The sequence below is a fragment of the Paenibacillus sp. JT31N17 genome, from assembly GCF_056269255.1.
The window spans coordinates 1,787,815-1,835,993 of sequence record NZ_JBWDNP010000001.1 but is presented as its reverse complement, the minus strand read 5'-3'; the positions used below and the strand labels follow the sequence as shown (position 1 = coordinate 1,835,993).

34 protein-coding genes and 3 pseudogenes (1 of these 37 running past the window's edge) are annotated in these 48,179 nt (G+C 48.0%); 29 read left to right on the top strand and 8 right to left on the bottom strand.

The window, feature by feature from the left end; translation table 11 throughout:
* Nucleotides 1-330 precede the first annotated feature (330 nt).
* Nucleotides 331-1,236, top strand: coding sequence for a GNAT family N-acetyltransferase (locus tag AC0YOB_RS07680; RefSeq protein ID WP_475792266.1), 906 nt, complete (start codon nucleotides 331-333; stop codon nucleotides 1,234-1,236).
* Nucleotides 1,237-1,458: 222 nt separating this feature from the next.
* Here AC0YOB_RS07680 and AC0YOB_RS07675 read toward each other — a convergent pair.
* A pseudogene (locus AC0YOB_RS07675) lies at nucleotides 1,459-1,770 on the bottom strand (transposase); the annotation flags it as partial.
* Between the two features lie 416 nt (nucleotides 1,771-2,186).
* Nucleotides 2,187-2,564 carry a hypothetical protein gene (locus AC0YOB_RS07670; protein ID WP_475792265.1) on the bottom strand — a complete coding sequence of 126 codons (378 nt, stop codon included), beginning with the start codon at nucleotides 2,562-2,564 and terminating at the stop codon, nucleotides 2,187-2,189.
* A gap of 166 nt (nucleotides 2,565-2,730) precedes the next feature.
* Between AC0YOB_RS07670 and AC0YOB_RS07665 the strand changes: the two are divergent.
* From AC0YOB_RS07665 to AC0YOB_RS07620, 10 genes and pseudogenes are all read left to right on the top strand, one after another.
* Nucleotides 2,731-3,456: pseudogene (locus AC0YOB_RS07665) on the top strand (histidine kinase); the annotation flags it as partial.
* A 231-nt stretch (nucleotides 3,457-3,687) separates the two neighbouring features.
* A pseudogene (locus AC0YOB_RS07660) lies at nucleotides 3,688-3,882 on the top strand (response regulator transcription factor); the annotation flags it as partial.
* 286 nt (nucleotides 3,883-4,168) lie between these two features.
* Nucleotides 4,169-5,752 carry a response regulator transcription factor gene (locus tag AC0YOB_RS07655; protein WP_475792264.1) on the top strand — a complete coding sequence of 528 codons (1,584 nt, stop codon included), beginning with the start codon at nucleotides 4,169-4,171 and terminating at the stop codon, nucleotides 5,750-5,752.
* A gap of 14 nt (nucleotides 5,753-5,766) precedes the next feature.
* On the top strand, nucleotides 5,767-7,542 hold the full coding sequence (locus AC0YOB_RS07650; protein WP_475792263.1) for a sensor histidine kinase: 1,776 nt from the start codon (nucleotides 5,767-5,769) through the stop codon (nucleotides 7,540-7,542).
* 277 nt (nucleotides 7,543-7,819) lie between these two features.
* Nucleotides 7,820-9,241 (top strand): ABC transporter substrate-binding protein, encoded by a 1,422-nt coding sequence (locus AC0YOB_RS07645; RefSeq protein WP_475792262.1) that lies wholly within the window; start codon nucleotides 7,820-7,822, stop codon nucleotides 9,239-9,241.
* A gap of 111 nt (nucleotides 9,242-9,352) precedes the next feature.
* Nucleotides 9,353-10,267 carry a carbohydrate ABC transporter permease gene (locus AC0YOB_RS07640; RefSeq protein WP_475792343.1) on the top strand — a complete coding sequence of 305 codons (915 nt, stop codon included), beginning with the start codon at nucleotides 9,353-9,355 and terminating at the stop codon, nucleotides 10,265-10,267.
* Entirely contained in the window at nucleotides 10,264-11,097 is an 834-nt protein-coding gene (locus AC0YOB_RS07635; protein ID WP_475792261.1) for a carbohydrate ABC transporter permease, read from the top strand. The genes AC0YOB_RS07640 and AC0YOB_RS07635 overlap by 4 nt, the downstream gene beginning before the upstream one ends.
* A gap of 21 nt (nucleotides 11,098-11,118) precedes the next feature.
* Nucleotides 11,119-12,279 carry a glycoside hydrolase family 172 protein gene (locus AC0YOB_RS07630; RefSeq protein WP_475792260.1) on the top strand — a complete coding sequence of 387 codons (1,161 nt, stop codon included), beginning with the start codon at nucleotides 11,119-11,121 and terminating at the stop codon, nucleotides 12,277-12,279.
* A gap of 21 nt (nucleotides 12,280-12,300) precedes the next feature.
* Nucleotides 12,301-13,695 carry a glycoside hydrolase family 32 protein gene (locus AC0YOB_RS07625; RefSeq protein WP_475792259.1) on the top strand — a complete coding sequence of 465 codons (1,395 nt, stop codon included), beginning with the start codon at nucleotides 12,301-12,303 and terminating at the stop codon, nucleotides 13,693-13,695.
* 660 nt (nucleotides 13,696-14,355) lie between these two features.
* Nucleotides 14,356-14,796 (top strand): hypothetical protein, encoded by a 441-nt coding sequence (locus AC0YOB_RS07620; protein WP_475772657.1) that lies wholly within the window; start codon nucleotides 14,356-14,358, stop codon nucleotides 14,794-14,796.
* Between the two features lie 452 nt (nucleotides 14,797-15,248).
* Here the strand turns inward: AC0YOB_RS07620 and AC0YOB_RS07615 are convergent, their stop codons facing one another.
* Nucleotides 15,249-15,524, bottom strand: coding sequence for a transposase (locus AC0YOB_RS07615; protein WP_475792258.1), 276 nt, complete (start codon nucleotides 15,522-15,524; stop codon nucleotides 15,249-15,251).
* Nucleotides 15,525-15,736: 212 nt separating this feature from the next.
* Between AC0YOB_RS07615 and AC0YOB_RS07610 the strand changes: the two genes are divergently transcribed.
* Complete coding sequence (locus AC0YOB_RS07610) at nucleotides 15,737-16,156, top strand: hypothetical protein (protein WP_475792257.1); 420 nt, start codon at nucleotides 15,737-15,739, stop codon at nucleotides 16,154-16,156.
* A 1,091-nt stretch (nucleotides 16,157-17,247) separates the two neighbouring features.
* Here the strand turns inward: AC0YOB_RS07610 and AC0YOB_RS07605 are convergent.
* On the bottom strand, nucleotides 17,248-18,126 hold the full coding sequence (locus AC0YOB_RS07605; protein ID WP_475792256.1) for a carbohydrate ABC transporter permease: 879 nt from the start codon (nucleotides 18,124-18,126) through the stop codon (nucleotides 17,248-17,250).
* A gap of 23 nt (nucleotides 18,127-18,149) precedes the next feature.
* A complete protein-coding gene (locus AC0YOB_RS07600) occupies nucleotides 18,150-19,013 on the bottom strand; it encodes an ABC transporter permease (RefSeq protein ID WP_475792342.1) in 864 nt (287 codons plus the stop codon).
* Nucleotides 19,014-19,334: 321 nt separating this feature from the next.
* On the opposite strand from AC0YOB_RS07600, the gene AC0YOB_RS07595 reads away from it, so the two are divergent.
* The 5 genes from AC0YOB_RS07595 to AC0YOB_RS07575 all read left to right on the top strand — a co-directional run bounded on the left by AC0YOB_RS07595 (nucleotide 19,335) and on the right by AC0YOB_RS07575 (nucleotide 27,935).
* The gene (locus AC0YOB_RS07595) at nucleotides 19,335-21,020 is read left to right on the top strand and encodes a sensor histidine kinase (protein WP_475792255.1); all 1,686 of its coding nucleotides are present in this window, start codon (nucleotides 19,335-19,337) and stop codon (nucleotides 21,018-21,020) included.
* Nucleotides 20,992-22,617: a response regulator transcription factor gene (locus AC0YOB_RS07590; RefSeq protein ID WP_475792254.1), complete on the top strand. Its 1,626-nt coding sequence runs from the start codon at nucleotides 20,992-20,994 to the stop codon at nucleotides 22,615-22,617. The genes AC0YOB_RS07595 and AC0YOB_RS07590 overlap by 29 nt, the downstream gene beginning before the upstream one ends.
* A gap of 103 nt (nucleotides 22,618-22,720) precedes the next feature.
* A complete protein-coding gene (locus AC0YOB_RS07585; protein ID WP_475792253.1) occupies nucleotides 22,721-24,403 on the top strand; it encodes an extracellular solute-binding protein in 1,683 nt (560 codons plus the stop codon).
* A gap of 175 nt (nucleotides 24,404-24,578) precedes the next feature.
* Nucleotides 24,579-26,231: an Ig-like domain-containing protein gene (locus tag AC0YOB_RS07580; RefSeq protein ID WP_475792252.1), complete on the top strand. Its 1,653-nt coding sequence runs from the start codon at nucleotides 24,579-24,581 to the stop codon at nucleotides 26,229-26,231.
* A gap of 36 nt (nucleotides 26,232-26,267) precedes the next feature.
* A complete protein-coding gene (locus AC0YOB_RS07575) occupies nucleotides 26,268-27,935 on the top strand; it encodes a glycoside hydrolase 5 family protein (RefSeq protein WP_475792251.1) in 1,668 nt (555 codons plus the stop codon).
* Nucleotides 27,936-28,230: 295 nt separating this feature from the next.
* Here AC0YOB_RS07575 and AC0YOB_RS07570 read toward each other — a convergent pair whose 3' ends face one another.
* The gene (locus AC0YOB_RS07570) at nucleotides 28,231-28,632 is read right to left on the bottom strand and encodes a CHRD domain-containing protein (RefSeq protein WP_475792341.1); all 402 of its coding nucleotides are present in this window, start codon (nucleotides 28,630-28,632) and stop codon (nucleotides 28,231-28,233) included.
* Nucleotides 28,633-29,177: 545 nt separating this feature from the next.
* Here AC0YOB_RS07570 and AC0YOB_RS07565 point away from each other — a divergent pair.
* From AC0YOB_RS07565 to AC0YOB_RS07515, 11 genes are all read left to right on the top strand, one after another.
* Nucleotides 29,178-30,911, top strand: coding sequence for a sensor histidine kinase (locus tag AC0YOB_RS07565; protein ID WP_475792250.1), 1,734 nt, complete (start codon nucleotides 29,178-29,180; stop codon nucleotides 30,909-30,911).
* Nucleotides 30,912-30,929: 18 nt separating this feature from the next.
* The gene (locus AC0YOB_RS07560) at nucleotides 30,930-32,429 is read left to right on the top strand and encodes a response regulator (RefSeq protein WP_475792249.1); all 1,500 of its coding nucleotides are present in this window, start codon (nucleotides 30,930-30,932) and stop codon (nucleotides 32,427-32,429) included.
* Between the two features lie 99 nt (nucleotides 32,430-32,528).
* Nucleotides 32,529-34,466, top strand: coding sequence for an ABC transporter substrate-binding protein (locus tag AC0YOB_RS07555; RefSeq protein WP_475792248.1), 1,938 nt, complete (start codon nucleotides 32,529-32,531; stop codon nucleotides 34,464-34,466).
* A gap of 88 nt (nucleotides 34,467-34,554) precedes the next feature.
* Nucleotides 34,555-35,553, top strand: coding sequence for an ABC transporter permease (locus AC0YOB_RS07550; protein ID WP_475792247.1), 999 nt, complete (start codon nucleotides 34,555-34,557; stop codon nucleotides 35,551-35,553).
* Nucleotides 35,554-35,577: 24 nt separating this feature from the next.
* Nucleotides 35,578-36,402 (top strand): ABC transporter permease, encoded by an 825-nt coding sequence (locus AC0YOB_RS07545; RefSeq protein WP_475792246.1) that lies wholly within the window; start codon nucleotides 35,578-35,580, stop codon nucleotides 36,400-36,402.
* A 1-nt stretch (nucleotide 36,403) separates the two neighbouring features.
* Nucleotides 36,404-37,402 (top strand): ABC transporter ATP-binding protein, encoded by a 999-nt coding sequence (locus AC0YOB_RS07540; protein WP_475785555.1) that lies wholly within the window; start codon nucleotides 36,404-36,406, stop codon nucleotides 37,400-37,402.
* On the top strand, nucleotides 37,392-38,378 hold the full coding sequence (locus tag AC0YOB_RS07535) for an ABC transporter ATP-binding protein (RefSeq protein WP_475792245.1): 987 nt from the start codon (nucleotides 37,392-37,394) through the stop codon (nucleotides 38,376-38,378). Before AC0YOB_RS07540 ends, AC0YOB_RS07535 begins: the two co-directional genes overlap by 11 nt.
* A 15-nt stretch (nucleotides 38,379-38,393) precedes the next feature.
* Nucleotides 38,394-39,500, top strand: coding sequence for a glycoside hydrolase family 172 protein (locus AC0YOB_RS07530; protein WP_475792244.1), 1,107 nt, complete (start codon nucleotides 38,394-38,396; stop codon nucleotides 39,498-39,500).
* 362 nt (nucleotides 39,501-39,862) lie between these two features.
* The gene (locus tag AC0YOB_RS07525; RefSeq protein WP_475792243.1) at nucleotides 39,863-40,591 is read left to right on the top strand and encodes a DUF4386 domain-containing protein; all 729 of its coding nucleotides are present in this window, start codon (nucleotides 39,863-39,865) and stop codon (nucleotides 40,589-40,591) included.
* Nucleotides 40,592-40,959: 368 nt separating this feature from the next.
* Nucleotides 40,960-41,370, top strand: coding sequence for a hypothetical protein (locus AC0YOB_RS07520; protein ID WP_475792242.1), 411 nt, complete (start codon nucleotides 40,960-40,962; stop codon nucleotides 41,368-41,370).
* A 1,024-nt stretch (nucleotides 41,371-42,394) separates the two neighbouring features.
* Complete coding sequence (locus AC0YOB_RS07515; protein ID WP_475792241.1) at nucleotides 42,395-43,162, top strand: collagen-like protein; 768 nt, start codon at nucleotides 42,395-42,397, stop codon at nucleotides 43,160-43,162.
* A 1,153-nt stretch (nucleotides 43,163-44,315) separates the two neighbouring features.
* On the opposite strand, the gene AC0YOB_RS07510 is transcribed toward AC0YOB_RS07515, so the two are convergent.
* Nucleotides 44,316-45,914, bottom strand: coding sequence for a response regulator transcription factor (locus tag AC0YOB_RS07510; RefSeq protein ID WP_475792240.1), 1,599 nt, complete (start codon nucleotides 45,912-45,914; stop codon nucleotides 44,316-44,318).
* Nucleotides 45,895-47,823, bottom strand: coding sequence for a cache domain-containing sensor histidine kinase (locus tag AC0YOB_RS07505; protein WP_475792239.1), 1,929 nt, complete (start codon nucleotides 47,821-47,823; stop codon nucleotides 45,895-45,897). The genes AC0YOB_RS07510 and AC0YOB_RS07505 overlap by 20 nt, the downstream gene beginning before the upstream one ends.
* Before the next feature lie 121 nt (nucleotides 47,824-47,944).
* On the opposite strand from AC0YOB_RS07505, the gene AC0YOB_RS07500 reads away from it, so the two are divergent.
* A protein-coding gene (locus AC0YOB_RS07500) for an extracellular solute-binding protein (protein WP_475792238.1) crosses the window boundary here: on the top strand, nucleotides 47,945-48,179 show its beginning. 1,232 nt of this gene lie beyond the right edge of the window; the window shows 235 of its 1,467 coding nt (coding positions 1-235); the start codon lies at nucleotides 47,945-47,947; the stop codon falls past the right edge of the window.

The window sequence follows — 48,179 nt, the reverse complement described above, 5'->3', positions numbered from 1 at the left end:
AAAAAGCTTCTTGCTCATGTAATCCCTCCATTGCTTACTCCAGTATACAAAAAAGGTACCCACAGCCTGAACGCCTTTTTTCAAAGTGTCCAGTCTATGGGTACCAGTGTATTATGGCCCTTTCTTTTTTCCTATTCCCCCTCGAATCAGCATCACCTAAACTGTCTTAAGCTGAACAAAAAGCCAATATTCGCAGGCCTGAAGAGTATTGTGGAGAGCTAACAGGTCAGGCTAGTTTATTTCATTGAACTAATACCAATAAATAGGAGGGTTTATTTGCTATAATCACCATTAGTATAAGTTATTTCATTTTATTGGGGGCAGGATAAATTGAATTCAAACTATATCTTAGACGACGAGTTCATGTTAATTAAGGCTGATCTTAAGGAATTTGCAATACACTACACAACATATCGAGAAAACATTTTTTTTAGACAAAGCTGGGAAAGACGATTGTCTATTTTTGATGATGACACCTCTAGTTACTGGATTACATATAAGAACAAGCGAATCGGCGGTGTTTGTATTGAACCAAATTCATTATCCTCTTTCTTCACAGAACCACCATTCATTGATACACTTCCATTGCTTGTGAGGTTGAAAAAGCTTCTTCTAGAATGTTCTGATTTAAGCCAACCAATTCACGCATATGGAATATTACCATATCAAATAGAACATTTTTTGCGTTTGGGCTTTATGCCCATTGAATCAAGGCGAATAATGATAAGACCAACCGAATTTTTTGAATCACAAGACTGGGGAGAAGAATTGGAGATTGTGACCCCAACTATAGAATACATCGAGAAGATAGTTGAGTTGTGTTTTAAATCCTATTCAGGCATTGATAGTATTGGATTATCAGCTGATAATACGATAGAGCAGCATAAGCAAAATCTTGAATTTTATTTCTCGAATAACAAAGCAGAAGTCTTAAGAAAGGCATCTTGCATCGTATTTGACAAATCAAACAGCCAAGCGGTAGCAGTCTGTTTAGTATCTTTGTGGGAAGATCTCCCATTAATAGCTGACATCGCTGTGATTCCTCAATATCGTGGAAAACATATCGCAACAAAATTATTAAAGAAAGCATCCACTGTGTTGAACAAAGAGTATGACATTCTTCGTCTCTTTGTAACTGTTGGGAATCCTGCAGAATCACTATACTATAATTTCGGATTTTATCCGGGGTTAGTGCAAACTACATTTCATCTGCCGTACCGACATGTAGAAGATTAAGCTCCCTCGGTACGATTAAGTTTTCTCACGAATGCTCGCTTATTCGCAGGATTTCACCCTTGTTAGACATGTATGAAGGAAGCTCGGGTGACCACTTCATAGACCTGGACAACATGGAGGCGTGAGGAAATAGAGGGGGAGGCTATTCCTCCATGTTCTTCCCAAAACTCGTACAACGAAACGATAGGTATCGATTAAGCTGCTAACTGAAAAGGCAACGTTTTTAGGGGGGGTGTAGGCTTCGCCGCTGCGAGCCATCCCAACAAGTATTCGAGCTAACTTGCCACAACATTTCATAATGGACCTCATTTTCTTCATCTTCTTCACCTGCACATTGTGTGCATGTATCGCTTGGGACTCTGGGTTGTTCATGACCAAACTCATCGTCATCATGAAGATGAAACGTCAGAGGCGGGATCGTCCCCGTTTGCTAATTTTCATCTGTCCCGTCCATTTGCCTGAGCTTGCTTCTGTTAGGGTAAGGCCAGCATGCCGCAGTAGGGCATTACCATGAACAAATCCGCTCAAATCCCCATGCCAACAATGGCCGCCGTTAAAGCATGGGCAGATTGCAGCGACTGGATCCACTGAAAAAGGCTGTGAAAACCTTGCTCATCATTGGAGAAGGATAGAGGATTACCGACCACGATTCCTCAAAAGTTAACCGCACGAGCGACATGTGTTTGCTGTGCGATGTCGATCCCAACGACTAGATGTTGGGCCGAAATTTTTTCAATCCGATGATTTTGTTTGTCCTGCGATTTAAACTTCATAGTAGAGCGTCCTCCTAAGATGATGGGATTTAAAGGGCTATGACCCGTTGCGTACTCCCATCGTACCGAGGCGCTTGTTTTTTTGAAAAGCGGAAATTTAACGCTCTACAGGAATATCGGGGCGAGCAGTAAGACTGCAATAAGCAAATCCAAAACCGCACAAAATTCCGCATACCCTCATCTGACGATCTTCCCTGATCGGTAGTGGGTGATGTCCCATACCGTATGGCCAATATAACCTGCCGCTAGTAGTATCAGTCCTGTTTCTCTGTTGACGTAGACGGATACTAATGAGATGACGCCGAATAAAACTAATGCGATCGCTTGTATCAAGATAATACGAACCCCGTGGAGATGCCCGCGAATTGCACCTGAAATCGGGTAGACAAGCGCTGCGAGAAACAAGATTAACGACATGGGGTCAGTTGAAGCAGGAAGTCCTGAGGCCGCTATGATCAGCGCGACTAAAGAAGGCCATCGTTTCTTAACTAATTCTATACAAAAAAACTTTTTTCTTCCTTTTTCTTTGACATCTTTTTTTCGGGCCCATTCCATGGCACTCACTCCTCGTTTTTTTTCACACACAAAAAATATCACAATGCGATTCGTTTTGCGTCTATCTGGGGTTGATTTTTTTTGAGTGTCTATATCGAACGATTGATGAGGAAGGTGGAATGATCTGTTATGATGAAGTAAACCAACCGATTGAAGGAAAAAAACAATGAATAAAAACGTATTTCGGTGCCTTGACACACATGCCGTGCATATCACCTTTATCGTCGCCTTTTTCGTATTAATCGTGCCAGAGTATCCATTTCTACGTATCCACGTACTTATCGTTTACGCTGTTTTCGCGGTCTGTTACATTTGGATGGCAGCAGCGCCTAAAGGCTGGTGGAACGTTAAGAGGTACGTCATTGCGATTTGCGTTCTTGCTGGCATAACCGTCATCATTCGTACTGGTCATTCCGAATACCCTGATCACCGCATTTTCTGGCCTTTGTTGTATATGCTGGGTGTAGCGGACCAGAGATGGAACCGTTGGAACGTTACGCTCGCTGCCGTTACCGTTTGCATTATTTTTGGCATGATGATGGTCGACGGTTTTTCTTATGGCGCTCTAATCGCGGCTGTACTGATGTATATAGCGGTCAAAAACCAAAACCTGCTTCGTGAAGCGGATCGAACGAACCGAAAACAACTAGAACAATTGAATGCGGCGTATTCCGAATTGCAGCAAACAACCGTCCAGGCTATGGGTTATGCGGCGTTGTCGGAACGTACAAGACTGGCGCGCGACATTCATGACGGGCTCGGTCATCAGATGACCTCGCTTATTGTTCAACTTCAAGCCCTAAAGCTGATGATTCCGAAAGATCCGCATGCGGCGTCAAACAGCGTGGACGAAATTCTGAAAGTTGCTAGGAAAGGGATTGATGAGGTAAGGTTTGCAGTAAAGGAATGGTCTGATGATGAGAAGGGTCTAGGACCGATCGCATTGAAAGGCCTAATCTCCCAAATCGAAGCCAATTCTCTGATGAGAATACAATACAAAGTAATAGGACCTATCGGAGAATGGCCGGTTAAATGTAGCGTAATCCTTTACAGGATTTTGCAAGAAGCGTTAACGAACACACTCAAGCACGCACCTGATTTAACCGGGAAAGAACAGTTCCTTGGCACCTTGACGGAGCGTGAAACGGAAGTTTTACAGCTGCTGGCATACGGTAAGCGAAATCATGAAATATCTGCGATTCTATGTATATCCGAAGGCACCACTAAAACGCATATACACCATATCATTCAAAAACTTGGGGCCCAGGACCGAACTCAGGCAGTGGTCACTGCAATTCGAATGAAGCTTGTGAAATAAAAACAATCAGAAAATTATTAGAATGTATTTATGAAATGAGAAAATTCGAATGAGGAGAAAAAAATGAAAATATTGAATATCTTCAAGAAAAGAAAACAGCTGCCGCTTATAGTATGTTAGACCCGGAAAGTACAGTGGAAAAAATAGATTTTGATCAATAAGAATGACTTCTGAACCTGTGTCAGAAGTCATCCTTTTTTTTTCTTGTTGACCTGAAAACTCGAATTTGAAATAATAGCAAGCATTAATAGAGAATGATAGAGCTGTTTCATTTGGAGGGATAGATATGTACGGCGTACTGGTCGTCGACGATGAGCCGCATCACCGCCGCGGAATTGCGGATATGCTGCGGAGCCTTAGACCGGAATATCGTATTTTTACAGCAAAAGACGGTGAAGAAGCGCTGCGGATTGTACGCGATAATCGGGTCGATATCATCGTTACTGATATCAGGATGCCTAATATAGACGGGCTGCAGTTAATTGAAGCCTTAAGCAAGCAGTCATGCCGCATCAAAATTGTCATCCTCAGTGTATACGGGCAATTTGATTATGCAAGGAAGGCGTTAACGCTTGGAGCCTTTGATTATCTGTTAAAGCCGCTCAAGCAGGAAGAAATGAGTGAAATGCTGGGCAAGCTGGAGGCCTCCCTGGAGGAGGAGAAGCAGCAAATGCTCGAAGAAGAGTCACTGAAGCGGAAGCTTCATTCTACTGTACCCGTATATGAACAGCATCTCTTAAACAGGTGGGCACGTGGGGAGCTCAGTGACGGTGACCGGGAAGAGATTTCCCGTCTCCTTCCGGATATGAAAGCTGCGCTGGTCATAACCTTAAAGTTCAATCAAGTAGAGGAGTTTAAAGAGTCCAAGCTGAGCTTCAAGTCATGGTTTCAGCCGTTATTGGACTTGATTGGTTCTTCGATTTCTTTTTATCTGGACGGTATGGAGCCGCTTCTAGTCTCGATCCTTTCACCGAAGCATCAGGTCGAATGGCTGCTGCAGAGTGATCTGGTTCAACTAGCCGAAGTTATCAGCCGGGTACAGCTTGAGTTCGGGCTGCCTGTTGCCATTGGGGTAGGCGAGATTATGGCCGATCCTTATAGGGATATCCATCTTTCATTCAGGCAGGCGATGGACGCTCTTGATTTTACCTTTTATCAGGGTTACAGCTCTCTTCTTATCTTTTCTGAAATCGCTTACGATCCGAAAAAGCCAGTCCTGCGGCCTTATTCATCTGAATCTAAAATCGGAACTGCCGTTACGCAGCTGGACCGGAAATTGGCGGAAGAGGCATTGGAGGAGTTCATCAGCCAACTGCTGGAGGGCAAGCGTCCGTCACCTGTTCATCTCAAGGAACGAGTAATGTATATGATGGTTACCCAGACGAAAAACAATGAAGCAATGATCGGCAGAGAGGAAGCCGGCAATCTCATTTCGGAAATGGAGTTTGAGCTGCCCGCCTGTCCATCGCTGGGAGAACTAACCTCGAAGGTCTCTTATTATTTGGGGAGAATCATCGATGGAATGGAAAATCGGAAGAAGAACAAGAGTCAGGTCATTATCCAGATGTGTATCGATTACCTGGAGGAGCATTACCTGGAGGAGCTGTCTATGGAGATGATTGCGAGGCGTTATTTTTTCAGTCCAGCGTATTTCAGCAGCCTGTTCAAGGTGCAGACCTCCCTTACCTTTACGGAATATTTGCTCCGGCTGCGTATCGAGAAAGCCAAAGCCTTCCTGGGTGATTCTGACCGGAAGGTGTCCGAGGTTGCGTTCGCCGTCGGTTTCCGGGATGCCGGCTATTTCACACGGATATTCAAACGGGAGACCGGATTGTCTCCGGAAGAATACCGTAAGAACATGGTGTTCTAGGAGGAAGTTATGCTATGCGGCTTAGAAACAAATTGATTATCTCCTACATCGTGTTGATTACGCTGCCGCTTGCCATTCTGGGGACAGGCTTCTATTTCACAAGCCAGCAAACTATCCAAAAGCTCGCCCGTGATAATGTGCTTGAAATCGTCAAGAAAAACAACCAGCTGATCGACGAGCGGCTGCTTAAATTACAGAACGACAGCCTGTCTCTGATGACAGAATGCGATCTGTTTCAGCTTTTTAACGGCGCTCCGAGCAAGGACGGACTAAAGCAGCTTCAAACGGATAGAAAAGTTAAGGAGATTTTGAACCGGTACTTCTCGCAGTCCGGTTATCTCTACTCCGTTCAGCTGGCAACCCGGAATTATTTGTACGGGGATAAGGGGAAAAACACATTCCCGCCAAAGCAGTTCTACGAGACGGATATGTATACCAACGCAAGGATGGAGAAAGGAAGCATAGCCTGGATCCCGACCTATGATTATTCCTCGATGTACAAGCTTCCGGAGCTGGACGACGCAGATCTGGAGTATCGCCATCTGTTCTCGGCTGTCAGAGAAATCAGTCCGTCCTGTGTCCGCGACACCATTATTGTGCATGCGAAGAGCGGCTCCGAGCGGCCTTATCTGATCATGAACTTCCAGGAATCCCTGTATGCTGACGTATTTAAGGGTAGTATTCCGATCCACGGCGCTTCTTACTTGGTAGCGAATGCCGATGGAGCTATAATAGCGAGTCAGAACGAGAATAGTCTGGCTCGCGCAGAATGGCTTCAGCCCTTATGGCCGAAGGGAAGCGGTACGGCTATGCTCACCATAGGCGGGGAAAAAATGCTTGCCTGCTTTGCTACTTCTGCCGTGACCGGCTGGATGTCGGTTGTACTGATTCCTCCGAAAGAGCTGGTTGCCGGTCTAACCAAGACCATCAATGCCTTTACTCTGACGCTTGGCGTATCCCTTCTGATCATATCGCTGCTGTTCGCTTACTGGATTTCCTCACGGATAACCTTGCCTGTTAACAAGCTGCTTCTTGCCATTAAGCGAGTTGGTACGGGTGATTTCAATGCCAGGATTGAGGTGCCAAGCCCCAGCAAGGATGAGTTCGGGCATGTACTCACGAAGTTCAACAGCATGAATGAGAGAATCGGGCAGCTGATTGACGAGAACTTCGTGGTGAAGCTGCGGGAGAAAGAGACGGAGATTATGGTGTTGAACATTCAGCTCAATCCCCACTTTCTCTACAATACGCTCAATATTATGAACTGGATGGCGGTTAATGGAGACAAGGAGCAGGTGAGTAGCATGCTGATTAGTCTCTCCCGTATGCTCCATTACACGACAGATAATACTAGGGATTCCTCCAAGCTTGAGGCTGATTTGAATTGGCTGAAGGACTATATGGTTATTATGAAAAGCCGTTTTGACGAGCGCTTCGAGATATCCTTCGAGATTGATCCCGAGCTGCTTGGCGCAAGCGTACCCAAGCTGTTTCTGCAGCCTCTCGTCGAAAACTCCATCATTCACGGCTTCCGAAATATGGAGTCGGGCGGCGTTATAACCGTATACGGCCGCAAGTCCGAAGACGATATGCAATTTATCGTGGAGGACAACGGCTGTGGAATAAATGCAGACCGCCGGGTGCCCGGGCAAGGCGGAAGCGTTGGACTCCGTAATGTAGACAAGCGAATCAAACTGCTATACGGCAGTCTTTACGGCATCGAAATCGAGTCCGAGGAAGGCCTCGGCACCCGCATCGGCCTGAAATTCCCGTACAAGCCTCATGAGTAATAAAATACGCGGTGCAGGGTCAATACCTGCATCGCTTTTTCTATGCTCAAATACAAAGGCTCCGCCATTCCGAGCAACAGCGATCGGAAGATATTTGAATGCACAGCCTGTACATTAACCACCATCCAGCGCAGTCTGCCATTTAACCGCCCCACGCTCTATGATCGTAAAATCGTCCGCAAAACGAAAGATTGTTCAATAGGCTTTTCCGAGGGAAGACGCTAGACTATGAATTAGCCGCTGCAGCGAACTAATGAAAATGAGGGGGAATCATTTGATGATAAGGAAAAGCTTGCGTAAATTGTCTTTACTGACTGCTCTGGGTTTGTCTCTTGTCTCCGTTGTAACCGCTTGCGGAGGGAACGAGAACGGCAATTCCGGTTCTTCTTCCTCATCCAGTAGTCCGTCAGCCAATACAAGCGGGGCAACGGACAGCAAAGAGAATGTGCAGCTGAAGTTTACTTACTGGGGAAGTCCTCAGGAGAAGAAAGCGATCGAGGATGCTATCAAGGCTTTTGAAAAGCAGAATTCTAATGTCAAAATCGAAGGCCTGCACATTCCGGGAGACGACTTCCTGCAAAAGCTGAACGCGATGATCGCGGGCAACGAGGCGCCGGATGTCAGTTACTCGGGCTCCTGGAAATTAAAAATGGGCGAAGAGGGCCTGATCTATAACTTTAACGACCTGATGAAAGACGACCCGACCATCAAGAAAGAAGACTATTTGACTTATGCCTGGTGGAACTGGGATACGGACAAGAGTGCGGGTCCTTTCCAAGCATCTGTTACACCAAGCCTTATGTATAATGCCGACATGTTCGAGGATGCCGGCGTGGAGACGCCTCCGACCAAAGCGGAGGATGCATGGACTTGGGACGAATTCGTGGCTGCAGCGAAAAAGCTGACCATCGACCGGAACGGCAAACACCCCGATGATCCGGGCTTCGATCCGAAGAACATCAAACAGTATGGCGTGAAATACAGTCTAGGATGGAACGGCTACATGCCGCTTGTCCTGTCCAATGGCGGAGACTATCTGAGCGCGGACGGGACAGAGTTTGGACTGTCGAAACCTGAAGCTACGGAAGCTATTCAGAAAATTGCCGACCTGATCAACGTCGATCATGTTGCTCCATCCCCGGTTCAGGCGAGCAGCATTCCTGCGCCAGCAACTGCGCTGCAATCGAAGAAGGTTGCCATGGTAGTTGATGGAAGCTGGAACCATCTCGATCTGAGCAAGACGAAGCTCAATTGGGGCGTTGGCGTACTGCCGATCTTGAAGGATTATAAGACTTTCTTCCATGGCGGCTCGCTTGTTATCTTCAAGAGCACGAAGCATCCGAAGGAAGCGTGGGAATTCTCCAAATTCCTGACGGATCCTAACAATGTGCTGGAAATGCATCAAGGCTTGTGGATGCCGCAATTGAAAAAATGGTACGAGGATCCTGCGCTCATCGACAAATGGGCAAGCGAAGAGCTGCCTGGCCGACCTGCCGGCTTCCAGGATGCCGTTATGAAATCGACCTACGAGCATGAAGTGCCATCCCCGGAAAACAACGTGAAGAACTTCGTCGAAATCGATGCTGCTGTCGGCCCTGCCCTGGATCAGGTGTGGCTCGGCAAGAAGAAGGCAGAGCAGGCGATGAAGGAAATCGAGTCTAAAGTGAAACCGCTCGTGAAGGGTACCTACTTAAAATAATCGGTCGTGGGGGCGGCCCTGTGTTCAGAGAAGAGCATAGCAAGCAGGACCAAGACCGCCCCCTCTATCCGTTAGAAAGGAGCCGATTGCATGTCAGCCATCTCGACCGAAATGCAGAAGAACATAAAGCCCAAACGCAAAGCGCTGAAAAACGACCTGAATGGCTTCCTATTTGCATCACCTGCGATTCTCGGCTTTATCCTGTTTACGCTTGGCCCTATGATTTACAGCTTTTATGTGAGCTTTACGGATTTTTCAGGCACCAATGTACCGGAATTTATCGGACTGGACAATTACAAACGGATGTTCAGCGGCGAGGATCAATACTTTTACAAGTCGCTTGGGGTCACCATCTATTTTGTTGTTCTGAGTGTACCAACGGCTATTATCTACTCTTTTCTTATCGCGCTTCTCTTGAACAGGGATGTTAAAGGAAAAGCGGTATTCCGGACCATCTTCTACCTGCCTTCCATTGTTCCGATTATTGCCATTTCGTTTATTTGGCTGTGGCTGCTTAACCCGGATCTGGGGTTAGCGAATGAAATGCTGCAATCGCTGGGACTACCGACGAGCCAGTGGATATTCGGCGAGAATTCCGTTATCCCGTCGCTTGCGATGATGAACCTGTGGACGACGGGAGGTACCATGATTATTTTCCTGGCCGGGCTGCAGGACATTCCGAGACAGCTGTATGAAGCCATTGAGATGGATGGCGGCTCGCGCTTTGCGAAGCTCCGTCATATTACCGTCCCGATGATGACCCCTACGATATTTTTCAATCTTATTATGGGTATCATTAACGGCTTTCAGATTTTCTCCCAGGCGTACGTGATGACAAACGGCGGCCCAAATAACGCGAGTCTATTCTACGTGTTTTACCTGTACCGCGAAGCCTTCCAGTTCTCCCGCATGGGCAGCGCGAGCGCTATCGCGTGGGTGCTGTTCGCCATTATTATGGTGCTGACCATTATTATTTTCAAAACCTCGAGAAAATGGGTTTATTACGAAGGGGATGGAACGCGATGACCAGACAGACCTGGATGGAACGAACGCTTGTATATGCTGTGCTTCTGGCCGGAAGCGCGTTCAGCCTGCTCCCGCTCGTCTGGTTATTGCGCAGCGCGCTGATGGACATGGGGCAGATCTTCGAGATGCCGCCCGTGTGGATTCCGAATCCCATCCGTTTCTCGAACTTTTTCTCTGCGCTTACGACGCTGCCGTTCGGGCGGTATTTTATCAATACAGTAATTATTGTAGCTCTTACGATAGCCGGCGTGGTCATTACTTGTTCCATCAGCGCTTACAGCTTCGCGCGCATGAAATGGCGGGGCCGCGATCTGATGTTTGGTCTCCTGCTGTCGAGCATGATGCTGCCTTACGCGGTGACGCTTATTCCTTCCTTTGTGGGCTGGAGCAAGATTGGACTGACCAATTCCATTGTTCCTCTGGTTGCGCCCGCGTGGTTTGGAGGCGGAGCCTTTAATATCTTCCTCATGCGTCAGTTCTTTATGAGCATCCCGCGGGATTTGGATGAGGCTGCTTATGTGGACGGGGCGAGTCACTGGCGAATTTTTATATCGGTTATCGTGCCGTTGACGAAGCCTGCTCTAATCGTAGTTGGATTGTTTACTTTCTTAGGTTCCTGGAATGATTTCCTCGGACCGCTTGTATATTTGAACAGCGAGTCCAAATATACATTGGCCTTAGGGCTGCAGCAGTTCAAGGGCATGTACGCGGCGGAATGGCATCTGATGATGGCAGCGGCAACGGTCGTACTGGTTCCCGCTATTATCGTGTTTTTTATTGGGCAGAAGTATTTTGTAGAAGGTATCACCTTAACGGGAATTAAAGGCTAATTAGGAAATGGAGCGATAACAATGCACGAACTTTATCTGCGCAAAGAAGGAACTTCCCATCGCGACTCCAGCTGGGACCGAACCGGCGGCAATCGGGATTTCATGGATATTAAAGCAGGAACAACGGCGGTTATCTCGAATATTCAAGGCTCGGGGATTATCAGGCATATCTGGATGACCATTGGCGCCCGGGACAAATACGCCTTCCGCAAGGTTCTAATCCGCATGTATTGGGACGGAGAGAACGAGCCAAGCGTCGATTCGCCTGTCGGCGACTTCTTCGGGGTGGGGCATGGCGTGGCCAGCCACTACGTTTCCATGCCCCTTAACATGATTACGACCCAAGGCGGTGTGGAAAATAAGGCGGCCATGAACTGCTTCTTCGAAATGCCGTTCCGCCAAAGCGCGCGGATCGAGATCGTAAACGAGTGCGAGAACGATATGGTGCTCTACTTTTATGTGGACTACGTGAAGCAGCCGGTGTCCGAGGACAGCTTCTATTTCCACGCTTCGTGGAGAAGAGAGAATCCGACCAAGGGGACGGTTGATCTGGACCAGCTTAAGGCGGAGCAGGATCAGCAGAATAAGCCGAATTATGCCATTGACGATAGAGTATGCGGGATGAAAAACTTGACGGGCGATGACAACTACGTTCTGCTGGATGCCGAAGGCGAAGGCCATTATGTAGGCTGTAACCTGAGTATTGATCATATTAATCCTGTTCCGGGCTTCAGCTGGCCGGGCGAAGGGGATGATATGTTCTTCATCGACGGGGAGCCGTGGCCGCCACGCCTGCATGGTACAGGAACGGAAGATTATTTCTGCGCTGCGTGGGGTTATCCGTCAGGCAAATATGATGCGCCTTACCACGGCTTATCGCTGTACGCACCGATTCGGGAGAACGGCAATGCCTGGAAGGAGAGCAACACGATCTCATTCAACGATTATTCCGGCAAAATGACGCAGTACCGTTATCACATCACCGATCCGATCATCTTCCGAAAATCAATTCTCTTTAGCATTGAGCATGGGCACGGGAATGCGCAGTCTAACGATTATTCGTCGGTGGCCTATTGGTATCAGCGCGAGCCGCATAAGGCTTTCCCCGAAATGCTGCCGGTAGCCCTTCGGCTGCCGCTTGCCGAGAAGGAAAGTGCGAGACGCTTCTATCGGACATTCTAATTGAAAGGGAGAGCGATAATCATGGATCGATATAGACCGAGGTATCATTTTACGGCACCACGTAATTGGATGAATGACCCGAATGGACCTTTTCAGAAGGATGGCGTTTATCATTTATTTTATCAGCATAACCCTTCAAAGTCGGAATGGGGCGATATTCACTGGGGACATGCCACAAGCACGGATCTGGTGAACTGGACGCATAAACCAATCGCTCTGGCGCCTTCCCGGGAGCTTGGCGAAGTTCATGTCTTCTCTGGCTGCTCCGTTTTGAACGGCGATGAGGTGATTCAGTTCTATACGAGCATCGGCGATGGCAACCGAAACCCGACAAACGGGGCGCAGCAATGGATGTCCAAGGGGACGGACATGACAACCTGGGTGAAGCAGGACATCAATCCGGTATTAACAGCCGAGCTGCACGGCGGGCTTGAGGTGACGGAATGGAGAGATCCATACGTCTGGAGGGAGCAGGATGGCTGGCGGATGCTGCTTGGCGGCCGGGCCGAAGGCAAAGGCAGCAGCTTTATTTATCGCTCCGATGACTTAGAGAACTGGAGCTTCATAGGAATTTTTCATCAGGGAGACGAGCAGATCTGGGAGTGCCCGCATATTTTCCGCTTTGGAGATAAAGCGGTCGTGTTCTATTCGCCAAGCAAGCAGGTCCGTTACGTGTCTGGCACATTCAGCGAAGATAAATTAACGGATGTTAGGAAGCATGGCACCGTGGACTACGGCGGCTTTGAAGGCTATTATGCCTCCACCGGATTTGTAGATGAGCAGGGGCGCCGGGTGATGCACGGGTGGATTCCGGAAGGAAGAGGCGAAGAATTCCCGGCGACGCTGGACTGGGCAGGGGCACTTGCGCTGCCGCGGATTGTTGAACTGAAGGAGAACGGTGCGATCGCGATGGTGCCGGTTCCGGAGCTGGAGACTTTGAGAGGCGAGAAATTCAGTCTGGAGAATATCCGTGCCGGGCAGGATCCTGTGAATACAGGCGTACGTTCAACGTCCTTCGAGAGCTTGCTGACGGTAGACCGAGCGGAATTGGAGAAAGGTGAATTGGTTATTTCCGTATTTGTCTCGCCATGTAGATCCGAGCGTACGGAAGTACGCGTGAATTTGGGGGCGAACACAGTGGAGATTGACCGATCCAAGTCCAGCCTGTTCCCGAATGTTCATAAGACGCCGGTTAGGGGAGAATTGCCTCCTGGAGAAGGTACGGTGAATCTTCGTATTTTTGCGGATCAGTCGATTGTTGAGGTATTCGTGGATAACGAAACCTGTCTCACCGCAAGAGCCTATCCTTCATTAGAGGATAGTGATGGTATCGAGCTTAGCGGCAGCAGCGAGCCGGTTGTCTCCAGAATGGACATTTGGAAAATGAACGCAGCGAATATCCGTTCCGAGGTTTAATTATTTATTTGAAGATGACTCCAGAAAACGTTCAGGAGTCATCTTTTTTCGCATTATTATATTGATTCTTGTATTATACTAGGATCTAGTATACAAAATATCCCATACGAGGAACGCCTGTTTCATTTTGAAGGCGATGGGGATTTAGATATACGGTCCCGTCAGGTTACCCGAGATCTCAACCCCACCAACATGTCAATTTTAACGAAAGCCTGAGATCCGATAAATGGGTGGAGAAGGCACAAGTTCGATCGCAATTTTAACGAGCTTTTAACATTGAACCTTGTCACAGAATTCTTTAATGCAGATGTGTGTGTCACCCAAAGGTCATTTTTTTTACTACTTAATATAAATGCCCAGTTCAGGTCATGGTTCTCAACATATGATAAAATAAAATCCGTAAAAATGGTGCAATTATGGATCATCAATTTGTTGAGAACGAGGCTATTGCCTTGATTAAAATGAACGAGCACATGAACCTGACAGAAGTAAACATAAATAATTAACCAATATATAGGAGAAAAATTAATAGTAATAAATTTCTGGACAATGAAATCATCCCATCAAAAGGCGTGGGTCATTATGAAAAACCACATGCTCCTAATCTATGTTTAAAACGTAATAACCAGATCGTGATCATTGATTATGGGGGATTTAAATATGAACAAAAATAAGAGATCAACTATTAAAAAAAAGAAAAAAATCATCGGAATAGGCTCGAGAAGAATTGTATATGATCTCGGCAAAAGTTACGTCTTAAAAGTTGCTAAATCAAAATATGGAATTAAAAGCAATAAGAAAGAAGTAATGACTTTTTATTCATCCCCAACTTCAATAAGAAAAAAGCTTGGCATAATTACTGGTTATGCAAATAAATATCATTGGGTAACCATGAAGAAATATAAACGGCGATTCTCTCGCCTCAAAAAATATAAACGGAAACTTTATAAACTTAAAAGGTTCTTTCGAAAGAACGGTATTATTCCATATGAAATTCTAAGACGGAATGGTAAGCCTAATTATGAAAACCTGCGCTTAAAGAAAAATGGAGAAATAATCGTGATTGATTACGGGAATTTTAGATTTCGCAGAAAAATATAGCAGCTCTGCCCCCCGTCCATGGGGGAGAGATAGAGCATCTTGAGAATAAAAAAACGATCATGACTTCTTGTAGCATCATAAAAGGTGCACAATTTTCAATATCAGTAAATCGAATGAATTAAACCGGTTGACGATACATCGATTAAAAGAATTAAAAGAGGGCATTAAACGAACCGATTTCCCGGTCTGGCACAAACAGCAGCTTGCCCTTTTATTTATGACCAACCCAGTTCCTTTTTCAAGGAGTTGAACGTTAGCCCAACATCAACAGGGTTTACAAAATGTATATTTATGATGTTAAGAACATTGTCCAGTCTGCGTAGACGGGGCAGTTGACAAAGTGAGGCTAGGGGAGCATTTCTCCTAGCCTCACTTTTTTTTTGCATATTTCCCTCATCATTTACTGTGACTTTCGGCGTCTATCCTCCCACTATTTTGCTTTTATCATACGCTTAATGTTTAAAATGTTCGGTGGTGTTCCGAATGCCTCTCTTGTATGTCTGGGTTAGGTTGTGACATCTTTTCATGGTTTCAAGGCTGCCCTCACACCAGATACGCCTCGCTTTTTGAATTCTCCTGTATGTCCTTGTCTTTGAACGTGCTACATTTCGCTCTTTAGCTTCTTGAAATAATGGGCGTTGTATCGTCTTTCGAGTACCTGTCTTACTGAAGCGGTTAGAACGCAATGGACATTGGTTACAATCTTTACTTTGTGAGGCGTACACCATACTGTCATGTCGACAGACCTTGCTTGCCTTTGAATAGGAATATTAAATAAACCCATCGAATATGAAGGACGAACGAAAAGCCTCGGACCGAGAAAGAGAGCGGAACAAGTGGAAATACCCAAGCAATTTATTTTTTATTACATATTCTATTTACAATATTTTTACTTAGCGGGATAACCATGATTGCTTATCGATACCAAGGAGAGAAACTTATGATGGACAAAAAGAAAAAATTGATCGGTTCGGGTCGCAAGCGAAATGTTTATGATCTGGGTAATGGTTATGTTCTAAAAGTTGCAAAATCAAAAGCTGGCTTACTAAGTAATAAGACTGAATTTTTACTTTATCATTCAAAGCGGGCAGGTCATTTAAGAAAGCATCTAGGTAAAGTCACAAAGTATGGGCATGGCTGGTTAATTATGAAGAAATACGTAAAACCCTTTTGCAATTCAATTAAATATCGAAAAAAATACCGAAGTTTAAAAAGGAAATTTAGGCGAAGCGGAATTAATCCATTTGATATGTATTCCATGACTCATAAAGGACCGAGTTTAACCAATTTAAGGTTGGGTTATAAAGGTGAAATTATCGTGATTGATTACGGAAATTTCAAATTTACGTCTAGGCATTAGAACTGTCTGTGATAACATCATGCCAAGGGAGAATGACATCGCGCTTTGCAGGCTTGCTTTATATACTCGTCCATACCCAGAGCTACTTCCATTCACATGGAGCTGCCTCAACAAGTTTTGAAATTGTTCGGTACGACGATCAACAGCGTGCAGAGCCGGATGGAAATAACTAATAATGGAGATTTGAGCTTATAATACCTAAGGTCATAAGGGAGGATGTATGAAGCATTAAAATGGAGTATTCAATTGGCAGTTCATGAGTATTTTTCGAACTGGCCCCTTCTGCCGAAACGGCGGGAGGGGCTTTTGTTAAATCGGCAAAAGACGGCTGTCCGCCTCATCAACCATCGCCACTCGTAAATGACTTGGATGGATGTCTGTTTACGAATCGTTCATGGGTGAACTGTCACTTAGATTTACAATCCGTCTCTTAAAAAAAGGAGTTACAGCGCAGCATTTTCCTGATCATACAGTATTAAGCTGTTCGAAACTCATCTCTGAAGGAAGTCCCATTCTCTTCTTCAATCGGTATTCCATCTATCCATCGGGGAATTCTTCTACTTTCGCTGCCATGGTTCAGGTCTGCCTGTTCTTGGAAGCCTTTGCGAAAGAATTTGCATAGATCGATAGGAGATGCTCCATGGACTCGATTTTTCATACATTCAGAAATAAGTTTCGGCGGGCAACCGCCGCCAGGCACTCCGGGGGGCAGCCAGTACGCGAGTTAACCACCGATTTGGACGAGCACTTCATACGTATCGACTGATAATGGTAGTTATGGTATTTATTTGATAATAACATATTCATATAAGGAGGATATGCCATGGAATAAGGCTTCCGATTGCTGGCACAAGCCGGATGGCAGGCGATTTTAAATAAATTCAAAACATATGTGGAAACGGCTAAAGAAGAATAAGAAAACTTCGCAGCCTTAGAAGCGCATGCTGACATCGGCATGCGCTTTGCTATGTTTGCCCAGGGGGATCAGTTATCTTGCTGCTGCAGCCGATCCGAAAAATTTATTAATCCAATCCACATCAGAAAGAACAGGCGATTTTTCAACCTGTTCTTTCTATGCGTATGAAGGGTCGCTACTCTTTTACGGCGCCCAGCACTATTCCCTTGACGAAAAACTTCTGAAGAAACGGATAGACAATCAGAATAGGTAGCATCGTGATGAAGATTTGCGCAGACTTGACACCGCGTTGGGAAAGGTTCTCCACATCGGATGGTGTCATCCCCAGCTTGTTAAAATCAATCGCTACCACAATGGTTTGCAGCAAGGTGGACAACGGCCATTTGTCCGGAGAATTGATAAACAGCATCCCCGTAAACCAGTCGTTCCAATGGCCAACCATACTAAATAACGAAAGTGTGGCGATGGCCGGCATGGAGATCGGCACATAAACACGAAACAGAATGTTGAAAAAATGAGCGCCATCCACAAGAGCCGCCTCTTCAAGCTCCTTGGGTAAATTTCTGAAAAAATTCATCATCAAAATGACGTTCCAAACGTTCAGCATCCCGGGAATGATATATACCCAAAATGAGTTAAGCAGACCGATCTTTTGAATGAGAATGTAGTAGGGAACCAGACCGCCGCTAAAAATCATAATGAAAACGAAAAACCACACGTAAACGTTCCTCTTTCGAAATGCCGATTTCGACATCGATAACGGATAAGCCGTTAACAACGTTATCAGCATAGAAAGTACGGTACCAATCAGCGTCCGTTCGATGGAAATGAGAAATGATTTGTAGAAGGCGGCGTTACCTAATGTTTTAGCATAATTCGTCCAGGTAAAGTCAATCGGCCAAAAAGTGACCAGATTTGCGTTCGCCGCCGATCTTCCGCTTAGGGATACCATCAAAATGTGCACCATCGGAAGCACGCAGGCGATACCGGAAATCATCAGAATCGCGACAATGAAATAATAAGAAACGCGATAGGCAGGATTTTTGTAATACATGATCGCACCCTCCTTCAGCTTTTTTAAAAAATACGATAATTGGCCAGCCGGTACGCGGCCCAGTACGAGAAGGTGATCAAGATAAAGCTTATGACGGATTTAAACAGGCCGACTGCCGCGGCGAAGCTATAGTTTCCTTCCTGGAAAGTACGGAAAACATATGTATCAATGATATCGCCTTGTTCAGTGACAAGAGGGTTTATCAGGTTATATATTTGATCGAAGTTGGCATTCAACACATTTCCGAGTGACAAAGTAAACGTGACGATGATGATCGGAAGCATGGATGGAAGCGTAACATAAATCGTTTGCTTCCACCTGCCGGCGCCGTCGATTTCGGCTGCTTCGTACAAAGCGGGGTTGATGCCCGCCAGCGTAGCCAGAAAAATGATTGTCGCAAACCCGAATTCCTTCCATATATCGCTAATGATGACCACAGCACGAAACCATTCGCCATCCCCGAGAAACATGACCGGAGTTACGCCGAACAAGGCGAGGAAACGGTTCATAATGCCGTCAAGGGACAGAATATCAAGCAGTATGCCACCCAGAATAATCCATGATAGGAAATGTGGCAAATAAATCAGGGTTTGTACGGTCTTCTTGAAGAAAACTTGGCGAACCTCATTCAACAGTAGGGCGAACACGATCGGTACGACCTGCCCCAAAATAATTTTAAGACAAGCAATTAACAGCGTATTTACGATGACTTGGTGAATATCTTTCAAGTCAAGCATAAGTTTGAAGTTATCCCAGCCCGCCCACGTGGAATCAAAAAAGCCAAGCCATGGCTTATAGTTCAAGAACGCCACTACGATTCCAGGCAGAGGAAGATAGTTAAAAATCAGCGCCAATAAAACCCCCGGGACCAGCATGACGTGCAGCATCCAGTTTTGTTTTGGCGTAGTCTGTTTACGGGCCTGCTTTGAGGGCGTGTTGTAGGTTTCAGAAGTCGGTGCTATATTAGACTTTAATCTCATGGCCTCTCTCCCCTTAATGTTGAGTCTTGCATATCGACAGCGGTTTTTTTTGCAACCCTTCAAGTATTTAATAAATGTAGTTTAGGTGAGAGCCCAATTTGCTGTAAACAACTCATTTTTAAGATATCCGTTGTTATTTTAAGGAGAGAAAGCTGTATGCATAAGCATAGGACGATTTTTTTTCGCATGAACATGGTAATTCTAAGCCTGCTTCTGCCGATTCTGGTTTTGTATGCGTATACAAACCAAACGAGTCTTAAAGTCATCAACCAAGAGATTGTCAGCAATAATGAGAATCAGCTGGATTTCCTCAAAAGACAAATAGAAACAATAGTAGATCGATTTACGTTTCTGCCGAGCACCTTTTCAAGAGATTCATCGGTATTGAATCTTGAGAAAAGCGTGCTGACGAAAGATTATTACGGCATGACGCAATACAGGCCAATACTGGAGGAGAAATTATATTTGCAAAGCTTTTCCGGCGGCTGGAAAAACGATTTGACCGTGTATTTGCCCGATGTCCAAATGCGGATTTCGACGGACAAGAATGACGCATACAAACCGGAACATATTCGACAGGTGAACATTGGCAAATGGGATTATCATTCGGGACATGACGATAACGGCTATTTCGATTTTTATTTTTCGGACCCTTGGAAGAAGGATGCTGCGAACGTAAATGCCGTTTTTGAAACGAAGCTGTATAGCTCCAGCATTGAAAATATGCTTGAAACCTACAAGGGTGAGAGCAAGCGGGACCCGTTTCTGCTTACCGCCGAAAGCGAGTTCATTGCCAGCGAGACGCCTAATGTGTCATTAATTCGGCATCTGAAAGAGAAGCTTTTCGAGAAGGGGTTAGGTAAGCGAGGGCACCTCGAACTAAATATAGATGGACAAGAATATTTTGCGGCATATGTTTATATTCCTTTGCTTGACGTCTATCTCGTCGATTATTTACCGTTGAAGTCCATCGTCTCCCCAATCATTAAGAGCCGCAACCTGTTTTATACATGCACCGCGCTGCTCCTTTTGATGAGTTTCCTTGCATTGGCACTTTTGTACCGGTACGTGCAGGTCCCCATTGCGGAACTGATCAGAGCATTAAAGGCATTCGAAAGGGGTGATTTTTCTTACCATATATCCAAGAAATATTATAACGAATTTGATTTTTTGACCTATCGGTATAACGAGATGGCCATCCAAATCAAACATTTGATCGAAAATGTGTACGAGGAACAGAACCGATCCCGGTTAGCAACACTTAAGCAGCTGCAATCGCAGATTAATCCTCATTTTTTGTATAATTGCCTTTCGTTTATCGCCGGATCGGCCAAGATGGGTCTGAAAGAAACAGTAATGGACATGGCATACAGCTTGGGCGATTACTATCGTTATTCTACGCGTGTTGAAAACCAAACCCCCGAGCTGCGGCAAGAAGTCGATCTGCTCATAACTTATTTAAATATTTATCAAATGCGTCTCGAGCGTATCAGTTACGCGATAGATATTCCCGAAGAAATGATGAATAGTAAAATTCCGAGGTTGATCCTTCAGCCTATTGTGGAAAATGCCATTGTCCATGGCCTGGAACCCAAAATGGGCAGCGGGCAAATTACGATTACCGGAAAAAGGCAAGGAGATGAGCATGTGATCATGGTGGAGGATGACGGGGTGGGCATGTCGAGCGAAAGCTTGTTTTCACTACAGCATAAATTGAACAGCTCGCTTTTGCACGATATGGGCTGTGGTGTCTGGAACGTGAATCAGCGTTTGAAATACCGGTTTGGGAGCAGCGCTGATCTGACTTTGTCTCCGTCGAAGCATTCGACCGGATTATGTGTGACTTTGAGATGGGATAGTAATCAAGATGAAGAGGTGACGGACGTTGAAAAGTATTTTGCTCGCGGACGATGAACCGATGCTGTTAACCAGCATGATGGAAATCGATTGGGCCTCAATAGGCATTCATCATGTGTATACGGCCGGCTCAGGCATTGAAGCTGTGCAACTGCTGGAAACGAATGCGATCGATATAGTGGTCACGGATATTCGGATGCCGGGGATGAGCGGACTTGAGGTTTGTGCATATGTGCAGGAGCACTGTCCACGAACAAGATGTATTATTTTGTCGGGCTACTCTGACTTCAAATATGCGCAGCAGGCTATCCAGACCAAGGCAGTCAATTATTTACTGAAACCCGTACAGGATGCCGAGCTGGTTGCGGTTGTAACCTTGACGCTGAATTCCATTGCGCAGGAATGGGAAGCGGTGAGTTCGGCGGAACGCGCAATCCAAACGCTTCGGCAAAACCTGCCCTTACTGCGTTCAAACCTGCTTAATGACCTTCTCTCCGGCAGCCATTATTCCGAACCGGCAATCGCGGAAAAGCTGAGAGTGTACGATGTCCGGTTTTCACCAGGGGATCCGTTCTATATGCTGATGATTCGATTAGAGAAATGGTACCTGGAATCAAACAACGATGAGCTTTCACTCTACGAATTTTCGGTAATGAATATTGTCAATGAGTTGATGCAGGAAGAGTTCGATCTGTGGTCCTGCAGAGATAGCCTGGGTTATTTGGTATGGTTAATCAAGCCGAAACAGCAGGAAAAAGAGAAGGACTCTTTGTTGGGAAAGCTGGCGAAGCAGGTACAGGCGTGTATTAACAGTTATCTTAGAGGGGAGGTCTCGGTACTGCTCAGCTTCAATGAGCGGTTCTTTAAGAAAGAGATTGTGTCGGTTTATCGACTGCTGCTCAGCCAATTTCGTAAACTGCCCCGAAGCGATCATGGTTTTTTTATCCGGCTTGAGGAGGGAGCGATTGATCATCATGTCCTACCTTTACCGCAGTTATATCAACCGCCTACCGTAATGCAGCTGCTGGAGGCTGGTCGATTCCAGGATGCCCGAAATAAGATTCTGTACGTATTCGAGGAACTGCGCACGAAAAAATTGGATGATCAAGAGCATATCCTGGAAGTGACGTCATCATTCTATAATGCCTTTTCCTATATGGCCCATCTCCAAGGTGTATCGATTGTCGACCTGGCCGGCGAAGAGATCGGCGGCAACTTTGACTACACGCTGTTCACAGGCTCTATTTCCCCAATTTTGGAATGGTTTCAGTCCATGCTGGACAGGCTGGAATCGTTAGTTGATAAGGAGGCGAAAGATGCACACGCTAATCTGGTGCATAAAGTACTCTATTTCATTGAGGAAAACATATCAGTCGACATATCGCTGCAGGCGATAGGCGACCATGTTCATTTGCATCCAGCATATTTATCCGGCGTTTACAAGCAGTTGACGGGTGAGAATATTAGCGACTACATTTACCGTCATCGAATGGAGAAGTCGGGTTATTTACTGCGGTCGACCGATATCAAAGTCTATGAATTGGCTCAGCAACTAGGGTTTCAGAATGCACCCTACTTCAGCAAATTATTTAAAAGTCACCACGGCATGACGCCACAGGAATACCGGGAGAAATACCGATTAGCTAAAATCTAAATATTTTCTATACTCCCCTTAAAAGTTTCCATCTACTTACCGGATACATGGTCATATTAGAATGAATGAGTAAAAACATTTCACGTACTGGGGGAGGGCATGTATGAGATCGTTTAAGAGAACAGCAATGGCAGGGATGGCTGCGGTGATATTGATGACCTTGTTTTCGGGTTGTTCTTCGAATAGTGCGAATTCGAAGAACGATACCCCTAGCAATACGAATAACAGCCAGACAACGGCAACTGAAGGATTCAAAAACGGAAAGTTCGATCCGCCGGTGACGATCGCTGTTGTCGCGGGCAGCGATTCGACAATTGAAACGAAGCCGGGTGAAAAAATCGAAGATAATTTCGTTACGCAGTGGGCGAGCGAAGAACTAGGCATCAATTTTAAGTATTTATGGGTTGTACCAAAAGACCAGACGGAGACGAAGACGCGTCTGATGCTTACGTCGGGGGAGAAGCTCCCCGATGTATTATGGTCGGGAGGAACGCTGCTTAGCGACTTGCTTGAATCTGGCCAATACAAAGAAGTCGGGGCCGACTTTGATAAGTATGCTTCCGAGGCGATGAAGGCTGCTTACAGTGATCCGTCACTTTGGGAGATCGTTGAACGCGACGGCAAAAGAATGGGAATTCCGGTTTTTGAACGGGCGGGTCAAAACAATGGCTTGATGTGGGTTCGCCAAGATTGGCTGGATAAGCTGGATCTGCAGCCGCCGAAGACGTTTGATGAATTGAATATAGTGCTTACGGCCTTCAAGGATAACGCCGACAAGCTCGGCGTTCCGGATTTGATTCCGTTAGGTTTGAGCTTGAAATCCGGTACAAGAGGCTGGTTTGGCGAAAGTACCTGGGTATTCGGACCATACGGAACTATTCCAGGGCAATGGGTGAAAGGAGATGATGGCTCTTTGCAATACGGAAGCCTCCAACCCGGTATGAAGCAAGGCATCGCCCATTTGGCAGAGTGGTATGAGACCGGGCTGATCAGCAAAGAGGTCGGCTTGCATGACGAAAATAAAGTTGCGGAGCTTGCGATGCAAGGCAAAGTAGGGATCATTGTCTCCCCGCCATGGTCGGCCGGATGGCCATATGGGGATATGGAGAAAAATGTTCCGGGCGCAGCGATGAAGGCGTACCCGATTCCATCCGATAACGGAAAAGGGGGATCTATGGATACGAACTTTAAATCGAGCGGACTGCTTGTGCATAAGGATTTCAAGCATATGGATGCGTTATTCCTGTATTTGAACAAAATATTCGAATATAAGAATCCTCCTGCGGGCAGCGCGTTTGAGAATGGATTCAAAGAAGGCTACGACTACGTGACCAAACCGGACGGCACGGTGTCCGTGGAGGAGAATGATTTCCCGGACAAACTGCAAATTTTTCCGGATAAATTTTTTATCGCGCCCATGCAGGACCCTTATCTGGAAATGCAGATGGCCTCGAAGTTGGTCAAGGGAGAACAACCTGAAACACCAGCCGAGAAGAAGGCGGCTATTTCCTATAAGCAAAATCCGGATCAGATGGAAGCCATAGCTACGGTTTATGATACGATGGGCCAGTATATCGCGAGCGCATATAACGGTGCGCCGACCCGGACACAAATCGATAGAGGGGCGCTGCTGGATAAGATGGAGTTTGAAGAACTGCTGAAATTTGTATATGGCAAAGTTCCCATTGAGAAGTTTGACGATTTCATCAAAGCATATAACAGCGCGGGTGGAGAGCAAGTCGCCCGGGAAGTGAATGAGTCTTACGCAAAAAGTCGCGGGAACTAATGTTTACTGCCGTCGCCCTTCAGCCGCTGTATCTGGCAGCTGAAGGGCGATTCTTTTTCGTTGGCGGGAGAATCTGAATATATTCATATATCCCCTTAAAAGTTTCGATCTATTAGAACGCGCTGCCCGGTATTACAATGAGCGTGTAAATCATATTCAGAAGGAGGCAGGGAATATGAAAATCGGAGTAAACAGCAGCGTCAAGCAGCATGCTTTCAAGAGGCTCAGTATGATTCAACTATTGACGATGCTCATTTTCGTCCTAACACCTCAGGTGTCTGGCGCGACCGGGAACCCGGTGCAGGTAGAAGTGGATCCGACGCTCGCGGAAGGCGCCAGTACTTTAACGCTGGGTATTACCCATACCCAAGTATTCTGGGAAAACGGGGAATCCGGGGCTGTGCAGCGCGCAAAGGATTTGTTGGCACCGGTAATTACGTATCAAAACCAGCATATTATGGGCTGGGGAGCGGACAACCCGCAACCTGACGAAGGCGGTCCGATCATTTTCGATTCACTCGACAGACGAGTGGACTTAATGCGGTCGTTGGGCGGAGAAATGGTACTTACCTTTTGCACAGCACCAGGTTGGATGAAAACGAGCGGCGATGATTGGAATATGGATGACCGGGTCGCAGATGAGCATGTCGACGAATTCGCCGAACTGGCCGCAGCGATAGCCGCGCGGTATCCAGACGTTAAGTATTTTCAAATCTGGAATGAATTCAAAGGATATTGGGACAATTCGATCCGGAACAGCGATGGCTCCAATGGAAACTACGATTACGTCCGGTATACGCAATTGTATAATGCAGTCTATACGGCGGTTAAAAAAGTGCGGCCGGATGCCGAGATCGGGGGTTATTACATATCGCTCAAAGGAGATGCCTCACATACACTCGGCTTCAACGGCAACGGCACGGAGACACCTTTCACTGCCAGGGATATGGATTCCATGGAATATTGGCTGAAGCATAAAGCAGGTGCCGACTTTATCGCACTGGACAGATGGTTGAAGGATTGGGGCAATCCGAACATGATGACGGAGCAAGAGAGTATGCAGTTAACATGGGTTTACAAGAAGGCCATTGAGGATATTCGAGCAAAGACGGACCTGCCGATCTGGTTTTCCGAATATTACACTCTCTATGACACAGAAGGAGGCAGCCAGTATATTGCGGCCGCTATGGCATCAATCTATGCCAATATGATTAAAGCTGCCGGCGATTCGCCGATCACCGCTCTGCTCTGGAATCCATCCGAAGGAGAGGCCGGAGTGAATCATTATCTCTTCACCAGTACGAACAGTCCGACTGGCGGACGACATACGCCTCATTATGAGGTTTATAAAGGGATGCATGATTATTTCCCGGCAGGGACGCCGTTATTTCAATCCATTTCTTCCGACCCCGGTATAGAAACTTTGGCGTCGGCATCTAAAATCATGCTGATCAATAAGGACGGCGTTCAACGGCACGTCGACGTAAACGGAACCCCGTACACGTTGGCCCCTTACCAGGTGCTTTTTGTGGATGCCCCCTACGCATTATCCGATTTAACGCTGTCAACCGATATATCCAGATTGAAATTCAAAGAAACGTCGCAATTGAAGATAAACGGCTCGCTGCGTGACGGCAGCCCGGCGGATTTGTCATCCGCGAGGATCGAGTTTACCAGCAGCAACCCGCGTGTCGCGACTGTAGCTGCCGATGGGCTGGTGACAGGCCATAAACAGGGCAGCGTTCAATTGACGGCGCAGGTTACGTTGAATGGCATAAAGCTGCAGTCGAATGCAGTGACCATCAACGTGAAGAACGGCAAAGGTTGAAAGAATAGCGATAGTAACGAGTAAAGGATGATGCAAATGGCTGCGATTGGGCGCTATGAGCGATGGACCAGGGAATTTCGAATAGAGTCAGATGTGACGACAGTCAAATTTACTGCTCCTTCCGGTGCCGTTTACGAACGGCCGGCTTATTCCCACCAACCAGCAATACTTGAGTATGATCATCGCGGCTATGAAGCTATCGTGATGAATGGAAGTCCAACGCTGGCTGTACGCTATACCCCGACGGAAGAGGGAACGTATACATGGCAAGCCATCGGGAAAAGTGATAGCGTTGCCGAGCAAGGCTCCTTCAGATGCGTGCCGGCCAAAAACACCGGATATGTACGTATCAGCCAACGCGACAACCGCTATTTTGAAACGACAGAAGGTGATTCATTCTGTGTGATCGGGGTGAACCTTTGCTTGCCGCCGAGCTACCCGCTGTCAGCCGGAAGTGAGTTTGAAACAACCAATGAACGGGGAACCTTGGGGTTGCTTGATTATAAGCGGTGGTTTCAGGAATTCAGCCGGAATGGCGGGAACTTTATCCGAATTTGGCTTTCCACACCGTATTTCGAACCGGAAACGGAGGTTGCGGGTGAGTTGGCGTTAGAGAAATTCACCCGTCTCGACGGGCTAGTTGAGCTGGCAAGGACGTTCGGCATTCGCCTGAAATTTTGTTTGGAGCATTTCCGGACAATTGGACCATCCCCCGGAGGCTGGTCGGCAAAAACATTACGGCATCCTGATTCTGGTCTTTCCCCAGGCAGCATGGACGAGTGGTTCACGACGCATACATGGCAGAAGCAGTGGTGGAAAAAGGTGAATGCATACGTGGCCCGTTATGGCGGGGATCCGACAGTGATGGCATGGGAGCTGTGGAACGAAATCAATGCCTGCCGCATATCGGAATGGTCTATTCTCCGCGACTGGACAGCGAGCACGGCCAAGAAGCTGCAAGCGCTTGTACCGGAACAGTTAGTCGTGAATTCGTTAGGCAGCTTCGACCGCAGCAAGTGGAAAAGCGTGTATAACGACTTTCATATGGGTGAGCTCGCCTTCCAACAGGTACATCGTTATCTGGATCATGGAGCGGAGCTGGAGGTTTGTTACGATGCCTTCCGGCTGGGAATCGATGCCGTGCAACAGAGCCGCAGGCCGGATAAGCCGGTGCTTCTAGCCGAAACGGGTGCGGTTAACGATGATCATACCGGACCGTTCTGCTGGTACCGGGCGGATCATCGCGGCCTTATTTTTCACGATACCGTGTATCCGGCTTTCTTCGCCGGCGCGGCAGGAATCGGCCAGATCTGGCATTGGGATGAATACGTGGACAAGAAGAATCTTTGGCCAATGTTCCGTTCTATGCATGTGCTTATGGACGGGATAGACCTCCCCGGAGAGCGGTTCGAGCCGTTCGAAACATCCGATGACCGTGTGTGGGTATTGGGACTGCGGGGGAAACGCCATATAGTCGGGATTGTTCGCAGCAAGCGGGATGATTGGCGGCATTTATATCTGCATAACCAGCCCCCTTCCACCATCGAGAACCTAAGAATTAACGCCTTTACACTCTTTTCGGGGCAGGTTGAAATGTTCTCGCCTTGGAATCCTGGTTTGACAAAATATGTTGACATCAAAGAAGGGCTATTTACCGTGCCGTCCTTGGAGATTAGTAGTTTCTTCAAAATTGCCTTGGACTAAAAGTAATGATTATGCGAAAGAGACAATAACCCGGAGATGACTCTTAGCATAGAAATCAGCAGTCAGCTTTTTATCAAAAAGGACGATAGTCCGAACATGTGATACAAAACCTATATTACACACAGCAGTTCAAATCGAAGCAAGCTCAGCCATTTACGATGAAAGTTTGAGGCAAGGATGAGTCTCGTCAAGCGGTCTTGAGTCAAAATTTGAGTGTTTAACCGATTCTAGAATTGCAAAAAGCACCGATCCATTGGAGAGGTGCTTTTTGGCATGTATGGAGAACAAGTACGATTTACGAAAAAATCTGGCCGCGGATTTCACCATCTGGATTTTGTATGGTGTGTACATTGACATAGGCGTTGCCTCTTTCAAATTCACGGACGAGATCACGGATTGTTTTTCCTTGTAGAGGACCGACTAAATCATTTTGAGTCAGGGTCCCCCTAATAACCCCTCGTTTTACGGAAATGCCAAATTTGGACGGGCCGAACAGAAACGCTACTACAGGACCGTTTACACCTTTTCGCCCAAGATGAATATGGGCTTGAGTTACCCGGTTTATATTTCGGATAACAAGCCTGAAAGATAATTTATCACCAGTACGGTTAAGCTGAAAAACTGCATTTCCTGTAGCAATTGTCCTTACAGGAGGTACTTCGTTTCTACCTTTCAAAATAGCTCTGAATGTTTTAATATCCTTCACCCCTCTTCGTTGATACAGTATTCTATTCCGTGTGGAAGGTGATGGCTTGTTCATTTGTCCAAGTCTGTTGGTATTCAGGACTTCCTGTTTCTTTTACATGGCAACTATTAGGAAGTTTCTTGTTTGCTTTCTGGATCTGGAGCTAAGTGAGTTAACCATTGACTTTGATTCTCCTAACTGGAACTAGCACTAGGGGGTGGTTGCTATCAGTCTAACAAAAAGCAGTATCTAAATCCGAAGCAATCAGAAAAGTACTGGACTATTACATCATCGGCGTATGCAAGTCTATCGCTTGTGGTGATGGCGGAAATGACTTGGATAGTTAGAGTACGTTGGCGCTGAAGCTATCGCCTATCAATGTCTGATTCCGGTATTCCCGGTCGAATCTTGATCGACTTGCCGGCTAATTATAATCTTGACGGGTTCAGAAAGGGAGTACTAGAATTACAATGAACAAAATTGTAATCGTTTACAAAATATGATTGAGCCAAAGGAGGCGGGATGAAATTGACTTTTTTGAACGATATAAACAAATTATGATATCACTTGGGAGACGAATAAAAATTCGTTCGCTGAAATCGAAGATTATTATTTTCTTCATTATTTTTGCAAGCATGATTTTGGTCCTTCAGATCGGGGTTTTCCAGCAATGGATCCGCTCGATCATTCTGGATAAATCGGAAACATACTTCCAGGGAACCGTTTATCAGATCGGACAACGGGTGGATATGCAATTTCAACAGTTTCAGACGATGGCGATCGGGATCGGGAAAGATCAGGTCGTCAAAAATTATTTGGCGGATCTGAAGGGACGATCCATCAACTATACGATTGCGAAGTATAAAATCAGCTACGTAATTTTACGAACGGCGAATTTAAGCTGGATCGACAATATGCGTATCTATCCAGTCGATGGTCAGCCTCCGATTAATCTGTACTATTCAAAACCGGTATTCACGGCAGACGCCGACATTCAAAGAATGATGACGGAAACATCCGGCTTGCAGCCAGAAAAGATTCTATGGAAGGAATCCCGGGCGGAACCCGGTCAGATATCGGCATTCTTGCCCATTCAGGAAACCGAAAGGTACGGCATTCTGCAAATCAGCTTGAGCGATTCATTCTTCAGCTTCCTTGACGATGTCCAGCTTGGCAAGCAGGGCGAAATCTATTTGGTGAAAGACGGTACCATCTTGTATGCCAAAGACCGGTCGCAGATTGGGAAAGCCCTGAATGAGCGGGAGAAAGCCGGAAGAAGCAGCACGAGAGGGCAATATGCCATGAGCGAAACGGGCTGGACCCTGGTAGGAATCGTTCCACAGGCTGAGATTTTACAACTGATCCACGAGTTCAACCGGATTTTCATTTTGATGGTCATTGCCATATTGGCGGCGATCCTGTCATTCGCAATGATGTCGGCAAGAGCTATTCTACGGCCTCTGAAGATGATCATTAAAGGCATGGAAAGCATTCAGCAGGGAAACTTGAACGTAAAGCTGGAGCATAAAGGCAATGACGAATTCAGCGCGATCATGTTCCAGTTCAATTACATGGTGGATCGGGTTCAAAGCCTGATCGAAACAGTATTTCAGCAGCAAAGGCGTCATCGGGAAGCGGAGATCGTAAGCCTGCTGTCCAAGCTTAATCCTCATTTTCTTTATAATTCCCTTGATATGATTTACTGGAAAACGATTATGAAAGGAGAGGAGGAGATTGGGGGCTCGATCGTTGCCTTATCCAACATTCTTCGCTACTCCATTTCTCACAGCCATGATTTCGTCACCGTACGGGAGGATATAAACCAGTTGGAAAGCTACTTAACGATTCAGTACATGCGGTTTCAAGATAAACTGAATTACAGCTTCGACATCCATCCCGAAATATGGGAAGACAAGATACCGAAGCTTGTCATACAGCCATTGGTTGAGAATACATTCAAATATGCGTTTCAGGATATGAAGCATGGCGGACACATTTCCGTTCGCGGTTACCGGATCAGCAGGGACGATTTGGTATTTGAAGTGGAGGATAACGGGATTGGAATACCCGAGGCGAGAGTTCAGCAGCTCCTTGCGGCCTGCGAGCAGGAGGACTCAGAGGAAGGTTTGGGCCTTGGCATACAGCTCGTGCATCAACGGGCGAAATATTTATATGGGGAGGGCTATGGAGTCTCGATTCAAAGCACCGTGGGAAAGGGAACGATCATTACAGTAAAGCTTAGCAATCGAACAAACATCAGACCGCTTTCAGTTAGTGAAGACAATGCCTGAAGAGGGGGATCAATCGATATGCTGAAATTGTTGCTGGTTGATGATGAGAATACCGTCCTGCAGGGTCTGAAGCATATTTTGTCTCAGTACTGCCCGAATTACGATATCGTAGGTACGGCACAGAATGCCGCCGACGCCATGCGACTGCTCACCTGCGAACAAGTTGATTGTGTCATTACGGACGTTAAAATGCCGGATATGAATGGGGTCGAGCTGACCAAGCTTATCCGATCGCAATACCCGGATACTTCTGTCATCGTACACAGCGGATATGCGGATTTTGAATTTGTCCGGGAAACCATGAAGCACGGCGCATGCGATTATTTGCTCAAGCCTTGCCATTACCAGAATATTATCGACAGTTTGCACAAAATAGAGGAGCGAAGGTCAAAAGAGAGCAAACAGGATGAGGAACGGGCGAATGAAGAGATGCTGAAGGAGGCGCTGTCGGGGAAACGGGTATTGACGGCAAACTGGACTGAACCGCATCCAAGGCTCATGGTGACGCTTGCGTCACATATTAGCGCCATTGAACGGGTCGCTCTGCTGCTCAAGGAGCGGTGGAAGTCGGGCATCATGCTGCAGGGGATGGAGGATTTGGTGTGCGACGACGGGCATGTCGTCATGATCTTTCGCGCTCCGGTAAACGACGACAAGTTCATGAGCAACCTTTGCGAAGTTCAACAGTTTTTGCTGGAGCAAGGCTACAGGACGTATATTGGCATTGGCGATCGGTTCGACGATCCGGGCAAGCTCAGACAAATCTATGAGGCTTGTCTCAGGCGGATGGATTTTGCCTCATTTAACGAGATTCCGCCCCTTTTAAATGCCATATCGTATTGTGAAAATATGAAGAAGCAGGAATCCTATTCATTCAGCTATTATTTCTCCATCCGGGTGATGGGAACGTGCATCCTGAAGGGAGATAAAGCCAAGCTGAAGCAGGTCCTCGGGGAAGCCGTCGAGGCGCTTGAGAGACTTCATCTTTATTGGGATCCGAAGCGGCTTAAGAACGAAGTACTTAAAGAGGTGCTGTTTCTTAAGGAGTATTTGGAGGAACACGGCGTCACGTCGATACGGCATGAATTGATCGATTACATGGATGAAGTGAAACGCCAGGCCACCTTCCATGAACTGATGCTGTGGATCAGGCGAGTCACAGCTTCGTTTCTCAGCCAGTCGGAGGGGGATGAAGCGATGCCGGGTTACATTCAAAAAGCCATCCGGTATATGGAGCAGCATTACATGGAGGAGCTTACACTCAAAAACGTGTCGGATACGGTTTTTTTAAATCCCTGGTACTTCAGCACGCAATTTAAGAAGTGGATGAACGTTTCCTTCAGCGAATACGTCAACCAGCTCCGCGTACGAATGGCCAAACAATTTCTGAAACAGAAGGATCTGAAAGTATATGAGGTGGCCGAAATGGTCGGTTTTCAGGATCCCGCGTACTTTAGCACCGTTTTTAAAAGCATTGAGCGGATGAGCCCGAAGGATTTTCAGAAAACGGTTACATGAATATCCCAATACGATTACAAGAAATCAAAGGATATTCAATTTTTTCAATAAGGGGCGGTGATACACTTTTGATATCCTAATCAAGGAGGAATCATAGTGATGAAAAATCAATGGTTGGTCAGTTATCTGTTGGCTCTTATTATTCTTCTGACGGCTTGTACGGATTCCGCCACGACGACCCAACCGAAGTCTGCCGTGGATACCCCGTCCGCGAGCAGCGGAGGGAAAATGACAGACGTCGGGACACCGCGAAACCAGACACTCATCGTGGATATTCTTAGCGGAAGAAGCCCGGACCCCGACCGCATGAATCCGTATATGCCGGGAGCGGTCGCGATGGACAGCGGTCTGCATCAGCTGATTTACTCGAATCTATGGGAAATCAATACGGTAAAAGGCGAGCAAATCCCTGATTTGGCGGCAACGATGCCGGAGCCCCTTGACAAGACGAATACAAAATTCAAATTCAAGATTCAAGAAGGCCTCACTTGGTCCGACGGTGTCGAATTTACGGCGGATGACGTGCAGTACACGGCGGATATGCTGCTGAAAACAAAGGAGATCGGATATAGCGGCTATTTTTCCAGCCTGGTGAAGAGCATGAAGGCCGTCGATAAATCGACGATTGAAGTGGAAACCGTGCAGCCGGAAACGCGCTTCGCGCAGAAGCTGGGCGTCGTGATCTGGGGGACATCGTTCCGGGTCATGCCAAGGCACATTTGGGAGAAGGAGGATCCGACGAAGTTCAAATTTACCGATCCGATCGGAGTCGGCCCTTACAAGCTGAGCAAGCGGGACCCGCAGGGCAACTGGTTCCTGTACGAGAAGCGCCAGGACTGGCAGAAGAGCGACGTCGGCAAGCTTGTAGGAGAGCCCGGACCTCCATATATTTTGTTTAAATACTTCGGTCCTGAAGAGAAGCGTATCGTAGCCGCTATCCAGCATGACATGGACATTCTTCAGGATATTACGCCAGAAAGCTGGGAGGTATTAAGACAGAAGAACACGTTTGCCCAGGCGTGGTACGATAATTTCCCGTACGCCGATATGAACGACCCTTGCGAGAGGGGGATGTCCTTCAACGCTTCTAAAGCTCCTTACGATAACGAAGATGTGCGATGGGCATTGACGCTCATGACCGATATCAAAAACGTTTCCATGGCGACATTTGGCGGCATGCTTCGCGTATCGCCGATTATTCTTCCGCCAATCTCCGTGCTGCAGGATAATTACCATAAGCCGATGACGGCGTGGTTGAAGGATTTTCAGCTTAGTGACGGCTATAAACCGTTCGAAGAGAGCTATGCGAAAGACATGGTCGACATGCTGAAGCAGCAGGGCATTAAAGGGCTGCCGACCGACTCGAAAGAAATGGTCAACACCTTTGGCGTAGGCTGGTTCAAATATGATCCCGATGAGGCCGCCAAGCTGCTGCAGAAGGCCGGTTTCGAGAAGAAGGGAGATAAATGGCTGAAACCGGATGGTACGCCCTGGAAGCTGACGATCAACGCCCCTGCCAATTTCGAGGTGCAATCGATGCGCCTGGCGTTCGCGGTTGCGGACAGCTGGAGAAAGAACGGCATTGATGTGAACGTACAGCAGATGGATGCCGCCACGTTCTGGGACAGCGAATCGACCGGCAGCTTCGAAGTCGGTTCATACTGGCCTGCATGCGGCCTGCTTCCGGACAGCACGGCCAACCTGCAGGGCTGGAATAAGGAGTATATTGTTCCCAACGGACAGCAGGCGCCGGGCAACCGGAACCGCTGGGCGAACGACCGCGTCAGCCAGTTGATCGAGGAGCTGAACGGGCTGGAAAGCAGCGATCCGAAGGTCATTCCGAACATTATGGAAATCAGCAAGGAAATGGTAAAAGGGATGCCGTTTATCCCAATGTTCGGCACATCCAAGTTCGTGCCTGTCGACACGTATTATTGGAAGGGATTCCAAACAGCCGAGAATGAATTCGAAGGACCGTGGTGGTGGTGGTCCCAGTTCAAGTTCTATACGCCCAATTATAAACCGACCGGCAAGTAGGACAGAAGAAATCGAAGCCTTTCATACCGGGTCCGGGTGTAATGTATCCGGCCCGGAATGCGCTTCAAAAAAGGGAGTGTGAGTCCCCATGGATTTCTATAAATTTTTATTTTCCCGGATTTTAACCTTTATCCTGGTCGTGTTCATCGGCATTACGGCGGTGTTCTTCGTACCGCGATTCCTGCCTTCGGACCCGGTGGAAGCGATGATCGGACAAATGACGTCCAAATCCGCGTTTCTCGATCCGAAAGCCGTTGAGACGCTGCGGGAAACGCTGAACGATTCCTTCGGACTGCAGGGCTCGGTTGCATCGCAATACTTCGGTTTTTTCAAGCGGGTGCTGCTGACTCAGGATTTCGGGCCTTCATTGGCCAACTATCCCGCTCCTGTCAATGAGCTGATCGGACGCGCGCTGCCCTGGACAATGGGCCTTTTGCTGACTTCCACTTTCATCTCCTGGCTGATTGGCAATACCGTCGGACTGCTGGCCGGATTCCGGAAGGAGAAGCCGTATTCCAAATTCTTTGAAGCCCTGTCTATCGCACTCTATCCGATTCCCTATTATATCTTCGCGCTTGTACTGATTATGCTGTTCTCCTATATCATTCCGGTCTTCCCGCTCACGGCGACGTTTCAGGGGGCCGGCTTTACATGGGAACATATCAGGAGCCTGCTGGTGAACTCGACGCTCCCCGCATTGTCGATGATTCTGGTCGGCACCGGCTGGTGGGTGATCAGCATGAAGACGATTTCGTCCGGGATCGCAGAGGAGGATTATGTGCATTTTGCCCGGTTGAAAGGTCTGAAGGAGCGTAAAATTATGACCCGTTATGTCCTGCCGAACGCGGCGCTTCCTCAGGTGACCATGCTGGCGCTGCAGCTCGGAACTATTTTTAACGGAGCGCTTGTCACGGAAATCCTCTTCGGCTATCCGGGAGTCGGAACGCTTATTTATAACAGCATTTTGCAGGCCGACTACAACCTGATTATGGGTACGATCACGCTGTCCATCATTGCCGTTGCGGGAGCGACGTTTATCGTGGATTTCCTGTATCCGTTCCTGGATCCCCGTGTGCGCTATAAATGACCAGAGGAAAAAGGAGGAGAAGTCATGAAGAATTGGAACTTTCGATTAAAAACGGGAGCTGCCATCCTTGCCGTTTTCCTTATCCTTGGACTAGTATTTCCTTGGTTTTACTCGGGAAACCCGATCGAGTGGGGAACGTATCCCAAAAATTTAAAGCCAAGTCCGGCGCACTGGTTTGGCACGACGAACCTGGGCCAGGATACGTTCTGGCTGCTTGCGAAATCGCTGCAAAACTCGTTCATCATCGGCATTACCGTCGCATTCTTCGCCACCGTAATCGGGGCGCTGCTCGGGCTGATCGCCGGTTTTAAAGGAGGTTTTTTTGACCGGCTCATCACGCTGATGACCGATTCGTTCATTGTCATTCCGTCGCTGCCGATCCTGATCCTTCTCGGTACCCTGCTCAAGGGCAGGGCGTCCCTGCTTTATATTGCGCTTATCCTGATTATTTTCAACTGGCCGTGGCCCGCGCGCCAGCTGCGGGCGATGGCGCTGTCGCTGCGGGAGCGCGACTTTATCAATACCGCTGTATTCTCCGGCAGCAGCACGTTGAAAATTATCGTCAAAGAGATCTTTCCGTTCGTAGCGGGATGGTCGCTTGCGAACTTCGTCAATACCATCCTGGTCGCGATCGGCTCGGAATCCGGGCTTGCGGTCATCGGGATGTCGAGCAACGAGAAAGCGACGCTCGGCACGATGATTTACTGGGCGAATCAGCATCAGGCGATGCTGGCAGGCCGTTGGTGGTGGATCGGGTCTCCGGTTGTCTCGATTGCTCTTATCTTCATTGCCCTGTTCCTGACCATGACAGGATATCAGCAATATTCTGCGCTAAGGAGAGGGAAATAGTATGCTGAGATTGAACAACGTAAGCGCTCAATACAATATGCTAGGCAGCTATGTGAAGGCGGTAGACCGAGTCAATTTCGAGGTGCGAAAGAATGAGATCTTCGGGATTGCCGGAGAATCGGGCTGCGGCAAATCGACCTTGCTGAAGGTCATGTACGACCTGATCGCATATCCGCTGGAAATATCAACGGGCTCCGTTGAAATTCATTCCACGCAAAAGGACGGCAGGCCGATTGTCTATACGAACGGAGACATTCATAAGAGCTGGTGGAAAGTCATCTCGTATGTCCCTCAGGGAGCTATGCATGTGTTGAATCCTGTGGCGCGCGTGAAGGGGCAGTTCTTCGATGCAATCGGCAAGTATCACGGAAAGAAAAACAAGCGGCTGCTGCAGGAGGAGATCGTACAGTATTTAAGAGAGCTTGAGCTCCCTCCAGAAGTGCTGAATGCTTATCCGCATCAGCTGAGCGGCGGCATGAAGCAGCGCGTCCTGATTGCGCTGGCGACGTTTCTCCATCCCGAGATCATACTTGCCGACGAGCCGACGACCGCCTTGGATGTCATTGTGCAGCGGGGGATACTGACGATGCTCTCCCGCGTCCAGAGAAAGATGAAGAACTCGATGGTAATCGTCTCCCACGACATGGGCGTTCACTACCAGATTACAAACCGGATGGGCATTATGTATGCAGGGCAGATGATTGAAGTTGGACCGACGGAGCAAATCTTCAACAGCCCGCAGCATCCTTACACGAAAATGTTGATTAACGCGCTCCCGAGAATCGGAGATAACAGCCAAAAGGAGGGAATTCCCGGTACGCCGCCGAGCTTGAAAAACCCTCCTGCCGGCTGCCGGTTCGCAGCGAGATGCCCACTGGCGATGGACCTTTGCCGGATGAAGGATCCTGCGGAGTCGGTTGTCGGGGAGGATCACTTCGCGAGCTGCCACCTGCTGAACGATTCCCATTCGCTGCAAAGGGGTGAAATCATTGTCCGCTAATATATTGGAAATTAATCAGCTAAGCCGCAGCTTTAAAATCGGAGGCATGGTGCTCGGCAAGAAGATCATGGCTGTCGACAAGGTTGATCTGAAGCTGCCTGGCGACAAACCGCAAATTTTGAGCATCGTCGGTGAATCCGGCAGCGGCAAGACGACGCTGGCGCAAATGATTCTGCGTCTGCTGGCCCCTTCCTCAGGTGATATTCTCCTTGGCGGCGTCCCGCTCTCAGCCTATGGGAAGGGTAAGAACAGGAAGGCATTTTTCAAGAAGGTACAGCCGATCTTCCAGAATCCGTTCACGTCGTTCAGTTCGCAGAAGACCGTCGACTCCTATCTGTACGATACCGCGATCAATCTTGAAATTGCCGCAAACAAGAAGGAAGCGCAAGCGGTCGTAGCGGAGGTGCTTCATTCGGTTGGTCTTGATCCGGACCATATTAAAGGGAAGTATCCGAACCAGTTTTCCGGCGGGGAGCTGCAGCGTATATCGATAGCGCGGGCGCTTATCCCGAAACCGAGTCTGATTGTAGCAGACGAGCCTGTCGCGATGATCGACGCTTCGCTGCGGATGAACATCGTCAACCTGTTTCTCAAGCTGAAGGACCAATATAAGGTCAGTTTCATTTACATTACGCATGATCTCTCGACGGCTTACTATATCAGCGATTATATTGCAACCATGTACCGCGGCCAGCTCATCGAGTTCGGGGATGCGAGAAGCATTCTGAACAAGCCTTCCCATCCATATACCGAGCTGCTGCTAGATTCCATTCCGAGAGTAGGCAAGAAATGGGATGAAGATCTCACGCTCCCCGATTGGGATGGTGTCCAATCAGACGGATCCGGTTGTAAATTTGCCGGAAGATGCAAATACGCGAAGGACGCGTGCCGAGCCGCACCGCCTTACATGGTTGACATTGAACTGAAACATGAGGTGTTATGCATTAAACATAACGAATACCAAACCACACGATAACAGGAGGTAATGAACATGCTGCAAAATCACGGTTTAGGCTTCGGTTTATCCACCGCCCCATTAATGACCAACGGTAAATCCCGCTCCATCTCGGCCGAGAATCCGAAGGGCGAAGCAGGCGCAGGCGGAAAAGAAGCAAGCCATCTCGGAGTGGCGCGCAAAGGCCGCCCTTGTATCACGCTTGCCCAGGGAGACACGGTAACTCTCGCAGAGATTACAGGGCCGGGCGTTCTCCAGCATTTCTGGATTACCGTTACCGATCGAACGGATAAGGGGTATTTCGTCCTGCGGGATTTAGTGCTGCGGATGTACTGGGACGACGAAGCGGAGCCTTCGGTGGAGGCGCCGCTTGGCGACTTCTTCTGCAACGGCTTTGGAGCCCGCAGCAATGTTAACTCCCTGCCGGTCGTGGTCAACCCGACAGGAGGCATGAACTGCTATTTCCCGATGCCATTCCGCAAATCGGCGAAGATCACGGTGGAGAATCAGCACGCTGGAGATATTCAAGGCTTCTTCTATCAATTCAATTACACGCTCGTTGATGCGCTCCCGGAGGAAGCAGGCTATTTTCATGCCCAATGGCGAAGAGAGAACATGACGACAGAAGCGCAGGATTACACAATTGTGGACGGCATTAAGGGAAAAGGCCATTACGTGGGCACCTACCTGGCATGGGCCGCGCTTGAGCGGTACTGGTGGGGCGAAGGCGAGATCAAGTTCTTTATGGACGGCGACGTGGAATGGCCGACGATCTGCGGCACCGGTACGGAGGATTATTTCGGCGGAGCCTGGTGTTTCTATGAGAAGCGCGACGGCAAAATTGTAGAAACCCCCTATAACACGCCTTACATGGGCTATCCGTTCTACTCAAAGGAGGACAACACCCGCAGCGACATCTTCGGCGAAGACAGCGTTCCGATGCACGGTCTGTATCGCTGGCATCTGATGGACCCGATCCGCTTCGACAGCGAGCTGCGGGTTACGATTCAGCAGATAGGCCATAACAGCCGCGCCCTGTACGAACGAACGGATGATGTGTCTTCCGTCGCATACTGGTACCAGGCCGAGCCGCACGCTTCATTCCCGCAGCTGCTGCCTGTAAACAAGCGTTGGCCGCGGTAAGGCCAACTCTTCCTAATTATAATTAATTCAAATAAAAATTTATTGGGCAGAGGTAAGAATAAATATTATGGATTGGTGTCGCGCAACTGCGCGGCTTTTTTTTATCGGTACAGGTTCTTGTCAAAAGTTCTTGATAAAGAACCTGTATGGATCGTCGCAGGCTCAGGTCATGTGTTGTAAAACAACCGGAAACACATGCCACTCACTTCTGCTGAAGAGGGGTAAACAAATTCATCTAAGGAAGGGTAATTTTTATATTGTCCGCTTTCTTGACAGCGGCCTAACCATACTAAAGTATCTATTTTATCTTACCTTTTCCTGTAATATTGTTATCAAAGGCAGGTACTACAAGGAGGTTAAATATGCCATCAAACAATTATTCTAATTCATTAAAGTTGAGGAAGAGTACAAATTCAGGCAGAAGGTCTGCAGTAATTACTGGGGTATTATTAATAGCCGGGTTGGTTGCAGGTATATTTAGTGTTGTTCCTGATATAGATGGAGCAGACTACCTTGTAAAGGCTTCTACAAATGAAAATAAGGTAAAAATAGGGGCGTTTTTCCAGTTGTTAATGGTTGTTGCATATGTTGGTATTCCTATTTTAATGTATCCGATTTTAAGTAAGCATAATAAAGGTTTAGCTCTTGGATCTGTTGCTTTCGGCATCATTGCGGGTGTGTTCATTATTATTGGTGTAATCATTCTTCTGTTGCTATTGACATTGAGCCACGAATTTTCAAAAGTTGGAGCTCTGAATGTATCGTATTTTCAGACCCTGGGTGGATTGTTACGAGAAGGACGTGATTTGGTAAACCATGTGGCAACGACACTGGCATTTGTTTTGGCTATGTTCTTGTTTAACTGCATATTTTACCAAACAGAATCAGTTCCACGTTGGTTGTCAGTTTCGGGTCTTATTGGGTCTACATTGTCCATATTGGCAAGCTTATTATTTATGATTCGCTTCATCGGTCTGGATGCCACCTACATGATGTTGAACATTCCAATAGCCTTTCAACAATTGGTTTTGGCTTTATGGCTAATTATTAAAGGATTCAACCCAACGGAACAGCATTCTGTATCCAATTAAGATGAATGCTCTAGAAAAGCCACACTTGGTCATCCAGACTCCAGTTGCGCGTCTCCGCTGACCAACGAGTCAGATGCTACCCAGGCTGCAAAATAGTGGGGAGTGGGTGATTTCCCCAAAGTTAAAAGCACCATAGAGGGTCTAAGGTGCTGAGGAAAGGGGGGTTCCTTAATTTATAATATATTCGGTAATCACTAATTTGTTTGGACATTCATCCGTAATTTCAGAGACTCCTTAATAACATTTTTTTATGAGCCGGTTGACTATGAATCTTAAAAAATCCGCAAATAGAGGATATTCTTTGCCTTGCCCATTAAGGAGTACTTAGAATAGAATGTATGATCTTACTAGGAAAGGGGGAAATCAGCGTGGGAACTTTTCTTGATCAACGCAGTTCGATGAATGCAAATGCTTCCGGTTCCATTAACGTTGCCCTTACAGCGGCTCCGGTGTTATTTGGTATTGTTGGTCTACAAACCCGCAACGTCGCGAACCCGATTGTGGATCTTACAGGAACAATCGGATTTAGCGCTGCTGCTGCAGGAACGACCATTGCTGTTCAAGTTCGTCGCGGAGCCTTGGTTACAGACCCCATTATTTATTCCGCCATATTCACAGCTGGCATTGCAGGCATTAATACACGCAGCTTTACAGCACAAGACCTATTGGCACCCGCTGCCGCACAAACGACTTACTCTGCCTTTATAAGCAGTGTGGGCGTTGGTGTATCCCGGATCGGACCTGAAGTGTTCTGGGGACTTGCCTCATCCACGGTCTAATTCTTCAAAGAAGCTATACGGCTAAGCTCGTGTAGCTTCTTTTTTAACTATTTACGCAATGGAAAGGGTGATAGAATCGATTTCGGTCAGTTTATGAATGATCGTGCCAGTTTGGTTAACGTCTGGAGATAGAGAAGCCTGAGATTCCCGATAGGGTTTATAATACCAAGACCTCGCGTTAGTTGAACCTATCTAGCTCCGTTAACATTTCAGTTTTATCTTAGAGAAAAGGATTCCTAACCAATTCGGATGCAGAATCGACCCCCGCTCCATTTGGATTGTTCCAGACCGGAACGGTGGCAATCACCGTATTGGTTAACCCGGCAATGACAGAAACATTATTAGTGTCGCGGTTTGGTACGTTGGTTACGCCATCTATTACAGAAACGGTATCAGATTGAAATTGGCTACATAAATCAGGTTAGTTACTGGATTGGCGCCTATCCCTGTGGCCCAATCGGACTCTGCGGTCCAATTGCTCCCTCTGACCCCGGCGGGCCGATCGGCCCTTGCCGCCCCACCGAACCCAATCTTCCTTTGCATAGTACCCGTTTACGTTTTTTTTGATGTCTCGCCTTTTTTAAAGTTCTTTTTTCTCTTCTTGGCGCGAATGACTACAGTTTTCCCGCTGCAGCCCTGTTTTCGACGGATCCTGCAAGAAACCAAATCGCACACCTCCTGGATAGATGTGCTGTATACGATGACACTGGTTTATTTACTGGATGGGCTGTTGATAGGCATTAATCTATTTTCATTGAAAAATGGGTTGAAAACTCCTATTGTTCATGTCATAAGTCGGGAAATGGGATCAAGTTCTTGTCATCGGCTAATGACAAGAACTTGATTTTCATGCCTATACTTTCATGAAGATATTTAAAACGGATGGAATACTAGATGAATCTCCCATATACAAAGACCTATTTTCAGTAAAAAATAGATAGTTGTTTAGCTGTGTGAGACAAATGTCCATGCCTTTAATAGATAAATGGAGTAGTATACAACAAACTATGTGGAGGTGTTCGAATTGGGTTGTCCTCAACTTAAACGAAAAAAGGGCTGCAAAAAGAAAACAGTTATAGTTCGCCCTTCTGAGAAAAAAAACCGGTTGAAGAAAAATTGTTGTTGCAAGAAAATTGTTGTCAAAGAACAAGTTGTACAGGTGAATATTCCTTCAGGGGCTTTAGGTGCTGCTGGTGCTGTTGGCACAGCAGGAACTGTCGGTGCTGCAGGAAGTGTCGGTTCTGTAGGCACAGCAGGAAGTGTAGGTTCTGTAGGTACAGCGGGTAGTGTAGGTACTGCAGGTTCCGTGGGAGTTGCAGGTGCCGTGGGTGCTGCAGGTGCCGTTGGACCAACAGGTCCAGCAGGAGGAGTATTAGGCTTTGCAGATTTTTTTGCATTGATGCCTCCTGATAATGCAGCGACAGTTGCTCCTGGTACAGACGTAAGTTTTCCACAAAATGGACCTATTAGTGGGACGGCTATTACCCGGACGAGTGACAGTACATTTAATCTGTCTGCCATTGGCACTTATCAGGTCTTGTTTGAAGTAAGTGTATCTGAGGCAGGCCAACTGATTTTAACTCTTGATGGCGCTGACCTGGCCTATACGGTGGTCGGGCGAGCCACAGGCGCTTCTCCGATCGTAGGAATGGCTCTTGTGCAAACGTCAGTCATCAATTCAATACTCACTGTACGAAATCCTGCAGGCAATGCCGCGGCACTAACCATCACACCTGTCGCCGGAGGAACAAGGCCTGTTTCAGCACACCTTATTATCACGCGAATTGCTTAGAGAATGAATGGCTCTAATGTAAGGTAAATCATCGTGTTTGTCTTTTGCACGATCGGTGTCCATTCGTATATGGAGGTCAGCCAGTTTTCGGGTTGACCTCTAATAAGAGGTTAATCGTAAAGATGGTTGCTCTTATGGATCTTCACATAAGCTCATGGTGGTCAGGGTCGCGCAACAGTAGTGGAACGATAGCATACAGCGCAAGCCGGTGTTAAAATCTATCCAATCTACCAAAATAATTTTTTTAATAATTTATGCATTCGAAAAAGAATCAAATTCGAGGAGAGAATAGCAAATGCCAGAGGTTGTATACGTGAAAAGCAACTGGGTTGGATTGCCTGCCGGTACCGTCGTCGGTCCAGGAATGATTATTGGAACCAAGCATTCGCTACCATTCAAGAAGACGTTAATGCGGTGGCAACACATGGAACCCTACAGGTCGCAGCCGGTTTATATAATGAGCCGCTGATTAACGTCCTAAGACCTATGCAGTTGCATGGCGCTCAATACGGCGTAGATGCCCGAACACGATCCGGCAGTTCTGATCAAGAGTCGACCATGTAGTCAAATACGCTAATATCTTGGCTATGAAAAATAGGCAGATTAATAGGCAACTGCCAATTGTAAATCTATAATAAATGGCAATAGTTTAATATTTTTATATATTTAAGACATGATTCAAAAAAATAGCAGTCAATTGCTTCTTTAAACACTTAATTAGTTGTTGAATTTGAAAAAATGAACGGCAGGTTTCAAAAATTTGGATCGGTGCAGGAACTCGATTGTCATTTGAAAGCTACCGAGTAAGAAGGTATTTCTGGAGTAATTATCTGGGCCCGGAACAAGTCTCTGAGTCTGGAGGGGTGGATAATGTTCTTTTAAAAGTAATCAAAAATTCCTGTAAAAATGGGAGGGTTACAATTAACAGAAAACATTAATTTAAATTCGTCGGATGTATCGGAGCTGGGATTTATCTCAGCCGAACTATTGGACCCGCGATTTTCTGCACGATAGTCGATGCGGATCTTCAATGAGCTCCCAAATGGTGGTAACGGGTACGATAGCACATGTCAGTCTTGATTTGCTGAATAAGAGGATACCAAGAGAGCTCCGTCCCGGAAGGGGACGGAGCTCTTTCTCCATCTGGCGCTTGTCAGCTGCGGTAGGCGGACGGACTGACGCCAGCGGTTTTCTTGAAGACGTTGCAGAAGTAATTCTGGTCCTCATAGCCGACCAATTGGGAGATCCGCGCGATCTTCAAGGTTGTCGTGCGAAGCAGCTCCCGGGCGCGGTTCATGCGGATTCGCGTAACGTAATCGCTGAAGCAGATACCGACGACGAGCTTGAACCGCTTGGAGAAATAATTCGGGTGGATGAAATACGTCTCCGCCACCCACTGAAGCGACAGCTCCTCCGCGTAATGCTCCTCGATATGCCGCTTCACATGTGCGATGATATCGTCGCACGAACGGTCGGTTCCGCTGCCGGCGATGCTCTCCAAATGCTTCAGCTGCCGGTCGATTACTGCTGTAATCTCACACCAGCCGGAAAGCTGGTCCAGAGAGGCGGCAGGCGAGCCAACCGATGCGCCCGGCAATGCCGTGCCTTGCTTCGCCGCGTGCTTGCGCAGCATTCGCATCACCTCCGCATAGACGAATTCCAGCTGCGCGTAGCGGGCATCCGGCGATTCCGCGAGACGGCGGAAGAGTCCGCCGGCATACGCATGGAAGTCACGGTATGCGCCCTCATCCAGCATGGCCGGCATGACGCGCTCGGCCTCGTCCATCAGCCGCGGGCTGGCGTCCGCGGCTTGCCGTCCCGCTTCTGTTTCGGCTTCGGCGCAAACGCTGCCGCTTCCAAGCAGCAGCTGGTACTGAAGCGCTTTGCGTGCCTCGGTATACGCGAACCGGAGCTGTGTCAGCTCTTCCTTCGTCCCGCTGATGCCGATGGACACGGTCAAGCCGAGATGGCGCGAGATCCATTCTGAGGTCCCGGTCAGCGCTTCCGCGAGCGGCTTAAGGGAGAAGGCGGCTTCGGAGCCGAGAAGGGCGACGATCTCATCTTTATGATAAGCGTGCTTGAAGACGACGGAGGCGATATTGGCGAGCGGGAGCAGCGTATTCCCGATTACGTTTTGAACGGCGAACCTGGCCAGCGTTCCTTCGTCCGGGCCGAATCGGCTGTCCGCTCCGCCGCGGATCCGCACGACAGCCGCGGCGAAGCTCCGGCAGGCCGGCATCGCGGGCGGAAGACCGTCCCATCTCGCATCCGCCTCCGAAATGAGATGGGTCATTTGGAAGTCCAGCGGCTGCAGATGGCTCTGCCGGATCCAGACTCCCAGCTCGTGAAGCTGCGTCAGATCCGCCGCGTCCTTTTGTTCTTCGCGGAGCTCCTTGCACAAGTCGCCCAATAAACCGTGCAGCTTATCCTTGTCGATCGGTTTGAGCAGATAGTCCTTGACATTGTACTGTAGCGCCGTGCGCACGTATTCGAATTCATTGAAGCCGCTGATGATGACGAATTTCAAGCGCGGGCTCTGCGTCCGCGCCTGCTCGATGAACTGCAAACCGTCCATGCCGGGCATCCGCACGTCCGTCAGCACGATATCCGGCTGGCAGACCGCCAGCTTGGACAGCGCCTCGAAGCCGTCGCCCGCTTCGCCAGCCAGCTGCAGGCCGAGCGTCTCCCAATCGATTTTGCGGATAAGGCCCTGCCGCAGCAGGGGTTCGTCTTCAACGATCATGACCTTCATCGGGATGTCCTCCTCCTGTTCGCTTGGGCAGCCGGAACGAGATTCGCGTTCCCGCCCCCGGCTTGCTATCGATGATCACCTGCGGATCGCTTTCGAAATACATCTGAACGCGCTTGAATACATTGGCCAGACCGATCATCGTCCGCGCGGAGGACTGCCGTGACACGATGTCCGGGGAATCGGTCAGCTTGCGGCGCAGCAGCTCGATTATGGCCGGATCCATGCCGACGCCGTTGTCATAAACGTCGATCCGGAGCGTCGCTTCGTCCAGGCTGGTCAGCGCCACCCGCACGAATTTGGGCCCGACCTTCTGCTCCAGACCGTGAATGACGGCGTTCTCGACGAGCGGCTGCACGAGAAACTTCGGCACGATCAGCTCCTCAATGCCCGGCTCCACGTCGATCTCGTAGACGAACAGCCCGCCGAATCGGATTTGGTAGATGGACAAATACTGATTCAGATGCGCGACCTCCTCCCGGACCGTGGCAAGCCCGCCGCCGTTCAGGTTATAGCGGAGCATGCCCCCGAGCGCGAGGCAAATATACGAGATGCGTTCGTCGCCGTCGATCGAAGAGATGCTGTCGATCGTGCTGAGCGTATTGAACAGAAAATGCGGGTTGATCTGCGATTGCAGCGCCTTGATCTCCGCTTCCTTCTTCAGCAGCTCCGTCTCGTATACTTTATGGATAAGCGAGCGGATTTCGTACGTCATCTTGTTGAAGCTGTGCTGAATGGTGGAGAGCTCATCCGTGCCCCGCACGTCGATGAACGCTTGAAAATCGCCTTTCTCGACCTGCTTCATCCGCTTGTTGAGCTCCTTCAGCGGCTTCGTGAAGCCCGCGGCGATCGCGGAACCGATCAGCATTGCCGCAAGAAAGCTGGCGAGCGCGATCAGGACGAGCAGATTGCGGAACGCGTTCACCTTGTTCACAATGCGGTCGAGCGGCACGCTGCCGATAACCAGCCAATCGCCGTAGCCGAGCGCGCGGTAGAAGCCGATGTTCATTTGGCTGCCGCTTGTGAACCGGTAGTCGACGTACCGGTCCGAGACCGGATGGGCGCGGTAACCGGCGAAGAGCGGAGAGTCGGCGATGGACGCGTTGTTCAACTCGTGATCTTTGGCGAAAATAACCCGTCCCTGGCGGTCGACGATATAGTAGGCGCTGCCGTCGTCGTTGCTTAATCCGATGAATGCCTTTTCGATAATGGCTGGATCCATGTCGATTTTGATGTAGCCGATCGGCGTTTGCGAGTTGGAGGTGATCCGCTTGAGCTGCTGGACGTAGCTGATCGTTTGCACGGGCGTTCGCGAGGTATTGATCTTCGTGATGGAAGCCGTCCAGAGCGGGTAGCCGTCCAGCCGTTTTGCCTGCTCGAAGAGCCGCTCCTGGTCTTGCTCGAACAGCTCCCTGACCCCGGAATTGTAGTAGTAATAGCTGGAGTATTCATCGCCGCGCGGACTGGCGATCTTGATGAAGGCAATGAGCGGATTTTGCAGCTTCTGCCCTTCCAGCTTGTTGCGGTAATATTGCTGGTCGTCGAAGTCCGGCAGCCCGCCGCTCAGGAATTTCTGCAGGGAGGTGTCGCTGAAATAACTATAGCCGATATTGCTGATGGTCTTGAAGTGCAATTTCAAGGTATCGGCGGTTTGCTCCGTCATCTTCTCCAGACCGTCCAGGGTGGAGGCCTGCAGCTCGCTCTGCATGATCCGGTAGTAGGAGTAACCCATGATGAGCGCGGTCAAGCCGATGACGACGAAGAAAGAGAGAATCAGCTTGCTGCGGAATTGAACGGTGCGCGGCCTTCCCAATCTCAGCCATCGATGATCCAGGCGATCCCCTCCTTCATAGACACGGTGCGGGTCAGGGTTGGTATTCGACAGGCGGGAGGTTATTCCTGTCGGCGGCAAAGCAGCGGACGGCAGAGCTTAGAATATTGCTAAAGAGAGGTTACAAAATTATATAGAAAGCGCTCTCATCAAATTATACACTTGATTTGTGAATGATTACCATAAGGGAGGCAGCCAACTTATGAAGAACAAAAATCGGCTTGGAAGATGGGCGTTCGCGGCAATCATCCTGTCTTTATCGCTAACGGTTACAGCCTGCGGAGGCAATAGCGGCGGCTCCAACACGAACACAGGCAGCATGGACGGCAATAACGGCGCGGCGGCTGTCAATGCGGATGCCGGCACGAACGCGGCGGCGAACGAAGGAACGGCGAATGCGGGTGCCGGTGATGCCGGCGGCACGGTCGAGATCAAGG

What these genes read in the sequence shown, in the direction of transcription:
- AC0YOB_RS07525 (WP_475792243.1), top strand. Translation starts at nt 39,863, where the DNA reads ATGCCATCAAACAATTATTCTAATTCATTAAAGTTGAGGAAGAGTACA.
- AC0YOB_RS07585 (WP_475792253.1), top strand. Translation starts at nt 22,721, where the DNA reads ATGAGATCGTTTAAGAGAACAGCAATGGCAGGGATGGCTGCGGTGATA.
- AC0YOB_RS07650 (WP_475792263.1), top strand. Translation starts at nt 5,767, where the DNA reads ATGCGGCTTAGAAACAAATTGATTATCTCCTACATCGTGTTGATTACG.
- AC0YOB_RS07655 (WP_475792264.1), top strand. Translation starts at nt 4,169, where the DNA reads ATGTACGGCGTACTGGTCGTCGACGATGAGCCGCATCACCGCCGCGGA.
- AC0YOB_RS07545 (WP_475792246.1), top strand. Translation starts at nt 35,578, where the DNA reads ATGAAGAATTGGAACTTTCGATTAAAAACGGGAGCTGCCATCCTTGCC.
- AC0YOB_RS07565 (WP_475792250.1), top strand. Translation starts at nt 29,178, where the DNA reads ATGATATCACTTGGGAGACGAATAAAAATTCGTTCGCTGAAATCGAAG.
- AC0YOB_RS07635 (WP_475792261.1), top strand. Translation starts at nt 10,264, where the DNA reads ATGACCAGACAGACCTGGATGGAACGAACGCTTGTATATGCTGTGCTT.
- AC0YOB_RS07610 (WP_475792257.1), top strand. Translation starts at nt 15,737, where the DNA reads ATGATGGACAAAAAGAAAAAATTGATCGGTTCGGGTCGCAAGCGAAAT.
- AC0YOB_RS07670 (WP_475792265.1), bottom strand. Translation starts at nt 2,564, where the DNA reads ATGGAATGGGCCCGAAAAAAAGATGTCAAAGAAAAAGGAAGAAAAAAG.
- AC0YOB_RS07510 (WP_475792240.1), bottom strand. Translation starts at nt 45,914, where the DNA reads ATGAAGGTCATGATCGTTGAAGACGAACCCCTGCTGCGGCAGGGCCTT.
- AC0YOB_RS07555 (WP_475792248.1), top strand. Translation starts at nt 32,529, where the DNA reads ATGAAAAATCAATGGTTGGTCAGTTATCTGTTGGCTCTTATTATTCTT.
- AC0YOB_RS07630 (WP_475792260.1), top strand. Translation starts at nt 11,119, where the DNA reads ATGCACGAACTTTATCTGCGCAAAGAAGGAACTTCCCATCGCGACTCC.
- AC0YOB_RS07540 (WP_475785555.1), top strand. Translation starts at nt 36,404, where the DNA reads ATGCTGAGATTGAACAACGTAAGCGCTCAATACAATATGCTAGGCAGC.
- AC0YOB_RS07605 (WP_475792256.1), bottom strand. Translation starts at nt 18,126, where the DNA reads ATGTATTACAAAAATCCTGCCTATCGCGTTTCTTATTATTTCATTGTC.
- AC0YOB_RS07560 (WP_475792249.1), top strand. Translation starts at nt 30,930, where the DNA reads ATGCTGAAATTGTTGCTGGTTGATGATGAGAATACCGTCCTGCAGGGT.
- AC0YOB_RS07575 (WP_475792251.1), top strand. Translation starts at nt 26,268, where the DNA reads ATGGCTGCGATTGGGCGCTATGAGCGATGGACCAGGGAATTTCGAATA.
- AC0YOB_RS07530 (WP_475792244.1), top strand. Translation starts at nt 38,394, where the DNA reads ATGCTGCAAAATCACGGTTTAGGCTTCGGTTTATCCACCGCCCCATTA.
- AC0YOB_RS07640 (WP_475792343.1), top strand. Translation starts at nt 9,353, where the DNA reads ATGCAGAAGAACATAAAGCCCAAACGCAAAGCGCTGAAAAACGACCTG.
- AC0YOB_RS07550 (WP_475792247.1), top strand. Translation starts at nt 34,555, where the DNA reads ATGGATTTCTATAAATTTTTATTTTCCCGGATTTTAACCTTTATCCTG.
- AC0YOB_RS07645 (WP_475792262.1), top strand. Translation starts at nt 7,820, where the DNA reads ATGATAAGGAAAAGCTTGCGTAAATTGTCTTTACTGACTGCTCTGGGT.
- AC0YOB_RS07600 (WP_475792342.1), bottom strand. Translation starts at nt 19,013, where the DNA reads ATGCTGCACGTCATGCTGGTCCCGGGGGTTTTATTGGCGCTGATTTTT.
- AC0YOB_RS07625 (WP_475792259.1), top strand. Translation starts at nt 12,301, where the DNA reads ATGGATCGATATAGACCGAGGTATCATTTTACGGCACCACGTAATTGG.
- AC0YOB_RS07615 (WP_475792258.1), bottom strand. Translation starts at nt 15,524, where the DNA reads ATGGTGTACGCCTCACAAAGTAAAGATTGTAACCAATGTCCATTGCGT.
- AC0YOB_RS07580 (WP_475792252.1), top strand. Translation starts at nt 24,579, where the DNA reads ATGAAAATCGGAGTAAACAGCAGCGTCAAGCAGCATGCTTTCAAGAGG.
- AC0YOB_RS07620 (WP_475772657.1), top strand. Translation starts at nt 14,356, where the DNA reads ATGAACAAAAATAAGAGATCAACTATTAAAAAAAAGAAAAAAATCATC.